Origin of the sequence: Nocardioides luteus (assembly GCF_014648595.1) — a bacterium.
GTDB classification, from domain to species: domain Bacteria; phylum Actinomycetota; class Actinomycetes; order Propionibacteriales; family Nocardioidaceae; genus Nocardioides; species Nocardioides luteus.
The window spans coordinates 302861-357559 of the sequence record NZ_BMRK01000003.1 but is presented as its reverse complement, the minus strand read 5'-3'; the positions used below and the strand labels follow the sequence as shown (position 1 = coordinate 357559).

At 70.5% G+C, this 54699-nt stretch carries 57 protein-coding genes (2 of these 57 only partly in view); 29 read left to right on the top strand and 28 right to left on the bottom strand.

Translation table 11 applies throughout. From position 1 onward, the window contains the following. Positions 1-1623, top strand: partial view of an MMPL family transporter gene (locus IEY81_RS06165; protein ID WP_189117577.1) — the 3' portion only. 1065 nt of this gene lie to the left of the window's left edge; only the last 1623 of its 2688 coding nucleotides appear in the window; its start codon lies off the left edge, out of view; it ends in the stop codon at positions 1621-1623. Beyond that, the gene (locus IEY81_RS06160) at positions 1620-3713 is read left to right on the top strand and encodes a YhgE/Pip domain-containing protein (RefSeq protein WP_189117576.1); all 2094 of its coding nucleotides are present in this window, start codon (positions 1620-1622) and stop codon (positions 3711-3713) included. Before IEY81_RS06165 ends, IEY81_RS06160 begins: the two co-directional genes overlap by 4 nt. Before the next feature lie 104 nt (positions 3714-3817). Here the strand turns inward: IEY81_RS06160 and IEY81_RS06155 are convergent, their stop codons facing one another. Further along, complete coding sequence (locus IEY81_RS06155; protein ID WP_189117575.1) at positions 3818-4510, bottom strand: nitroreductase; 693 nt, start codon at positions 4508-4510, stop codon at positions 3818-3820. A 211-nt stretch (positions 4511-4721) separates the two neighbouring features. Between IEY81_RS06155 and IEY81_RS06150 the strand changes: the two genes are divergently transcribed. The 3 genes from IEY81_RS06150 to IEY81_RS06140 all read left to right on the top strand — a co-directional run bounded on the left by IEY81_RS06150 (position 4722) and on the right by IEY81_RS06140 (position 7699). Further along, on the top strand, positions 4722-5609 hold the full coding sequence (locus IEY81_RS06150) for a hypothetical protein (protein WP_189117574.1): 888 nt from the start codon (positions 4722-4724) through the stop codon (positions 5607-5609). 69 nt (positions 5610-5678) lie between these two features. After that, positions 5679-6446, top strand: coding sequence for an SDR family oxidoreductase (locus tag IEY81_RS06145; protein ID WP_189117573.1), 768 nt, complete (start codon positions 5679-5681; stop codon positions 6444-6446). A 35-nt stretch (positions 6447-6481) separates the two neighbouring features. Further along, positions 6482-7699, top strand: coding sequence for an acetyl-CoA C-acetyltransferase (locus tag IEY81_RS06140; protein WP_189117572.1), 1218 nt, complete (start codon positions 6482-6484; stop codon positions 7697-7699). A gap of 153 nt (positions 7700-7852) precedes the next feature. On the opposite strand, the gene IEY81_RS06135 is transcribed toward IEY81_RS06140, so the two are convergent. After that, complete coding sequence (locus IEY81_RS06135; protein WP_189117571.1) at positions 7853-8104, bottom strand: type II toxin-antitoxin system RelE family toxin; 252 nt, start codon at positions 8102-8104, stop codon at positions 7853-7855. Between the two features lie 7 nt (positions 8105-8111). Beyond that, complete coding sequence (locus IEY81_RS24090; protein WP_229787408.1) at positions 8112-8372, bottom strand: YlcI/YnfO family protein; 261 nt, start codon at positions 8370-8372, stop codon at positions 8112-8114. Positions 8373-8455: 83 nt separating this feature from the next. On the opposite strand from IEY81_RS24090, the gene IEY81_RS06125 reads away from it, so the two are divergent. Continuing rightward, positions 8456-10060, top strand: coding sequence for a cation:proton antiporter domain-containing protein (locus tag IEY81_RS06125; protein WP_189117570.1), 1605 nt, complete (start codon positions 8456-8458; stop codon positions 10058-10060). Here IEY81_RS06125 and IEY81_RS06120 read toward each other — a convergent pair. Next, on the bottom strand, positions 10057-11610 hold the full coding sequence (locus IEY81_RS06120) for an AMP-binding protein (RefSeq protein ID WP_189117569.1): 1554 nt from the start codon (positions 11608-11610) through the stop codon (positions 10057-10059). The two genes, IEY81_RS06125 and IEY81_RS06120, sit on opposite strands and share 4 nt — an antisense overlap. 46 nt (positions 11611-11656) lie before the next feature. Between IEY81_RS06120 and IEY81_RS06115 the strand changes: the two genes are divergently transcribed. Next, positions 11657-12274: a TetR/AcrR family transcriptional regulator gene (locus IEY81_RS06115; RefSeq protein WP_189117568.1), complete on the top strand. Its 618-nt coding sequence runs from the start codon at positions 11657-11659 to the stop codon at positions 12272-12274. A gap of 106 nt (positions 12275-12380) precedes the next feature. Here IEY81_RS06115 and IEY81_RS06110 read toward each other — a convergent pair whose 3' ends face one another. The 6 genes from IEY81_RS06110 to IEY81_RS06085 all read right to left on the bottom strand — a co-directional run bounded on the left by IEY81_RS06110 (position 12381) and on the right by IEY81_RS06085 (position 18214). Continuing rightward, positions 12381-13136: a CoA-transferase subunit beta gene (locus tag IEY81_RS06110; RefSeq protein WP_189117567.1), complete on the bottom strand. Its 756-nt coding sequence runs from the start codon at positions 13134-13136 to the stop codon at positions 12381-12383. Next, positions 13133-13942, bottom strand: a complete 810-nt coding sequence (locus IEY81_RS06105; RefSeq protein WP_189117566.1) for a CoA transferase subunit A — start codon at positions 13940-13942, stop codon at positions 13133-13135. The genes IEY81_RS06110 and IEY81_RS06105 overlap by 4 nt, the downstream gene beginning before the upstream one ends. Next, the gene (locus IEY81_RS06100) at positions 13935-15029 is read right to left on the bottom strand and encodes an acyl-CoA dehydrogenase family protein (protein WP_189117565.1); all 1095 of its coding nucleotides are present in this window, start codon (positions 15027-15029) and stop codon (positions 13935-13937) included. The genes IEY81_RS06105 and IEY81_RS06100 overlap by 8 nt, the downstream gene beginning before the upstream one ends. Next, a complete protein-coding gene (locus IEY81_RS06095; protein WP_189117564.1) occupies positions 15026-16108 on the bottom strand; it encodes an acyl-CoA dehydrogenase family protein in 1083 nt (360 codons plus the stop codon). Before IEY81_RS06095 ends, IEY81_RS06100 begins: the two co-directional genes overlap by 4 nt. After that, positions 16105-17250 (bottom strand): acyl-CoA dehydrogenase family protein, encoded by a 1146-nt coding sequence (locus IEY81_RS06090; protein ID WP_189117563.1) that lies wholly within the window; start codon positions 17248-17250, stop codon positions 16105-16107. The genes IEY81_RS06095 and IEY81_RS06090 overlap by 4 nt, the downstream gene beginning before the upstream one ends. Before the next feature lie 118 nt (positions 17251-17368). Then, positions 17369-18214 carry an enoyl-CoA hydratase gene (locus tag IEY81_RS06085; RefSeq protein ID WP_189117562.1) on the bottom strand — a complete coding sequence of 282 codons (846 nt, stop codon included), beginning with the start codon at positions 18212-18214 and terminating at the stop codon, positions 17369-17371. A gap of 47 nt (positions 18215-18261) precedes the next feature. Here IEY81_RS06085 and IEY81_RS06080 point away from each other — a divergent pair, with 47 nt between their 5' ends. The 3 genes from IEY81_RS06080 (at position 18262) to IEY81_RS06070 (ending at position 21533) form a co-directional block, all read left to right on the top strand. Further along, a complete protein-coding gene (locus IEY81_RS06080; RefSeq protein ID WP_189117561.1) occupies positions 18262-19440 on the top strand; it encodes an acyl-CoA dehydrogenase family protein in 1179 nt (392 codons plus the stop codon). Beyond that, positions 19437-20231, top strand: a complete 795-nt coding sequence (locus IEY81_RS06075) for an SDR family oxidoreductase (protein WP_189117560.1) — start codon at positions 19437-19439, stop codon at positions 20229-20231. The genes IEY81_RS06080 and IEY81_RS06075 overlap by 4 nt, the downstream gene beginning before the upstream one ends. A 153-nt stretch (positions 20232-20384) precedes the next feature. Then, the gene (locus tag IEY81_RS06070) at positions 20385-21533 is read left to right on the top strand and encodes an acetyl-CoA C-acetyltransferase (RefSeq protein ID WP_189117559.1); all 1149 of its coding nucleotides are present in this window, start codon (positions 20385-20387) and stop codon (positions 21531-21533) included. 46 nt (positions 21534-21579) lie between these two features. On the opposite strand, the gene yidC is transcribed toward IEY81_RS06070, so the two are convergent. The 5 genes from yidC to IEY81_RS06045 form a co-directional block, all read right to left on the bottom strand. Continuing rightward, entirely contained in the window at positions 21580-22383 is an 804-nt protein-coding gene (gene yidC / locus IEY81_RS06065) for a membrane protein insertase YidC (RefSeq protein ID WP_189117558.1), read from the bottom strand. 54 nt (positions 22384-22437) lie between these two features. Further along, positions 22438-22725, bottom strand: coding sequence for a hypothetical protein (locus tag IEY81_RS06060; RefSeq protein WP_189117557.1), 288 nt, complete (start codon positions 22723-22725; stop codon positions 22438-22440). A gap of 34 nt (positions 22726-22759) precedes the next feature. Next, positions 22760-23329 (bottom strand): GNAT family N-acetyltransferase, encoded by a 570-nt coding sequence (locus tag IEY81_RS06055; RefSeq protein ID WP_189117556.1) that lies wholly within the window; start codon positions 23327-23329, stop codon positions 22760-22762. A 15-nt stretch (positions 23330-23344) separates the two neighbouring features. After that, entirely contained in the window at positions 23345-24415 is a 1071-nt protein-coding gene (locus IEY81_RS06050) for an NAD(P)H-dependent flavin oxidoreductase (protein ID WP_189117555.1), read from the bottom strand. A gap of 208 nt (positions 24416-24623) precedes the next feature. Then, positions 24624-25367 (bottom strand): enoyl-CoA hydratase family protein, encoded by a 744-nt coding sequence (locus IEY81_RS06045; protein ID WP_189117554.1) that lies wholly within the window; start codon positions 25365-25367, stop codon positions 24624-24626. 112 nt (positions 25368-25479) lie between these two features. Between IEY81_RS06045 and IEY81_RS06040 the strand changes: the two genes are divergently transcribed. Continuing rightward, positions 25480-26361: an SDR family oxidoreductase gene (locus IEY81_RS06040; RefSeq protein ID WP_189117553.1), complete on the top strand. Its 882-nt coding sequence runs from the start codon at positions 25480-25482 to the stop codon at positions 26359-26361. A 125-nt stretch (positions 26362-26486) separates the two neighbouring features. On the opposite strand, the gene bla is transcribed toward IEY81_RS06040, so the two are convergent. Further along, entirely contained in the window at positions 26487-27374 is an 888-nt protein-coding gene (gene bla / locus IEY81_RS06035; RefSeq protein WP_189117552.1) for a class A beta-lactamase, read from the bottom strand. Positions 27375-27515: 141 nt separating this feature from the next. On the opposite strand from bla, the gene IEY81_RS06030 reads away from it, so the two are divergent. The 3 genes from IEY81_RS06030 (at position 27516) to IEY81_RS06020 (ending at position 30965) form a co-directional block, all read left to right on the top strand. After that, complete coding sequence (locus IEY81_RS06030) at positions 27516-28400, top strand: LysR family transcriptional regulator (RefSeq protein ID WP_189117551.1); 885 nt, start codon at positions 27516-27518, stop codon at positions 28398-28400. Further along, the gene (locus tag IEY81_RS06025) at positions 28397-29320 is read left to right on the top strand and encodes a serine hydrolase (protein WP_189117550.1); all 924 of its coding nucleotides are present in this window, start codon (positions 28397-28399) and stop codon (positions 29318-29320) included. Before IEY81_RS06030 ends, IEY81_RS06025 begins: the two co-directional genes overlap by 4 nt. 271 nt (positions 29321-29591) lie before the next feature. Further along, positions 29592-30965 (top strand): MFS transporter, encoded by a 1374-nt coding sequence (locus IEY81_RS06020; RefSeq protein ID WP_229787406.1) that lies wholly within the window; start codon positions 29592-29594, stop codon positions 30963-30965. A 377-nt stretch (positions 30966-31342) separates the two neighbouring features. Here the strand turns inward: IEY81_RS06020 and IEY81_RS06015 are convergent, their stop codons facing one another. Further along, positions 31343-32650, bottom strand: a complete 1308-nt coding sequence (locus IEY81_RS06015; RefSeq protein ID WP_189117548.1) for a D-arabinono-1,4-lactone oxidase — start codon at positions 32648-32650, stop codon at positions 31343-31345. Between the two features lie 159 nt (positions 32651-32809). On the opposite strand from IEY81_RS06015, the gene IEY81_RS06010 reads away from it, so the two are divergent. Continuing rightward, positions 32810-34018 (top strand): amino acid deaminase/aldolase, encoded by a 1209-nt coding sequence (locus IEY81_RS06010; RefSeq protein WP_189117547.1) that lies wholly within the window; start codon positions 32810-32812, stop codon positions 34016-34018. A 22-nt stretch (positions 34019-34040) separates the two neighbouring features. Here the strand turns inward: IEY81_RS06010 and IEY81_RS06005 are convergent, their stop codons facing one another. From IEY81_RS06005 to IEY81_RS05990, 4 genes are all read right to left on the bottom strand, one after another. Continuing rightward, the gene (locus tag IEY81_RS06005) at positions 34041-34658 is read right to left on the bottom strand and encodes a TetR/AcrR family transcriptional regulator (RefSeq protein WP_189117546.1); all 618 of its coding nucleotides are present in this window, start codon (positions 34656-34658) and stop codon (positions 34041-34043) included. Between the two features lie 133 nt (positions 34659-34791). Beyond that, the gene (locus IEY81_RS06000) at positions 34792-35667 is read right to left on the bottom strand and encodes an endonuclease/exonuclease/phosphatase family protein (protein WP_189117545.1); all 876 of its coding nucleotides are present in this window, start codon (positions 35665-35667) and stop codon (positions 34792-34794) included. A 96-nt stretch (positions 35668-35763) separates the two neighbouring features. Next, positions 35764-36555, bottom strand: a complete 792-nt coding sequence (locus IEY81_RS05995; protein WP_189117544.1) for a hypothetical protein — start codon at positions 36553-36555, stop codon at positions 35764-35766. An 83-nt stretch (positions 36556-36638) separates the two neighbouring features. Beyond that, a complete protein-coding gene (locus IEY81_RS05990) occupies positions 36639-37091 on the bottom strand; it encodes a carboxymuconolactone decarboxylase family protein (RefSeq protein ID WP_189117543.1) in 453 nt (150 codons plus the stop codon). A gap of 139 nt (positions 37092-37230) precedes the next feature. Here IEY81_RS05990 and sigJ point away from each other — a divergent pair, with 139 nt between their 5' ends. After that, the gene (sigJ, locus tag IEY81_RS05985) at positions 37231-38112 is read left to right on the top strand and encodes an RNA polymerase sigma factor SigJ (protein ID WP_189117542.1); all 882 of its coding nucleotides are present in this window, start codon (positions 37231-37233) and stop codon (positions 38110-38112) included. A gap of 115 nt (positions 38113-38227) precedes the next feature. On the opposite strand, the gene IEY81_RS05980 is transcribed toward sigJ, so the two are convergent. Continuing rightward, entirely contained in the window at positions 38228-38872 is a 645-nt protein-coding gene (locus tag IEY81_RS05980) for a maleylpyruvate isomerase family mycothiol-dependent enzyme (RefSeq protein ID WP_189117541.1), read from the bottom strand. 230 nt (positions 38873-39102) lie between these two features. Between IEY81_RS05980 and IEY81_RS05975 the strand changes: the two genes are divergently transcribed. Both IEY81_RS05975 and IEY81_RS05970 read left to right on the top strand, forming a co-directional pair. Beyond that, positions 39103-39876: an IclR family transcriptional regulator gene (locus IEY81_RS05975; protein ID WP_189117540.1), complete on the top strand. Its 774-nt coding sequence runs from the start codon at positions 39103-39105 to the stop codon at positions 39874-39876. Between the two features lie 57 nt (positions 39877-39933). Continuing rightward, positions 39934-40743, top strand: a complete 810-nt coding sequence (locus IEY81_RS05970) for an ICP22 family protein (protein ID WP_189117539.1) — start codon at positions 39934-39936, stop codon at positions 40741-40743. Between the two features lie 9 nt (positions 40744-40752). Here the strand turns inward: IEY81_RS05970 and IEY81_RS05965 are convergent, their stop codons facing one another. Then, positions 40753-41652: a hypothetical protein gene (locus tag IEY81_RS05965; protein WP_189117538.1), complete on the bottom strand. Its 900-nt coding sequence runs from the start codon at positions 41650-41652 to the stop codon at positions 40753-40755. Positions 41653-42037: 385 nt separating this feature from the next. Between IEY81_RS05965 and IEY81_RS05960 the strand changes: the two genes are divergently transcribed. Together IEY81_RS05960 and IEY81_RS05955 are read left to right on the top strand one after the other, a co-directional pair. Further along, positions 42038-42910, top strand: coding sequence for a S1 family peptidase (locus IEY81_RS05960; RefSeq protein ID WP_189117537.1), 873 nt, complete (start codon positions 42038-42040; stop codon positions 42908-42910). A 212-nt stretch (positions 42911-43122) separates the two neighbouring features. After that, entirely contained in the window at positions 43123-44007 is an 885-nt protein-coding gene (locus IEY81_RS05955) for a S1 family peptidase (protein ID WP_189117536.1), read from the top strand. A gap of 66 nt (positions 44008-44073) precedes the next feature. Here IEY81_RS05955 and IEY81_RS05950 read toward each other — a convergent pair whose 3' ends face one another. Then, positions 44074-45297, bottom strand: a complete 1224-nt coding sequence (locus IEY81_RS05950) for a glycosyltransferase (protein ID WP_189117535.1) — start codon at positions 45295-45297, stop codon at positions 44074-44076. A 241-nt stretch (positions 45298-45538) separates the two neighbouring features. On the opposite strand from IEY81_RS05950, the gene IEY81_RS05945 reads away from it, so the two are divergent. Next, on the top strand, positions 45539-46381 hold the full coding sequence (locus IEY81_RS05945) for a hypothetical protein (RefSeq protein ID WP_189117534.1): 843 nt from the start codon (positions 45539-45541) through the stop codon (positions 46379-46381). Here IEY81_RS05945 and IEY81_RS05940 read toward each other — a convergent pair. Continuing rightward, on the bottom strand, positions 46365-47276 hold the full coding sequence (locus IEY81_RS05940) for a class I SAM-dependent methyltransferase (RefSeq protein ID WP_229787404.1): 912 nt from the start codon (positions 47274-47276) through the stop codon (positions 46365-46367). The genes IEY81_RS05945 and IEY81_RS05940 overlap by 17 nt on opposite strands. A gap of 195 nt (positions 47277-47471) precedes the next feature. On the opposite strand from IEY81_RS05940, the gene IEY81_RS05935 reads away from it, so the two are divergent. After that, the gene (locus IEY81_RS05935) at positions 47472-48203 is read left to right on the top strand and encodes a Fic family protein (RefSeq protein WP_189117533.1); all 732 of its coding nucleotides are present in this window, start codon (positions 47472-47474) and stop codon (positions 48201-48203) included. Positions 48204-48474: 271 nt separating this feature from the next. Here IEY81_RS05935 and IEY81_RS05930 read toward each other — a convergent pair whose 3' ends face one another. Continuing rightward, positions 48475-49269, bottom strand: a complete 795-nt coding sequence (locus IEY81_RS05930) for an HAD family hydrolase (RefSeq protein ID WP_189117532.1) — start codon at positions 49267-49269, stop codon at positions 48475-48477. A 124-nt stretch (positions 49270-49393) separates the two neighbouring features. Here IEY81_RS05930 and ssd point away from each other — a divergent pair, with 124 nt between their 5' ends. The 7 genes from ssd (at position 49394) to IEY81_RS05895 (ending at position 54283) form a co-directional block, all read left to right on the top strand. Further along, a complete protein-coding gene (ssd, locus tag IEY81_RS05925; protein WP_189117531.1) occupies positions 49394-50449 on the top strand; it encodes a septum site-determining protein Ssd in 1056 nt (351 codons plus the stop codon). Next, the gene (locus tag IEY81_RS05920; protein ID WP_189117530.1) at positions 50446-51612 is read left to right on the top strand and encodes a TadA family conjugal transfer-associated ATPase; all 1167 of its coding nucleotides are present in this window, start codon (positions 50446-50448) and stop codon (positions 51610-51612) included. The genes ssd and IEY81_RS05920 overlap by 4 nt, the downstream gene beginning before the upstream one ends. Beyond that, positions 51609-52382, top strand: coding sequence for a type II secretion system F family protein (locus IEY81_RS05915; protein ID WP_189117529.1), 774 nt, complete (start codon positions 51609-51611; stop codon positions 52380-52382). The genes IEY81_RS05920 and IEY81_RS05915 overlap by 4 nt, the downstream gene beginning before the upstream one ends. After that, on the top strand, positions 52379-53101 hold the full coding sequence (locus IEY81_RS05910) for a type II secretion system F family protein (protein ID WP_189117528.1): 723 nt from the start codon (positions 52379-52381) through the stop codon (positions 53099-53101). The genes IEY81_RS05915 and IEY81_RS05910 overlap by 4 nt, the downstream gene beginning before the upstream one ends. Positions 53102-53339: 238 nt before the next feature. Beyond that, a complete protein-coding gene (locus IEY81_RS05905; RefSeq protein ID WP_189117527.1) occupies positions 53340-53516 on the top strand; it encodes a DUF4244 domain-containing protein in 177 nt (58 codons plus the stop codon). Between the two features lie 3 nt (positions 53517-53519). Continuing rightward, the gene (locus tag IEY81_RS05900) at positions 53520-53915 is read left to right on the top strand and encodes a TadE family protein (protein WP_189117526.1); all 396 of its coding nucleotides are present in this window, start codon (positions 53520-53522) and stop codon (positions 53913-53915) included. After that, the gene (locus IEY81_RS05895; protein WP_189117525.1) at positions 53912-54283 is read left to right on the top strand and encodes an Rv3654c family TadE-like protein; all 372 of its coding nucleotides are present in this window, start codon (positions 53912-53914) and stop codon (positions 54281-54283) included. The genes IEY81_RS05900 and IEY81_RS05895 overlap by 4 nt, the downstream gene beginning before the upstream one ends. Before the next feature lie 9 nt (positions 54284-54292). Here IEY81_RS05895 and IEY81_RS05890 read toward each other — a convergent pair whose 3' ends face one another. Both IEY81_RS05890 and sftH read right to left on the bottom strand, forming a co-directional pair. Then, entirely contained in the window at positions 54293-54610 is a 318-nt protein-coding gene (locus IEY81_RS05890; RefSeq protein WP_189117524.1) for a hypothetical protein, read from the bottom strand. A gap of 15 nt (positions 54611-54625) precedes the next feature. After that, positions 54626-54699 carry the end of a DEAD/DEAH box helicase gene (gene sftH, locus IEY81_RS05885; protein ID WP_189117523.1) on the bottom strand. 2257 nt of this gene lie beyond the right edge of the window, so 74 of the gene's 2331 nt are visible here — the last part of the coding sequence; its start codon lies off the right edge, out of view — the gene reads right to left on this strand; it ends in the stop codon at positions 54626-54628.

Genomic DNA, 54699 nt, shown 5'->3' with positions numbered 1-54699 from the left:
CTCGGGGCACGCTGGGTGCGGCTGGTGACCAAGGTGCCGGCCGTGACCGTCGTGGTCTCGCTGCTGATCATCGCCGTGCTGGCCATCCCCGCACGCGACCTCGCGCTGGGGCTCAACGACAACGGCAGCGCCGAGCCCGGGAGCAGCCCGCGGGAGACGTACGACCTGATCAGCCGGGACTTCGGGCCGGGCTACAACGCGCCGCTGTTCGTGACTGCCGACATCATCGACACCACCGACCCGATCGGGGTGATGGACGATCTGGGCGCCTCGCTGGAGAAGTACGACGGCGTGCAGAAGGTCGCCCTGGCGACGCCGAACCGGACCGCCGACCTCGGGCTCGTGGTGATCTACCCGGACACCGAGAAGAGCGACCCGGCGACGGCGGACCTGGTCGAGGCGATCCGCGCCGACCACGCCTCGCTGGAGAAGCGCTTCGGGATCCGGGACGTCATGGTCACCGGTCAGACCGCGGTCGCGATCGACGTCAGCGCACGTCTGTCCGGTGCCATCCTGCCGTTCGGTGCCGTCGTCGTCGGGCTGTCGCTGATCCTGCTGATGGTCGTGTTCCGCTCGATCGCGGTGCCGCTGAAGGCGACCCTCGGCTACGTGCTGTCGGTGGCCGCGTCGTTCGGTGTCGTCGCAGCGGTCTTCGAGTGGGGCTGGGGCGCTGACCTCCTGAACGTCGCCAAGGTCGGGCCGGTGATCGCGTTCTTCCCCATCATCTTGATGGGCGTCCTGTTCGGGCTCGCGATGGACTACGAGGTCTTCCTGGTCTCGCGGATGCGGGAGGACTTCGTGCACAGCGGCGACGCGCGGCGCTCGGTCGACACCGGCTTCGCCGCAAGCGCCCGGGTCGTGACGGCCGCGGCGGTCATCATGATCGCGGTCTTCGCCGCCTTCGTGCCCAACGGCGACCCGATCGTCAAGCCGATGGCGCTGGGCCTCACCGTCGGCGTGCTCGTGGACGCCTTCCTGGTGCGGATGACGCTGGTCCCGGCGGTGCTGGCCCTGCTCGGCGACCGCGCCTGGTGGCTGCCGCGGTGGCTGGACCGTCGCCTGCCCGTGCTCGACGTCGAGGGCGAGGCGCTCGTGCACCACCTCGAGCACTCCGACTACGTCGCGGTGCACGGTGAGCTGGCGGTGCGGGCTCGGCAGGTGACGGTGCCGGGTGCGCTCGCGCCGCTCTCCCTGGAGCTGCGACCTGCAGGGATCGGCATCATCCACGGCGACGACCCGGTCGCCCGGTCCGCTGCGCTCGCGGCGCTCACCGGCCGCCTCGGGTTCTCCGGGAAGCTCGTCGTGCTCGACCGGTTGCTCCCGGAGGAGTCGGGGTCGGTACGTGCTCGTGCCGCTCTGGTCGACGACGTCTCCGAGGCGCTCCGGCTCACCGGCTCGCGGCGCCTGCCGCGACTGGTCGCGATCGATAGCCGGGTCTCGCTCGACAGCGGGCAGCTCGCAGCCCTGTCCGCACTCACCTCGCGCGGCGCCACGGTGCTCCTCGCGATGCCCTCCCTGCCTGCGGTGCCGCAGGTCGCGGACGCGCTGGCGCTCGCCGCGCCCGACCGCAGCCCATCCGATCTCACCGCGGCCTCGGCCGCCGATCTGGAGACAGTCCGATGAAACGTACGAAATCGTGGTGGTCCGGCCGCCGGCTGATCGCAGCAGCGATCCTGCTGCCGGTCGTGGTGACCGCCCTAGCGCTGGTCGCGCTCGCCGACCGCACCGAGAACCTCGACAAGGTGCCTGCCGCCGTCGTCAACCTCGACGAGCCGGTGACGACCGGGAGCGGGAAGAGCGAGCAGACCGTGTACGCCGGTCGGGCGCTCGCCGCCGACCTCGTCTCGTCCTCCGGCTCCTCCGCCGGGCCCACCCTGGGCTGGGAGCTGACCGACGAGGAGGACGCGCGTGCGGGCTATGCCGACGGCACGTACGCAGCGGTGATCACGATTCCGCAGGACCTGTCGAAGACGCTGGCCGGGGTGCAAGGGAGCGACCCCCGCGCCGGACAGGTGAGCGTCGAGGCCTCCGACGCCTCCAGCGAGGTGACCGCCGAGATCGCCCGCCAGGTGGCGCGGCAGTCCGCGTCGACGCTGGGGCGCACGGTGACGACCACCTACCTCGACGGCGTCCGTGACCAGACCGGGAAGCTGAAGACCAGCCTGAGCTCGGCCGCCGACGGAGCCGGAAAGCTCGCCGACGGCACCGCTGCCGCGGACGAGGGCGCCGGGAAGGTCGCCGACGGTGCACGCGCGCTCAGCTCGGGTGCCTCCGGGGCCGCCGACGGGGCCTCGCAGGTCGCGGGCGGGCTCGACTCGCTCGCCGACGGGACCGGACGGCTCGCGTCCGGAGCAGGGTCGCTCGCCGGGGGTGCGGACAAGGCAGCTTCGGGCGCGAGGTCGTTGAAGTCGGGTGCCGACGAGCTCGACGGTGGGCTCGCCCAGCTCGAGAAGTCGACCGCTGATCTCCCGTCGCAGGCGTCCGCGCTCGCCGACGGTGCCTCGCAGGTCTCCGAGGGGGTTTCCGGCTACACGCAGCTCGCCAAGGGGTGGGCCCAGGCGTGCGCCGCCGACCCGGTGCTCAAGGCCACCAAGCCGCAGCTGTGCGGGGCCACGGGGGCGGCCGTCGGTGACGGTGGTGCGCAGGCCGACCAGCTCGCCGCGGGCGCGGCTGCGGTCTCCTCGGGTGCGTCCGAGCTCGCTCAGGCCGCGCCGCAGCTGAGCGGGGGCATCTCCTCGGCCGCCGACGGCGCCGGCAAGGTCGCCTCCGGCGCGTCGCGGCTCGCCGACGCAAACGGTCGTCTCGCCGACGGTGCGCGTGAGCTCGAGAAGGGCATCGGTACGGCCAACGAGGGCGCCACCGCCCTGGCCTCCGGCGCGAACCAGCTCGCCTCCGGCACCAAGCAGCTCGAGAGCGGTTCGGCCTCGCTTGCCTCGGGCGCCGACGAGCTCTCCGCCGGAACCTCCTCGCTGACCGAGGGCGCCGACTCGCTGGCCTCCGGCCTCGACGACGGCGCCTCGAAGATCACCGTTCCTGCCAAGAAGCAGACCGAGGTCGTCGCCGACCCGGTGCAGGTCGCGGTCGCCTCCGAGCCGTCCGTCTCGGGCGCGACCCGGTTGGCGCCCGCCGTGATCGCACTGGCGCTGTGGCTCGGTGCGCTCGCGATCTACCTGCTCCGCCCGGCCTTCCCTGCCGGGTTGCTGCGGAAGGCGCTTCCCGTCCGGCGGATCACGTTCGCCGGTCTGTGGCCGGCGGCGCTCGTGGGGCTGGTGCAGGCTGTGCTTCTCGTGCTCGCGGCCGGGGTCTTCGGGGCGGACATCGCCTCGCCTGCTGCTGCGGTCGGGGTCGCTCTGCTCGCCGCAGTGGTGTTCGTCGCTGTCCACCAGGCCGTCGTGGCCCTCGCCGGAGCGCGCCGGGGCTGGCTGATCTCGCTCGCGTTCCTCGCGCTGCAGCTGGTCTCCCTCGGTGGGCTGCTGCCGGTCGACACGGCCTCGGCACCGTTCGGCGCACTGGCCGACATCCTCCCGGTGCCGCTGGCCGCCGAGGCGCTCCGTGGGGCGGTGATCGCCCACAGCGGCGCCGGTGTCGGTGCGCCGGTCGGCGGGCTGGTGCTCTGGCTCGTGCTGGCGCTCGCGGTCAGCCTCTTCGCGGCGGGTCGGGCGCAGCGTACGTCTGTGGCGGAGATCCGGCGGGTGGCGGCCGGCGCGCGCTGAGCGGCGGCCGCGGCCACATGTAACACGTCGTTCGTAGGACTATCCGGTCGTTCCAATAGGGCGAGAAGTCCTACGAACGACGTGTTACAGCTCGCGAGACCCGCTCAGAGCGAGGTGTCGTGGAGCACGATGTGGTCCTCGAGCGGCGCGCGGCCGATGTCGAGGCGGTTCAGCGGGGCCTCGAGGTCGGCGGTGCCGAAGGAGATGCCGTAGAGCAGCTTGAGGTCGGCCGGGAGGCCGAGGTGGGCGCGGACGGCGTCGGCGAAGAGGCCGTGCATGCCCTGAGGGACGCCGTGGTAGCCGCGGGCGGTGAGGGAGAGCAGGAAGTTCTGGGCGTACATGCCGACGTCGTTGGCAGCGCGTACGACATCACCGAGCTCCGGTACGAAGAGCAGCGCGACGTGCGGCGCACCGTAGAAACGGAGGTTCTCGGCGACGGCCTTCATCCGGCCCTCCATGTCGTCGCGGGCGATGCCGAGCGTGTTGTAGAGCAGGGCGCCGGCCTCCTGCGAGCGGCGGACGTGCACGCTGTCGTCCTCGCCGTACGTCGTGGTGAAGTCGGGCGTCATCTGGCCGGCCTCGAACGCCTTGAGCATCGCCTCGCTGAGGCGGTCGCGGGCGTCACCGGAGAAGACGTGGACCTCCCACGGCTGGGTGTTGCTGTGTGACGGAGCGCGGCGGGCGTCCTCGAGGACGGCGCGGATGTCGTCGGCGGGTACCGGGTCGGGCAGGAAGGCTCGCGCGGAGAAGCGCGAGTGGATCACGTCCGTGAAGGTCTCGACGGCGGTGGTCGTCACAAGAAGGTTCCTCTCAGGTCTGCCGAGGCCGTTGCCTCGATCCACCTGGACAAAGACGGAGGCAGTCTCCGGTATTCCCCGGTCTGTCCAGAATCGTGCTCGACACACGTCGGCGAGCTCTACCCGGTTCAGGTGATACCCGGCAGTCCACCGGGGTCGCTGGTCGGGGCCGTCGAAGACTCGAGGTCCGACCTACCCGAGGGGGAAACCCATGATCCGAAAGCTCGTCTGTGCCGTCGCGACCGGGATCGTCGCGGCGGCGCTCTGGTCGATGCCGACCTCGGCGGCACCTCTGCTGCAGCTCTCCGGCGCGATCTTCACCACCGACGTCACCGGTGCACCGGTGAACCTCAACCACTACGCCGCGAAGCAGGACGTCTATCTCAACGGCGGCCCCGGCATCAACGCGCCCGCCGACGCCGCCGGCCTGCCGGCTGGCATCTACGCGTTCCAGGTCACCGACCCGTCCGGGAAGACACTGCTCTCGACCGACCCGGTCAGCTGTCGGCGCGTGGAGGTCGACGCGAGCGGCCGCTTCGTCAGCGTCGCCCCGAGCGGTGCCTGCGCGCACGCGACCGGCACGGACGCCGAGGACGGCGGCATCACCGTGCAGTTCTTCCCGTTCCTCGACACCCCGAACAACGGTGGCGAGTACAAGGTCTGGCTGACGCCGTACGACGCGCTCGACTCCTCCGCTCCGGGCAACCGGCACGGATTCGTGCCCGCCGACAGCAAGACCGACAACTTCAAGGTCAAGGCCAGGGCGATCGTCGAGATCGACACCCGCTTCTCGCGGCACGGCGGGCCGTACCTCGACGGTCTGGCTGCGAAGTGGACCGACACGCTCGGCGCGCACAACGTGAAGTACTCCGAGTACAACCCGGCCGTGCTCGCCTTCCACGAGGCGCACGTCGAGGCGGCTGAGGCGGGTCTGCACAAGATCACCGTGTCTGACCAGGACGGTTGCGAGATCGACGACGTGCACGCCGACGGGAAGACCTATCTCGCGGACGCGAGCGGCTCGGTCACCGTGCCTGTCCAGGTCAAGAAGCACATGAACGGAGAGCACACCTACTTCGTGGACGTGCACTGCGTCTGAGGCGTCTTCTTCCGGTCACCGTGGCCATCAACCTAGCATTTGCTTGGTAGGCGCTCTAGACTGCCGCACATGGCAGTCGAGATCGACTTCAGCGGCAAGGTGGTCGCGGTGACCGGTGGCGCCCGCGGCGTGGGCGCCGGGATCGTCACGCGCTTCCTCGAGGCGGGCGCGGAGGTCGAGATCTGCGGCCGCACCGCCCCCGAGGAGCTGCCCGTCGTCGACGGCCGCAAGCCGGTCTTCGCGCAGGTCGACGTTCGCGATCCCGAGCAGGTCGCGGCCTGGATCGAGGCGATCACCTCCCGGCTCGGCCGGCTCGACGTGGTCGTCAACAACGCCGGCGGGGCGCCCTACGCCGACTTCGCGACCGCGTCGCCGCGCTTCCACGAGAAGATCTCGGCGATCAACTTCCTGGCCACCGCCTACGTCTGCCAGGCGGCGTACGAGGCGTTGAAGGCCTCCCGCGGATCGATCGTCAACATCAGCTCGATCTCGGCGCGGCGGCCCAGCCCCGGCACCGCCGTCTACGGCGCTGCCAAGGCCGCCGTCGAGAGCCTGACCGGGTCGATCGCGGTCGAGTGGGCGCCCGACGTACGCGTCAACGCCATCTCCTGCGGCATCGTCGCCACCCCGGGGTCCGAGGACCACTACGGCAGTCCAGAGCAGCGGGCCGCAGTGGCCGCGACCATCCCGCGTGGCGTCTTCGCGACGCCTGAGGAGGTCGGCGATGCCTGCGTGCTGCTCGCCTCGCCGCTCGCCGCGCACGTCACCGGCGCCGTCCTCGCCGTCGACGGCGGCGGCGAGTGGCCCGCCTTCCTCCAGCACACGCCCAACAAGTAGCCCGACCCAGCAGTCCGCGACATCGAGGAGCCCCCATGCCCGAAGCCGTCATCGTCTCCGCCGCCCGCTCGCCGATCGGCCGCGCCTTCAAGGGATCGCTGAAGGATCTGCGACCCGACGAGCTGGCCGAGCAGGTCGTACGCAGCGCTCTGTCGTCGGTGCCCGAGCTCGACCCGACGCAGATCGACGACCTGATGATGGGCTGCGCGCAGCCCGCGGGGGAGCAGGGCTACAACATCGGCCGGGTCGTCGGCGTGCGTCTCGGCCTGGATGCCGTGCCCGGCACCACCGTCCACCGCTACTGCGCGTCGTCGCTGCAGACCACCCGGATGGCCTTCCACGCGATCCGGTCCGGGGAGGGAGATGCGTTCATCTCCGCCGGGGTGGAGTGCGTGTCCCGCTACGAGCGGGGCAAGGCCGACGGGATGCCCGACACCAAGGCGGAGGAGTTCCTCGAGGCGGGCGAGCGCGGGGCTGCGCGGGTGGCGGCGGGTGACCCGTGGACTGATCCGCGTGAGGCCGGCGAGCTGCCCGACTACCACCTCGCGATGGGCGAGACCGCCGAGAACGTCGCCGAGATGTGCGGCGTGACCCGCGAGGCGCAGGACGAGTGGGGCGTACGTTCCCAGAACCGCGCCGAGGCCGCCGCTGCCCGCGGCTTCTGGGAGCGCGACATCACGCCGGTGACGCTGCCGTCCGGCGAGGTGGTCTCGACCGACGACGGGCCGCGCGCCGGCGTGACCCTGGAGAAGGTCGCCGGCCTCAAGCCGGTCTTCCGCGAGAACGGCACCATCACCGCCGGCAACTGCTGCCCGCTGAACGACGGAGCCGCGGCGCTGGTGATCATGAGCGACGTACGCGCCGCCGAGCTCGGCATCACGCCGCTCGCCCGGATCGTCTCGACCGGAGTCTCCGGGCTCTCGCCCGAGATCATGGGCCTCGGCCCCGTCGACGCCTCCCGCCAGGCGCTCGCCCGCGCTGGTCTGTCTCCCGACGACATCGACCTGGTCGAGATGAACGAGGCCTTCGCCGCCCAGGTGCTGCCCAGCATCGCCCAGATCGGCCTCGACCCCGATCGGGTCAATGTCAACGGCGGCGCGATCGCCCTCGGCCACCCCTTCGGCTCCACCGGCGCCCGCCTCGCCACCACCCTCCTCCACGGTCTGCAGGAGACCGGCGGCCGCTACGGGCTCGAGACCATGTGCGCCGCCGGCGGCCAGGGCATGGCGATGGTGATCGAGCGGCTGAGCTGAGCTGATCGGTCGGCGCACCGGACGTGTAACACGTCGTTCGTAGGACTATTCGCCCTATCAGATAGGGCGAGTAGTTGGCCGAACAGCGTGTTACACGTCGAGTTACACACGGAGTTACACCTGCGACCAGCGCCGCGAGCGCCCGACGGAGCCTCAGGCGCTCCGTCGACCCAGGTGGATGACGGCGACCGTGATGCGGCGCTCCTCGACCACGTAGACGATGCGGTAGCGCCCGACACGGAGGCGGTAGCGGTCCTTGCCCCAGGCGTAGGCGCCGACGTCGCGGGGGGCGTCGGTCAGGGTGTCGACGGTGTCGAACACCTGGAGCAGTCCGACGGGGTCGTCGTCGACGTACGCCCCGGCCGCTTGGAGTGCTTCGTCGGCCCAGACGACCTCGTACGTCACCGGCCGGTCACTGACCGGCGGGACGGTCGAGACCGAGGGCGCGGCGGGCCTCGGTGTGGGGCGTGTAGGTGACCTCGCCGAGCTCGCGGCGCAGGGAGTAGCGGGCGAGGGCGAGGTCGTCCTCGAGATCCTCGATGCGACGGTTGTGGTCCTCGAGGTAGGCGCGGATGGCCTCGCGGGCGATCTCCTGCTTGGACCGGTTCTCCGTGCGGGCGCGGTCGGTCAGCAGCCGGTCGTCGGCCTCGCTGAGTCGCAGAGTCATTGCCATGGCCCCAGCGTAACCCGATGTGGTATCGCGCGGTATCGTACGTCCGTCGGAACGTCTAGTTTGACCATGGGGGAAGTACCAATATGTCGCTGACCGCGCTCTACCTGCTCGTCGCACTGGGAGCGGGGCTGGTCGCGATGTTCCTCAAGCTCCCGCCCCTGGTCGGCTTCCTGGCCGCTGGTTTCGGGCTGCACGCCGCAGGTGTCGGCGAGCTCGAGGGCCTGCACACGCTGGCCGATCTCGGTGTCACGCTGCTGCTGTTCGGCATCGGGCTCAAGCTCGATGTGAGGTCGCTGCTCCGCCCGGACGTGTGGCTGAGCACCTTCGCCCACCTGGCGTTCAGCATCGTCATCGGGATCGGGCTGCTGGCCGGGATCGCCCCGCTCGGCTTCGCGCTCGTCACCGACGCCGACCTCGGCGAGATGGCGCTGATCGCGTTCGTGCTCTCGTTCTCCTCGACCGTCTTCGCGATCAAGGTCCTCGACGAGCGTCACGACAACAACACCCTCTACGGCCGCATCGCGATCGGTGTTCTGGTCATGCAGGACATCGTCGCGGTCGTCTTCCTGACGATCTCCAAGGGCCACTGGCCCTCCCCGTGGGTCTTCGCGCTGGTGCTGCTGCTGCCGGGCGCCTGGCTCGCCCACCGCGTCTGGGACCGCATCTCCTCGGCCGAGCTGACCGCGCTCTTCGGCCTGGCGATCGCGCTCGTGCCGGGCTACTGGCTCTTCGACGCGGTCGGCCTCAAGGGCGACCTCGGCGCGCTGGTGGTCGGCGTGCTCCTCGGTTCGCACGCCAAGGCTCCGGCGCTGGCCAAGCTGCTGTTCAGCACCAAGGAGCTCCTCCTCATCGCGTTCTTCCTGAGCATCGGCCTGACCGGGGTGCCCTCGCTCGGCGACCTGGCGCTGGCCGGTCTGCTGCAGATCCTGCTGCCCTTCCAGGCCGCCGCCTACATCGCGATCTTCGCCTTCATGGGGCTGCGCTACCGCACCGCGACGCTGGCCTCGTTCACGCTGACGAACTACTCCGAGTTCGGGCTCATCGTGATCGTCATCGCCGCCGCGACCGGGCTGGCGTCGGCCGAGTGGCAGACCGTGCTCGCGGTCGCGACGTCGCTGTCCTTCCTGGTGGCCGCGCTCTTCAACGCGTACGCACCGAAGCTCATCAACCTGCTCAACCGGAAGCTGCCGGAGCAGCGCCCCGAGCGGCTCCAGGAGGCCGACCGACCGATCAACCTCGGCAAGGCCAAGGCGCTGGTGGTCGGGATGGGCCGGGTGGGGCGTACGACCTACGAGGAGCTGCGCGACATCCAGGGCTACGACGTCCTGGCGATCGAGCACGACTCGCTGCGCGCCGACTCGCTCAAGGCCGAGGGCTTCAACGTGGTCGAGGCCGACGCCACCGACCAGGACTTCTGGGAGCGGGTCAAGAAGGGCGCCGGCATGGAGCTGGTCGTCCTCACCATGCCGTTCCACGGCGACAACCTGCTCGCCATGGCACTGCTCCGCAAGCTCGGGTTCACCGGCACGGTCGCGGCCATCGCGCTGCGCCCGGAGGAGCGCGACGAGCTCAAGAAGCGCGGCGCCCACGCCGTCCTGAACCTGTACGCCTCGGCTGGCTCCGACCTCGCCGAGAAGGCGATCCGGGTCAACCAGGAGCGTCTGCTCTCGCAGGCAGCCGCGTCCTAGCCGGCGCTCCCGGTCTCGGCCGGGAGCTCGCGCAGCTCGGTCTTCAGGATCTTCCCGCTGGCGTTGCGGGGGAGGCTGTCGACCAGGACGTACGTCCTCGGCTGCTTGTAGTTGGCCAGGCGGTCCTTGAGCCAGGCGGCGATCTCGTCGGCGGTCACCTCGTCGCGGACGACCACGAATGCCTTGCCGACCTGGCCGAGACGCGCGTCGGGGGTGCCGACGACCGCTGCCTCGACGATGCCGGGGTGGCCGGCCAGGGTGTTCTCCACCTCGGCCGGATAGACGTTGAACCCGCCGACGGTGAACATGTCCTTGATCCGGTCGGTGATCTTCAGGCAGCCGTGCTCGTCGAGACGGCCGACGTCGCCGGTGTGAAGCCAGCCGTCCTCGTCGATCGCTTCGGCGGTGGCCTCCGGGTTCTCGAAGTAGCCGAGCATGACGTTGTCGCCGCGGATCCAGACCTCGCCGTCCTCACCGGGCTCGGCGTCCTCGCCGGTCGCGCTGACCGTGCGGATCTCGAGCCCCTCGACCGCCGGGCCGACCACCCTGGCCACGTGAGCCGGGTCCTCGCCGGGGCGGGTCGTGGTGGCGACCATGCACTCGGTGAGACCGTAGGCGCCCTTGACCTCGTCGATCCCGAGGACGTCGCGCATGTCGGCGAAGAGGCTCTCCGGGACGCTCGCGGCACCGGCGATCGCGAAACGCAGCGAGGAGATGTCGTAGGTCTTCAGGTCCGGGTGGTTGATGAGCGTGGTGAAGATCGTGGGGGCGCCGGGGAGGACAGTGATCCGCTCGTCCTGGATGAGTTTCAGCGCCTGGGTCGGGTCGTAGGTCGCGATCGGGTAGACCGTGGCGCCGGCGGTGAAGGCCGCGATGAAGCCTGCCTTGTAGCCGAAACCGTGGAAGAACGGGTTGACGATCGCGTAGCGGTCCTCGGGGGAGAGGCCCGCGCCGCGCGCCCAGACGTCGGCGACGCCGATGGTCTGGCGCTGGGCGCTCATCACGCCCTTCGGCTTGCCGGTGGTGCCGGAGGTGAAGAGCAGGTCGGCGAGGGTGTCGGGGGTGACCGTCGCCTTAGCGTCCGCGAGACGCTTTTCGGATGTCTCCTCGCCCTTCGCGAGGAAGTCGTCCCAGCCGTCGGCGAGGTCGATGACGGTGAGCAGGTGCTCCGGGAGCGGCCCGGCGTCATGGAGCATCTGCACGTAGTCGGTGCCGAGGAAACCGTTCACCGTGATCAGCGCGGTGGCTCGCGAGCGCTCCAAGATCTCGCGCGCCTCGTGCCCCCGGTATCGGGTGTTGAGCGGCACCACGGCCGCCCCGATCGTCTGCGCGCCGAGCACCGCGACCGGGAACTCCCAGCGGTTGGGTGCCCAGATCGCGACGCGGTCGCCGCTGCGTACGCCGCTGGCGAGGAAGGCACGCGCAGCCCTCTCCGCTGCCTCGGCGAGCTCGGCATAGGTGAGCGTGGTCGGCCCGTCGACGATCGCCGGGCGGTCGGCGTACGTCTGCTGTGCCTTCTCGAGCAGGGCGGGGATCGTGCGCGGGGTCATCCTCGGAAGGATAGTTGAGCAACTGCTTGTTTGGTAGGCTTCGTCCATGACTGACACGGGGGTTGCGCCGAGACGGCGGGGGACGGCGTCGGGCTCGTCGCGGCGGGCCGAGCTGCTCACGCTGGCGGCGGAGATGTTCGCGACCAAGGGCTTCTCGCAGACGACGGTACGCGACATCGCCGATGCCGCCGGGATACTCTCGGGCTCGCTCTACCACCACTTCCGCTCCAAGGAAGCGATGCTGACCGAGCTGCTGTCGGGGTTCCTCGACGGGCTCAACGCGCGGTTCACCGAGATCGTCGAGGCCGGCGTCGACCCCCAGGCAGACCTCGACGGACTGATCACCGAGTCGTTCCGGACGATCCACAACGAGCGCCTCGCCGTCGCGCTCTACCAGAACGAGGCGTCCTTCCTCGCCACGGTCGAGGGCTTCGAGTTCGTCGCCGAGCGCTCACGCGACAACGAGGCGCTGTGGATCCGGGTCATCGAGGCCGGCCAGGCCGCGGGGGTCTTCCAGGCCTCCCTCGATCCCGCGCTGACCTACCGGTTCATCCGCGACGGGGTCTGGTCCACCGTCTCCTGGTATCGGCCGGGCGGGCGGCACACTCCTGAGACGCTTGCGGAGCAGTATCTGAAGCTGCTTCATGCGGGGATCTTGGCCTAGCGGGCCCGGCCCCAGGGATACCCGGTCGACCGGGTATCCCTGGACTTGACGGGCACTGGAACACCCATCAAGTCCACAAAGTGCCCGTCAAGCCCGCCGATCCGTCTCAGGATTCGGGCACCTCGCGATGACGGAGACCCTTCGGATCCTCCGCAGAGATGATCTTCAGCTCCTCCTCGGTCGGCTCGCGGGTGAGCGGCGCGTCGGTGGCGTCGATCGGGAACCCGGTCGCCTCCTGGAGCTCCTCGGGAGTGACACCGGGGTGGATCGAGTTCACCTTGATCAGGCCGTTCTCGTCGTACCCGAAGACCGCCAGGTTCGTGACCACCACCCCGAGATCGTGGAAGCGCCCGGCGGTGCCGACGGCGCGGTCGTTGCCGACGCCGCTGGCGACATCGACGCTGTCGACGAAGATGCGGGCGGAGTGCTTGGCGACCCAGTAGTCGACGCGGTGGTTGACGGTGTTGCCCGGAGCGCCGCGTACGCCGATCAGCTGGCGCTTCGGCTGGCGCCAGTCGCCGATCGAGGAGATGTTCTGGTTGCCGTGACGGTCGATCTGGCTGGCGCCCATCATCGAGTGGCGGCGGCCGCTGGCGACGATGTCGAAGATGCTGCGGAACGGCACCCAGGCCTCCGGCACACCGCCGGCCGCAGCGGTCTTCAGCAGCGGCGGCGCCTCGGCCATCATGAACGCCTCGCCGTCGCTGAGCGCGAGCTCGGGGGTGTGGGTGGCCTTGGCGAGACGTACGCCGATGGCCGGGACGATCCCGACGGCGTGGGCGAGCACCTCGCCGGAGCCCTTGAAGGCGTCGGAGACAGCGGCCACGCAGACGTCCGCACGGCTGATCGTTTGCAGGGTCACAGGTAACGCTCCTCGAACTCGGTCCAGTCGCTGTCGGCGTCGGACTTGGCGGCTGCCACGTACGTCTTCTGGAAGTCCTCGTCGCGGCCGTAGTCGGGCTCGCAGCTGGTGAAGTGGGCGCCACCGGGCGCCTCGACGACGTGGTTCACGAAGATCCGCGGGACGAGCAGCGACTGCGGTGGCGCCTTGGCGGTCAGGTCGTCGGTGGAGACGATCTGCTCCACCGACATGATCGTGCGGTCGGCGGCCATCGCGAAGAGGTCGTCGAAGTAGGGGTCGGGGCCGAGGTACTGCCCGTTGCCGGCCGCATCTGCGCGGTTGAGGTGGATGAGCGAGACGTCGAGGCGGAGGCCGGGGACGGCGACGTACTCCTCCTCGTCATAGGGCGACTTCACGGTCTTGAGATCGGGGTTCATCGCCATCACGTCGCTGCCGAGGCCGGCCCGGATCGGCTGGAACGAGAGGCGGTTCGCCCCGGCGCGCAGGCCGGCGACGAACATGCCCTCGTCGTACTCGCTCGTCTCCGGGATCCCGCCCCGCTCGCGGGCGCGAGTGAAGTTCGGGTCGAGCGGGATCGAGTCGAGGCTGACGAAGCCGTAGACGAGCTTCCGGATCTTCCCGGCGCGGGCGAGCAGGCCGACGTCGGGGCCGCCGAACGCGACCACGGTCAGATCGGTGATGTCGCTGCGGAGGATCTCCTTGACCAGGGCCATCGGCTTGCGCCGTGATCCCCAGCCGCCGATGCCGATCGTCATCCCGGACTCGAGCTGACTGGTGACCTCGGTGAGGGCGAGTGTCTTATCCATTCGTTTCCTTCTGCTGGGTCTCGACAGGTTCGACCGCCGGCGTCGCGAAGAGCTGGGCGGTCGCGTGAGCGCGCTTGAAGTAGAGGTGGGCGTCGTGCTCCCAGGTGATCGCGACTCCTCCGTGCAGCTGGATCATCTCGGCCGCGACCTGGGAGAACGCGTCGGAGCACCAGGTCTTGGCAGCCCGGACGAGACGTACGTCGGGCTCCGGCTGGGACAGCTCCCACGCCGCCGCCCAGCTCATCGTCTTCGCGGTCTCCACCTGGACGAGCAGGTCGGCGCAGCGGTGCTTGAGCGCCTGGAACGAGCCCAGCGGGCGCCCGAACTGGTGGCGCTCCTTGAGGTAGGCGACCGTACGCTCCAACGCCACCCGCGCCGCGCCGGCCTGCAGCGCGGTCATCATGGTCGCGCCGACGGTGGTGACGTACGCCGGGTCGACCGTTCCGAGGAGGGCGGCGGGAGCGTCCGTGAGCTGAACGGTGCCGAGCCGGAGGGTCGGGTCGAGCGCCGGAGTCTCGATGATCTCGCATCCGGGCGCCGTCCGGTCGACCGCGAAGAGCTGATCATCGACGACGACGAGGATCGTGTCCGCCGTCGGAGCGTCCAGGACGGTCGAGACGCTACCCGTCAACCGGTCGCCGGACACGGACATGCTGCCGGCTGCTGGTGCGGTGGGCGCGACGGTGGCGAGCCGGGTTCCGTCGGCGATCTCGGCGAGAAGTCGAGCGGCAGGTTCGGGTAGTCCAGGGAGTTCTGGCCCGTTACTCGCCGGTATTCCGGCCAGAACTCCCTGGACTACCTCGCTGGCCAGCACCGTCCCGACCAACGGGGAGGGCGTCAACGTGGCGCCGAGCTCCTCCAGGACGAGGTGGGCCTCGATGTAGGAGCAGCCGACGCCGCCGTACGTCTCGGGGATCGCGAGCGCGGTCACGCCGATCTGCTCGGTCAGTGTTCGCCAGAGCTCTTGGTCGTAGCCGCGGTCGGAGTCGATCGCGGCACGGAGGTCCGTCGAGGCGGCGCGCTTGGCGATCAGCGTGTGTACGGTCGCGACGAGGTCGGACTGTTCCTCGGTGAGTGCGAACCTCATATCTCTCCTCGCGAGGGGGTCTCGACAGGCTCGACCACCAGGGACTCGAGGATCCGGGCGCGATGCTCGGCGGGTGTGCCCCACGCGCCGACCAGCGCCCGCACCCTCAGGATCCACAGGCTCAGGTCGAACTCGCGGGTGTAGCCGATCGCGCCGTGGACCTGGAGCGCGGTGCGCGAGGCGAGGTACGCAGCGTCCCCGGCGGCCACCTTCGCGGCCGAGACCGCGCGGGCCGCGGTCGGCACCTCGGCGTCGAGCTCGAGCGCGGCGTTGTGAATCAGCGGGGCGGCGAAGTCGAGGGCGACGCGTACGTCGGCGAGCAGGTGCTTGACCGCCTGGAACTCGCCGATCGGGCGGCCGAACTGCGTCCGCTGCTTCACGTAGGCGACCGAGTCGTCGAGGAGCCGCAGCCCGGCGCCGTGGAGCATCGCGGCGCAGGCGAGGGTGCCGAGCTCGAGAGCGGGCCGGGGGTCGAGGGTGACGACCTCGTCGCCCGCGGTCACGTCGAAGAGGCGTCGGGACGGGTCGACCGACTTCTGCTCGCTGCCGACGGTGGCGCGGGAGAGGGTCGCGGAGGCGACTGTGTTGGTTTCGACACCGGCTCGCTGGCGCTCGCCGGGCTCAACCAACGGGGGCGGCGGAGGCGTGTCGAGACCGACACGGCTCTCCAGCGCGTACGTCTGCTCCACGACGTCCGCATCGAGCGCTCGACCGCCCGAGGCGACCGAGACCAGCGCCTCGCCGGACGCCACCCGAGACAGGACGCCCGCTTCGGGAGTGCCGCCGAGAAGACGAGGCGCGACGGCGACCGACTCGATCCACGGACCGGGGACGCCGTGGTAGCCGAGCCGCTCGAAGGCGACGGTGAGGTCGACGGGGTCCGCCCCGACGCCACCGTCCGACTCCGGCACGAGCAGCCCGGTGACGCTCAGTTCGGCGAGCCGTTGCCAGATCTTCAGACCGGCGGAGCGGTCGTCGCCGGCCCAGGCGCGCGCGGCCGACGGGACGTCGGCGGCACCGAGCAGGTCGTCGAGTGCTTCGGAGAAGGCGTGCTGCTCCGGCGTACGTCCGAACCTCATCGGCCACCCCTCGGCAGGCCGAGCACGCGCTCGGCGACGATGTTGCGCTGGATCTGGTTGGTGCCGGCGTAGATCGGGCCGGACAGGGAGAAGAGGTAGTCGTCGAGCCACGGGCCGGCGAGCTCCGCCTCACCGCCGAGGAGCGAGAGCGCGGTCTCGTGGAGCGAGAGGTCGAGGTCGGACCACCACAGCTTGTTGATCGAACCCTCCGCACCGACCGAGCCACCGGCCTCGACGTGGGTGACGGTGGCCCAGGTGTAGAGGCGGTACGCCTCGGCGCCGATCCAGGCGTCGACGACCTCGTCGCCGGCGCCCCGGAGGCCGGGATCGGCCAGGCCGCGTTCGCGGTAGAGCCCCACCAGCCGGACGGCCGCCGCGCAGAACCGCCCGGGCGACCGAAGCGACAGCCCACGCTCGTTTCCGGCGGTCGACATGGCGACCTTCCAGCCGTCACCGACCGCGCCGAGCACGTCCTCATCAGCCACGAAGACGTCGTCGAAAAAGATCTCCGCGAACCCCGGCGTACCGTCGAGCTGGTCGATCGGCCGCACCGAGACGCCCTCGGCACGGAGGTCGAAGAGGAAGTACGTCAGTCCGCGATGCCGCTCCGCGGACGGGTCCGAGCGGAAGAGTCCGAAGCCTCGGTCGGCGAACGGCGCTCGGCTGCTCCAGGTCTTCTGCCCGTTGAGCCGCCAGCCGCCCTCGACCTGTGTCGCCGTGGCACGTAGCGAGGCCAGGTCGGACCCGGCCTCCGGCTCCGACCACGCCTGCGCCCAGACCAACGACCCGTCGGTCATGTCGCGCAGGTAGCGCTCCTTCTGCGACTCGGTGCCGTGGCCGAAGATGATCGGCGCGAGCAGCGAGATGCCGTTCTGGCTGATCCGCGTCGGGGCATCGGCGAGGTAGTACTCCTCCTCGAAGATCACCCACTCGGTCAGCGACGCGTCGCGGCCGCCGTACGCCTCCGGCCAGGTGACGACCGACCAGCGCCCGGAGGCGAGGGTGCGCTCCCACTCGCGGTGGGCCGCGGCTCCCTCGGCGGTGTCCATCGACGGCAGCCGGCCGGGGTTGTTGGCGGCCAGCCACTCCCGCGCCTCGAGCCGGAAGGCCTCCTCGGCCTGCGTGAACTCCAGCGTGCTCATCGCGCTCCTCGGTCCGTGTAACACGTCGTTCGTGGGACTATCCGGTCGTTCAGATAGGGCGAATAGTCCGACGAACAGCGTGTTACAGCTCGCCGGACGGGTGCACCGCGCTCGAACCTCACTTCTTCATCGACCTCGCATCCAGCCCCGCGAGCGAGTCCTTGCCGACCTCGGCGTTGTGCGCGTGGGCGGCGTGATGGAGCCCGAAGACCGAGTCCATCCCGGCGCGCATGCCCATCAGATCCTCGGCCTGGTTGACGGCCTTCTTGGTCAGCGCCAGACCCAGACGCGGCATCTCGGAGATCCGTTCCGCGAGGGCCAGCGTCTCGGACTCGAGGTCGTCGCGGGGTACGACGTGGTTGACCATGCCCCACTTCTCCGCCTGGGAAGCGGAGAACCGGCCGCCGGTGAAGAGCATCTCCTTGGCCGCGCGGGGGTTGGTGACCCACGGGTGGGCGAAGTACTCGACCCCGGGGATGCCCATCTTCACCACCGGGTCGGAGAAGAACGCGTCGTCGGAGGCGACGATGAAGTCGCAGGACCAGGCCAGCATCAGCCCGCCCGCGATGCAGGCGCCCTGCACCATCGCGATGGTCGGCTTCGGCAGCTCCCGCCAGCGCCGGCACATCCCGAGGTAGACCTCCGACTCGCGCGCGAAACGGGAGTCGACGCCCTCCTTGCCGACGTGGTCCCACCACATCACGGCCTTGCGCTCGAAGCTCTCGTCGATGTCGCGGCCGGGGGTGCCGATGTCGTGGCCGGCGCAGAAGTGCTTGCCGTTGCCCCCCAGGACGATCACCTTGATCTCGTCGTCGTTGGTGGCCCGCGTGAACGCCTCGTCGAGCGCGTAGGTCACCTTCGAGTTCTGGGCGTTGCGGTATTCGGGGCGGTTCAGTCGCACCACCGCGACGGGGCCATGGGTCTCGTACGTCACGACGCTGGTCTCGGAAGGAGTGGCGGTCATGCCGTAGACGCTACCAAACAAGTGCTTGGTTTGGTAGGTTGTCCGGCATGGACCTGACCTACTCCGCCGAGGACGAGGCGTTCCGTGCCGAGGTGCGCGAGTGGCTCGCCGACCACCTGGTCGGCGAATGGGCCGAGCTGCGCGGCACCGGCGGGAACGGCCGCGACCACGAGTCCTACGAGGGTCGGCTGGCCTGGAACCGCTATCTGGCTTCACACGGGTGGACCTGCCTCGGCTGGCCCGAGGAGCACGGCGGCCGCGGGCTGCCGCTGTTCCAGCAGGTGATCTTCCACGAGGAGTACGCCCGGGCCGACGCCCCGACCCGGGTGAACCACCTCGGTGAGGAGCTGCTCGGGCCCACCCTGATCGCGCACGGCACCCCGGCCCAGCAGGAGCGCTTCCTGCCGAAGATCGTCGCGGCCGAGGAGCTGTGGTGCCAGGGCTACTCCGAGCCCGGCGCCGGCTCCGACCTCGCCGGCGTGCGCACGCGAGCCCGCCTGGACGGCGACCGCTGGGTCGTCGACGGCCAGAAGGTGTGGACCTCCAACGCCCACCTCTCCGACTGGTGCTTCGTGGTCTGCCGCACCGAGCCGGGGTCATCGCGACACCACGGGCTCTCCTACCTGCTGGTGCCGATGGACCAGCCCGGTGTCGAGGTGCGGCCGATCCAGCAGCTCACCGGCACCTCGGAGTTCAACGAGGTCTTCTTCGACGGCGCCGAGACCGCGGCCGACCTGGTCGTCGGAGCGCCCGGCGACGGCTGGAAGGTCGCGATGGCGACCCTCGGCTTCGAGCGCGGAGTCTCCACCATCGGCCAGCAGGTCGGCTTCGCGCGCGAGCTCGAGACGGTCGAGGAGGCGGCCCGCGCCTCCGGCGTCATCGACGACCCCTCCATCTCGCTGCGGCTGAGCCAGGCCCATGTCGGGCTGGAGGTGCTCCGGCTGCACGCGCTGCGGACGCTCTCCGCGTACGACTCGGGGTCATCAGGTCCCGAGGCGAGCGTCTCCAAGCTGCTGTGGGCGCGGTGGCATCGCGACCTCGGTGAGCTCGCGATGGACGTCCTCGGACTCTCCGGACTGACCACCGGCGACGACTACGCCCTCGACCGGCTGCAGTCGCTCTACCTCTTCTCCCGCGCCGACACCATCTACGGCGGCTCGGACGAGATCCAACGGAACATCATCGCCGAGCGTGTGCTCGGCCTACCGCGAGAGGCGCGTGCATGAAGCCCGAACAGCCCACCCCTGCGTACGTCCCCGGCCACTCGCTCCTGGAGGGCCGCGTGGTCGTCGTGACCGCCGCCGCAGGTGCGGGGATCGGGGCGGCCGTGGTGCGGAAGGCGCTCGAGGAGGGCGCCAAGGCGGTCGTCGTCTCCGACACCCACGAGCGGCGGCTGAAGGAGTCCGTCGACGCTCTCGGGGAGGAGTTCGGGGCGGACCGGATCACGGGCGTGACCTGCGACGTCACCCAGGAGGACCAGGTCCAGGCGCTGCTCGACGCGGCCGAGCCGTTCGGCGGCGTCGACGTGATGATCAACAACGCCGGGCTCGGCGGGACGGCGTCGGTGCTGGAGATGACCGACGAGCAGTGGTCGCGGGTCCTCGACATCACCCTGACCGGCACGTTCCGGTGCATCCGGGCGGTCGGGCAGCGGTTCGTGGCCGCCGGGAAGCGCGGCGTCATCGTCAACAACGCCTCGGTGATCGGCTGGCGTGCCCAGGAAGGGCAGGCACACTACGCGGCGGCCAAGGCCGGGGTGATGGCGCTGACCCGCTCGGCCGCTGCCGACCTCGCCGCGCACGGGATCCGGGTCAACGCGGTCTCGCCGTCGCTGGCGATGCACCCGTTCCTGGAGAAGGTCACCTCGCCCGAGCTGCTCGTCGAGCTCAAGGGTCGCGAGGCCTTCGGCCGCGCCGCGGAGCCGTGGGAGGTCGCCAACGTCATGGTCTTCCTGGCCAGCGACTACTCGTCCTACATGACCGGCGAGGTCGTCTCGGTCTCGAGCCAGCATGCGTAGGGCCCCGCTGGTCGAGCCGGGAGGCCGCCTGCGGCCGAGCGTGTCGCGACCAACACAGTCCGATCGAGCGTCGACGGGACCGTGTTGGTCTCGACACGACGTCGCTCGTCCCTCACGACGTCGGCTCGACCGACGTGGGTAAGGAGTAAAACATTGTCTGAGGCATTCATCGTCGACGCGGTCCGTACCCCTGTCGGAAAGCGAGGAGGTGCGCTGGCCGAGATCCACCCGGCCGACCTCGGCGCCCACTCGCTGGCCGCGCTCGTCGACCGCACCGGGATCGACCCGGGGGCCGTCGACGACGTGATCATGGGGTGCTGCGACACCATCGGCGGCCAGGCCGGCGACGTCGCGCGGACGGCGTGGCTGGTGGCCGGGCTGCCCGACCACGTACCCGGCGTGGCCATCGACCGGCAGTGCGGCTCCTCGCAGCAGGCGGTGCACTTCGCGGCGCAGGGAGTCATGTCGGGGACCCAGGACCTGGTCGTCGCGGGCGGGCTTCAGAACATGTCCGCGATCCCGATCTCGGCGGCGATGCTCGTGGGGCAGCAGTACGGCTTCACCACGCCGTTCGCCGAGTCGCCCGGCTGGGTGAAGCGCTACGGCGACCAGGAGGTCTCCCAGTTCCGCTCCGCCGAGATGATCGCCGAGAAGTGGGAGATCTCGCGCGAGGAGATGGAGATGTACGCCCTCGCCTCGCACCAGCGCGCGAAGACCGCGATCGCCGAGGGGCGGTTCGACCGGGAGATCGTGCCGGTGGGCGACTTCGACACCGACCAGTGCCCGCGGGAGACCTCGCTGGAGAAGATGGCCGCGCTGGAGCCGCTCGCTCCGGGCGGACGGATCACCGCCGCCGTCGCCTCTCAGATCTGCGATGCGTCCTCGGCGCTGCTGGTCGCCTCCGCCGCGGCCGTACGCACCTTCGGGCTGAGCCCGAGGGCCCGGATCCATCACATCTCGGTGCGCGGCGACGACCCCGTCTGGATGCTCACCGGCCCGATCGAGGCGACGCGGCACGCTCTGGCCAAGACCGGGCTGAGCGTCGACGACATCGACCTGTTCGAGTGCAACGAGGCGTTCGCATCCGTCGTGCTGGCGTGGATGAAAGAGCTCGACGTCCCGCACGAGAAGGTCAACGTCAACGGCGGCGGCATCGCCCTCGGCCACCCCATCGGCGCCACCGGTGCCCGGCTGATGACGACGCTGCTCAACGAGCTCGAGCGCACCGGCGGCCGCTACGCGCTGCAGACGATGTGCGAGGGCGGCGGCCAGGCCAACGTCACCATCATCGAGCGGCTCTGACCTCGAGGTCGTGAACCTCAGCGTGATCCCTGGGCCACGCTGAGGTTCACGACGTCTGGAGCTGCTTCTCGGCAGCAGGGGAGCCGGGCGTGGGGAACCAGCGGTGGATGACCGCTGCCTGCCCTGCGGTCCACAACCCGCTGATGACCCAGTAGACGAGCAGGGCCAGCGGGACGCTGCTGCCGGCCAGGAGCATGCCGCCGGCGGAGATGACCGGCATCAGCTCCTGGATCCGGAGCATCGAGTCCGGCATGCCGGTGCGGACCATGTTGGGCAGCACCCACAGCCGCTGGGTGACGTAGCTGACCAGCGCGGCGGTCGCGGCGAGACCGAGGGTGATCACCAGGTGGGTGGTGTCGCCGGAGAGGTAGCCGTGACCGGTGAGCGGGGTGCCGAGGAAGGTCGCGGCGCCGAGCGAGGACACCAGCGAGTCGTTCATCGCGCCGACCGCGGTGTCGCGGCTGACGTCGAAGAGCAGGTGGTAGAGCGCGAGGAAGATCGGCAGCTGGGCGAAGGCGGCGAGCATCGCGAAGCGGGGTACGCCGTGCTCCTCGTTGATCTTCCGCCGCTCCTCCATCATCGCCATCATGTCGGCCTGGGTCGGGCTGCTCTTCGCGTTCTTCTCGGTGTACTTCTTGGTGAGCGCCTGCAGCTGCGGGCGTGCCCGCGCCGACGCGTGGGCGTGGCGGACGCCGCGGATCGTGAGCGGCAGCAGGACGAGCCTGACCAGCACCACCACCGCGGCGATGGCGAGCAGCCAGCTGGCGTCGGAGCCGGCGAAGGTGAGGACGTGGTGGGCGCCGGCGAGCGCGGCCGCCAGGGCATGGGACAACGGGGCGAGGACGGACATGGGTGTGCTCCTGAGACGAGTGGGTAGGACCGACGGGCTCGCCTGGGGCGAGCGTCAGTCGAGCTCAGGAGCGCGCGGGCGGCGCGGGGAGCAGACCGGGTCGGTGACCCGGGCGGCGAGGTGATGAGGTCCGTCGGTCGTCTCCGTAGGAGCCGAAGAACGCGCCCTGACCAGGGCGAACGTGCCGAAGTTGGCGATCGCTCCGACCGCGACGGCCGCGAGCGCGGTCGAGACGGCGATAGTGAGCAGCGCCTGCTCGGGGTCGACGCTCATCAGCGCCGGGAGCATCAGCGTGAAAACGGCGACGAGCGCGATGCGTACGCGGCTCGTCTCGGTCTTCACGACACACACTGTAGCGACCGAGGGCAACCGGGACTCACTCGAAGCTGCGCCGCATCAGGATGCGCGGGTGGCCGGCGAGGGTCGAGGTGGTGTCGGCGGCGTGCGTGAAGCCGGCCGCCTCGAAGTTCTTCCTGATCCCTGCGTAGGCCATGGTCAGGTCGACCTTCGCACCCTGGTTGTCGAGCGGATAGGCCTCGACCGCCGGGGCACCGCGGTCGCGCGCGAAGTCGACAGCACCCTCGATGAGCGCGTGCGAGATGCCCTGACCGCGGTGGCCGGGGCGGACCCGGATGCACCACAGCGACCAGACCGGAAGGTCGTCGACGTGCGGGATCTTGCGGTTGCGGGCGAAGGTGGTGTCCGCGCGTGGGGCGACGGCGGCCCAGCCGACCGGCTCGTCATCCTCGTAGGCGAGGAGGCCCAGTGGCCCGTCGTTCAGCAGGTTGCGTACGAAATCCCCGCGCTCCTGACCGCGCATCTTGTTGTTGATCTTCGACGGGATCCGGTAGCTCAGGCACCAGCAGACGCTGGCGTCGGGGCGTTTGGGACCGACGAGGGTGCGTACGTCCTCGAACACCGTCGCCGGGCGAACCTCGATGGTCATGGGGCCACCATGGCGTCAGATGCGGGTGGCGTCCAGGTGTTTGAGGCGGTCGGCCGCCTGGGTGATGATCCGGTCGACGAGCTCCTCGCAGGTGGGGAGGTCGTCGAGGAGGCCGACGACCTGGCCGCTGGAGAGCATCCCGGCACTCGTGTCACCCTCGACCAGGCCGGCACGCAAGAGCATCGGGGTGTTGGCGGCGAGGACGACCTCGGACCAGGTGCGGTCGCCGCCGTGGACCATGGTGCGGCCGTCCTTGAACAGGGTCTTCCAGGGCAGGCCGGACATCTCCTTGAACTGGCGGGTGCGCTTGAGCGTGCGCAGGAGCTTCGCGGTGACGCCCTCCTTCTCGAGGGTGTCGATGAACTCGGTGCGGAGCAGGCGGTGGGGCATGCCGTCGGCCTTGGTCGTGACCACGGTGCCGTCGAGGCCGAAGTCCAGGTAGCGACGACGGACCTCCTCGGGCACCGCCGAGTCGGCAGTGAGAAGGAAGCGGGTGCCCATGCCGATGCCGGCGGCGCAGTAGGAGAGTGCGGCGGCCAGGCCACGGCCGTCGAAGAACCCGCCGGCGGCGACGACGGGGATGTCGACGGCGTCGAGGACGCTCGGGAGGAGCAGAGTGGTGGGGACCGCGCCGGTGTGGCCGCCGCCCTCGCCGCCCTGGATCATCACCATGTCGGCACCCCAGCCGGCCACCTTCTTGGCGTGCTTGGCGGCGCCGATCGACGGCATCACGACGATGTCGTGCTCCTTGAGCGTGGCGATCAGCTCGGGCTTGGGGGCGAGCGCGAAGCTCGCGACCTTGACGCCGTGGTCGATCAGCAGCCGGCAGCGGTCGGCCGCGTCGGAGGCGTCGGCGCGCAGGTTGACGCCGAACGGCTTGTCGGTGCGGCCCTTGACCTCGACGATCGCCTTCTCGAGCTGGTCGAGGGTCATCGTGGCGGAGGCGAGGATGCCGAGGGCACCCGCATTGGCGGTCGCGGAGACGAGGCGCGGGCCGGCGACCCAGCCCATCCCGGTCTGCACGATCGGGTGCTCGACCCCGGTGAGCTCGGTCAGCGGCGTACGAAATGTCTGTGTGGTGCTCACGCTCTGCCCTTCCGTCGTTCATCCAACGCCGAGTCGGCGCATCTGCCCCAAGATCCGACGCCGAGTCGGCGCAACTGCCCCGGAATCTGGCGCCGAGTCGGCGCAACTGCCCCGAGTGTGTGGGGCAGACGCGCCGACTCGGCGTCCTGAGGTGGGGCAGATACGCCGGGTCGACGCTGTGGGGTGGGGCAGATGCGCCGACTCGGCATCACTTCTGGTCCTTCACGAAGGCGTCGCGGCGCTCGTCGGCGACACCGGCGAGGTTGAGCTCGAAGGTGAAGCCCTGCTCGAAACGGTAGGAGGTGTTGACGTCGATCGGGTCGATGCCGTTGAGGGCGGCCTTGGCGGCGCGGATGACCTGGGGGTCCTTCGTCGCGATCTGCCGGGCGACCTCGAGGGCCTTTTCGTCCAGCTCGTCGCGGGGAACGACCGCGTGGACCGAACCGAGCTCGTGGAGTCGCTGGGCGGTGATGGTCTGGGCGGTGAAATAGAGCGTACGCAGCATGTGCTGTGGCACCAGCCGGCTCAGGTGGGTGGCGGCTCCGAGGGCGCCGCGGTCGACCTCGGGTACGCCGAAGAAGGCGTCGTCGCTGGCGATGATCGTGTCCGCGTTGCCGACCAGGCCGACGCCGCCGCCGAGGCAGAATCCGTTGACCGCGGCGATGACCGGGACGGGGCACTCGTAGATCGCCTTGAAGGCGGCGTAGCAGCCGCGGTTGGCGCCGAGAATGCCCTCGAACCCCTCGATCTGCTGCATCTCCTTGATGTCGACGCCTGCGTTGAAGCCCTTGCCCTCGGCGCGCAGGATCACGACCCTGGCGCCGTCCTCGGCTGCCTGCGTGACGGCGTCGGCGACCTCGAACCAGCCCTTGACCGGCAGCGCGTTCACCGGCGGGTGGTTCATCGTGACGACGGCGATGTGCTCGTCGGTGACCTCGGTGGAGATGCCCATGGCTCCGTTCCTAACCTAGCGATTGCTTGGTAGCCTAGCAGTTGCTTGGTTCGGGCTGGCAAGGCTCGACCATCGAATTCGTAGGTGCAGGCATCGACTCAGGGAGCACTCAATGACCGGACTGTTGGACGGCCGGATCGCGATCGTCACCGGAGCAGGGCGGGGGATCGGCCGGGCGCACGCGCTCGAGCTCGCCCGCCACGGCGCCAAGGTCGTCGTCAACGACTTCGGCGTCTCGCTGGCGGGGGAGGGCACCGACGAGTCACCCGCTGCGCAGGTCGTCGGTGAGATCGTCGCCGCGGGTGGCGAGGCGGTCGCCAACGGTGCCGACGTCGCGGACTTCGCCGCCGCGGAGGCGCTGATCGGGCAGGCAGTCGAGACGTACGGCGGTCTGGACATCCTCGTCAACAACGCCGGCTTCGTACGCGACCGGATGCTCGTCAACACCTCCGAGGAGGAGTGGGACGCGGTGATCCGGGTGCACCTGAAGGGTCACTTCGCGACGCTGCGGCACGCCGGTGCGTACTGGCGGGCGGAGTCGAAGGCCGGTCGTCAGCGGGACGCGCGGGTCATCAACACCTCCTCCGGCGCGGGGCTGCAGGGGTCGATCGGGCAGGGCACCTACTCGGCTGCGAAGGCCGGGATCGCCGGGCTGACGCTGGTGGCCGCGGCCGAGATGGCGCGTTACGGCGTGACCGTCAACGCGATCGCGCCGGTCGCCAAGACCCGGATGACCGAGGGCGCCTTCGACACCTCCGCGATGGCCCTGCCGGAGGACAACAGCCCCGTCGTCGCCTGGCTCGCCTCCGAGGACGCCCGCGACGTCACGGGTCGAGTCGTCGAGATCGACGGCTCGCGCATCACCGTGGAGAACGGCTGGGCTCACGGGCCCTCTGCCGATGCGGGTGCGCGCTGGGAGGCCGCCGAGGTCGGCCCCGCGCTCCGCAAGCTGCTGGCCGAGGCGCCCGAGCCGGAGAGCGTCTACGGAGCCTGAAATTCGGTCGGTCGCGGGCTGGGCGGCACCTGTAACACGTCGTTCGTAGGACTATCCGGTCGTTCCAATAGGGCGAGAAGTCCTACGAACGACGTGTTACAGCTCGCGATCGACGTCTCGAGCGGTCAACGAAGCTCGGTGCAGACAGTCGCCGCGATGTCCACCAGGGCGGCGTCGATCGGCTCCGCGTCGGGGTCGTCGGAGCGGGTCAGGGCGGCGATGACGATCGGTGCGCCGCTTGGGGTCCAGGTGACACCGATGTCGTTGCGGGTCGCGTACTCGCCACCGCCGGTCTTGTCGGCCAGCCGCCAGCCCTCCGGGACCCCGGCACCGAACCGGGTCACTGTCGACTGGTTGGCCAGCATCCAGGTGGTCAGCTGCTCCCTGTCCGCGCGGCCGAGGGCGTCGCCGACCACCAGCTTGCGGTAGGTCTGCGCGATCGCGCGCGGGGTGGTGGTGTCGCGTACGTCGCCGGGGATCGCGGTGTTGAGCTCGGTCTCCCAGCGGTCCAGCCGGGTCTTGTCATCGCCGAGGGAGCGGGCGAAAGTGGTGATGCCGGTAGGGCCGCCGATGAGCTTCAGCAGCACGTTGGCGGCGGTGTTGTCGGAGCGGGTGATCGCGGCCTCGGCGAGCTGGGCGACCGTCAGACCGTTGCGCGTGGTCAGCTCGGTGACCGGCGAGTTGAGGACGATTTCGGACTCGTCCCAGGTCAGGCGGCGCTGGAGCATGGTCGGCGGCAGGTCGCGCAGGATCTTCGCAGCGAGCAGGACCTTGAACGTCGACAGCATCGGGAAACGCTGGTCGGCGCGGTGCTCGATGGTGCGCCCGGTCCGGAGGTTCTGCGCCCAGACGCCGATGGTGCGCTGGTGGGTCCGCTCGAGCTCGGCGATCGACGGGCTGCCGGCGGCGTACGCGACCGAACCGCCGGCCACGCTCGATGCGACGGTCGAGGCGACGGCGGCTGCGGCGGCACCGCCCAGGATCGTGCGGCGGCTGAGGATCGGGTGGGTCATGGAGATCGCCTTTCAGAGTCATGACTGAGTCGTCTCGGGCATCGTGACGTCGCCGCGACGACCACGTCCAAGGACGATCCGGCATGGACGTATGCATGGCTGACATGCGACGTGATGAGGTCGATCAGCCATCCTGTACACGTGGACCTACTGCTGCATCTGCGCGGTTTCACCGCGGTCGCCGACGAGATGAGCGTCTCCGAGGCCGCTCTGGAGCTCGGTGTCGACCAGCCGCTCCTCAGCCGTCGGCTGCGTGCTCTCGAGCGGGAGCTCGGCGTTGAGCTGGTCGACCGGACCCGGCGGCAGATCGCGCTCACTCCCGCAGGTCAGGCCCTGCTGCCGCGGGCTCGTCACCTGGTCGACCAGGCCGACCACCTGCTGCGCAGCGTCCGCCGCCACGAGCGAGCGCGCTTCGTGATCGCGGCCCCGGCCGGTTGCGACCCCGCTCCGCTCGCCCGGCTGGTGACGCTGCTCGAGGAGGCCGGCGTCGACGTACGCCTCGCCGGAGAGAATCCCGCACCCGAGGCAGCCGCCTGGACGGTCGAACCGTGCGACCCCGATGCGGCCACCTGGGTCACGCGTCTCGGCGCCGCAACTGCGCCGGGCGGCGACGAGCGGCCGATCTCGCTGGGTGCGCTGCGGCCTCGGCGAGGCGGAGAAAGTACGCAGGTCCTGGCTCTCGCGCGGGACCTCGACGAACCCGGCGGTCGGCTGCGACGGCTCGCCGACGGGGCCGGCATCGGCCCGACCACGCTGCGCGGCGCGGAGCACGGGCTCGCGGTGGCCGAGACGCTCGCGGGCCGCGCGACGTTGATCTGTGCGCGGCACGAGGCGGTGGCGTACGGGTTGGTCTGGTCGCCCTTCATCGATCCTGTCCTGCGGGGCCATCGGCTGGTCGAGCAGCCGCCGGTGCCTGCGCCGCTTGCAGGTGGGCCGGTGCGGGAGCAGGCGCTCGCACTGCTCGGGGCGAGTGTCGGTGCGCCGGTGGTCGCGGGTGTCGAGGTAACCGGGGAGGCGGCCGAGTGAGCCCGCTGATCGGCAGCGACCGTGGACTGATCGACCTCGCCGAAAGGATCACCGAGCGGTTCCGCGACCTTCAGGTCAGGGTCGCTTTCCTGGCCCGCGACATCGACACCGGTCTCGAGGTCGGCGTCGGCGTCGACCGCCAGATGCCGCTCGCGTCGGTGGCCAAGGTGCCGCTCGCGCTCGTCGTCGCCGACCGGATCGCCCGCGGCGAGATCGACGGCGGTGCGATGGTGTCGCTGTCGGCGGCGGAGCGGAGCTTCGGCCCGTACGGCATCTCTGCCTTCACCCACGACGCCACCTGCTCGGTCGTCGACCTCATGCTGATGATGCTCGGCCTCAGCGACAACGCCGCCGCCGACGCGCTCTTCGATCTGGTGCCGCCGCGCGAGGTCGACGAGCAGCTCGCCGAGTGGGGCCTCGACGGGCTGCGGGTGCGCCACCGGATGCAGCCGATGTACGACTACGCCACCCGCGTCGCCGGCCACGACTTCGCCCTCGCCACCCAGCTCGCGGTCGAGGGCCGCCGCCCCGGTGGACGGCACGTCATCGACTCGCTCGATGTCGAACGCGCCACCGTCGGCTCCCCGCGCGCCTGCGTATCCCTGCTCGAACGTGTCTGGCGCGACGAGATCGCCAAGCCCGAGGCGACCGAGCTGGCGCGCCGTCTCATGGGGAAACAGGTCTTCACCCACCGCATCGCCGCCGACCTCCTCGCCGACGACATCCAGCTCGCCGGCAAGACCGGCAGCTTCCTCACCCTCCGCCACGAGATCGCCGTCGTCACCCACGCCGGCGGCCGCGTAGCCATCGCCGCCCTCACCGACTCCGACCGCACCGCCCGCATCCAGAACGACGTCGACCTCGCCATCGCCGCCACCGCCCGCGACGCGGTCGACGCCCTAGCCTCCCGCCGCCCCTGACCCGCTCAGCCGGAACGGCAGTTGCGTCGGCCGAAACGGCACTTCGGTCGGCCGAGAGGTCACGTACGTCGGCCGACACGTCGCCGCTGCCAACTCGCCCGTCGGGAGTGACGTGTCGTCCGTGGGGACTGACGCCTCGTCCGTCGGAACTGACTTCTCGGCCGACAGACCTGCCATCTCGATCATCAGAAGTGACGCCTCGGCCGACGGGGCCGACGCCTCGGCCGAAAACCAGATGGCAACCACGGGGGCACGGTGGTGCAATTGGCCAGTGCCCGCCCTGCCCGGTTTTCTCACCAATCTGATCCCGCCGACGCCGTTGTCTCGGCGGCTGGCGACGCAGTCGCTGCTCTTCGCGGCGGGGGACGGTACGTTCAACACGGCGGCGGCGTTCTACCTGGTCACGTTCGTCGGACTGAGCCCGGCGCAGATCGGCGTGGGGCTGACGGTGGCGGGGATCGCGTCCTTCATCACCGCCTACCCGATGGGCCGGCTGGCCGACGTCATCGGACCGAAGCGGATCTGGGCGATCAGTGCTCTGATCAGCGCCTCGATGTTCGCGACGATGCCGTTCATCCACGGGTTCTGGGCCTACCTGGCCGTCATCGTCGTCTTCGAGGTGGTCAACAACGCGGGCGGCGCCGGCCGCAACGCGTACGTCCTGGATGTGCTCCCCGACAAGGAGCGGGTCCAGACGCAGGCGTTCATGTACTCCAGCCTCAACCTCGGTTTCACGATCGGCGCCCTGATCGCCGGTATCGCGCTCGCGCTGCCCACCGATGTGGTTCTGAAGTGGGGCGTACCGTTCTTCGCGCTGGCCGTCGGCGTGGCCAACTCGCTGTGGATCACCCGCCTGCCGCGGGCACCTCACGACGAGCGCCGCGCCTCCGGCGAGACCATCGTCAAGGCGCCCGGGCCCGGTGCGCTGCGCAACGTCGGCTGGCTGCTGGTGACCACCTTCACCGGCACGCTCTGGTCCAACCAGGTGCTGCTCCACACCGTGATCCCGCTGTGGCTGGTCGAATACACCGACTCCCCGCGCTGGCTGCTGGCCTGGCTGTTCGCGACCAACACGGTGCTGTGCATCATCCTGCCGGCGTACACCTCCAAGGGCGTACGCGACGTCCGCGACGCCCTCCGCAGGGTCTGGTGGAGCAGCGGGTTCTTCGTCGCCGCCTGCGCGATCACCCTGGTCACCCACGACACCCGCGGGATGCTCACGATCTTCCTGGTCTGGCTCGGCCACGTAGCCGTCACCGGAGCCGAGCTGGCCATCGGCTCCGCCTCATGGGCCCTCCAGGCCGAGCTCATGGACCCCGACAAGCGGGGCGAGTACGAAGGTGTCGCCGGCATCGGCCGCCAGCTCGGTGGCGCCTGGGCCCCTGCGCTCTTCACCTTCCTCGCCATGGGCTGGCACCCCGACTTCTACGACGGTGCCGGCTGGATCGTGATCGCGGCCATCATCGTCGCTGCCGCGGCCGCCATGGGCCCCTCGGCCAACCTGGCCGTACGTTTCCGGCAGACCCACTTCCCACGCAAGGCCGAATCCGACGACCCGGAGGGCCCGGGAGGCCCCGAGGGCCCGGACGGCCCCGGCCCGGACGGCCCGACCGAGCCGACCGAACCGGCCCCCGCCGTAGCCTGACCTTCGCCGAGTCGGCGCATCTGCCCCACGTACGAACGCCCACTCGGCGCATCTGCCCCGAAATCCGACGCCCACTTGGCGCAATTGCCCCGCTGAATCAGCCGGAGTCGGCGCATCTGCCCCAACGTCTGAGGCAGTTGCGCCGACTGGGCGTTCCTGGGTGGGGCAGATGCGCCGACTGGGCGTTCTTGGGTGAGGCAGTTGCGCCGACTGGGCGTTCCTGGGTGGGGCAGATGCGCCGACTGGGCGTTCTTGGGTGGGGCAGTTGCGCCGACTGGGCGTTCCTGGGTGGGGCAGATGCGCCGACTGGGCGTTCTTGGGTGGGGCAGTTGCGCCGACTGGGCGTTCCTGGGTGGGGCAGTTGCGCCGAGTCGGCGTCAGGAGCCCAGGACCTGGGTCAGGTAGGGGTTGGTGAAGGTGCGGGTCGGGTCGAGCTTGTCGCGGAGGGTGATGAAGTCGTCGAGGCGGGGGTAGCGGGAGGCAAGGTCGGAGGCGGAGAGAGTGTGCATCTTGCCCCAGTGGGGGCGGCCGCCGGCCTCGGTGGCGATGCGCTCGAAGGCGGCGAAGTAGTCGGCGCGCCAGGGCGAGGTGGGGGCGGTGTGGATGGCGATGTAGACGTTCTCGCGCTCGAAGCCGGTGGAGAGCGGGATGTCGTCGGCGGCCGCGACCCGGACCTCGACCGGGAACGAGATGTTCCACGAGGACGCCTCGACGGCACGCTGCAGCTCACCGAGGACCTCCATGCCGGCAGCGCGCGGGACGGCGTACTCGCTCTCCACGAACCGCACCTTCCGCTGCGAGGTGAAGACGCGGTAGGAGATGTCGGTGAACTCGCGCGGCGAGAGGGCGGAGGCGGCGAAGCGAGCCAGGGGCCGAACCAGCCCAGGAACCCGAAGACCGAGGCCGACGGTCGCCCCGAGTGCCTGGTTCGACAGCAGCTCGTCGTCGAACCAGCCCCGAACCCGCCCAACGGGCGACAAAGGTGTCTCGGGCAGCGGCCGACGGGTGTTGTGCTTGGTGAGCACGCGGGTGGTGTGCGGGAACCAGTAGAGCTCGAAGTGGTCGGTCCCGGACGCGTGCTCCTCAAAGGAGGCCATCACCTCGGCGAGCTCGCCGTTGCCCTCGCGGGCGTGCAGTGCGAAGAGCGGCTCGGTCTGGAGGGTGACCTCGACGATGATCCCGAGCGCACCCAGCCCCACCCGCGCCAGATCGAAGATCTCCGGGTTCTCGGCCGGAGAGCAGGAGACGACGGACCCGTCGGCGAGGAGCAGCCGGAGGCCGCGTACCTGCGTCGCCAGGCCACCGAACCGCGCTCCGGTCCCGTGGGTGCCGGTCGAGATCGCGCCGGAGATCGACTGCTCCTCGATGTCGCCGAGGTTGGTCATCGACAGCCCGAGCGCCTCGAGCGCACGGTTGAGCACCTTGAGACGGGTGCCGCCGCGTACCGTCACCAGCCCGGTCGTGGCGTCGGCCCGCACGATCCCGGAGATACGGTCGAGGCTCACCTGGATGTCGACGGGCGACCCGATCGCGGTGAACGAGTGGCCGGCGCCGATCGGTTTCACCCGTCGCCCGCCCTCGGTCGCGGCCACGACGACGGCCGCGAGCTCCTCCTCGTCGCGAGGCACCAGGACCTCGACCGCATCGTTCCGCTGGTTCCCTGCCCAGTTCTGCCACTCCGCCACGCGGGCAAGGGTGGCCGGTGGCGGGCGTCCGGTCAACGCCCCCGTCCAGATCCGGAACGCCGCTGCGACGGCCGGTCGAGACCGACGTGGCCCACGCGGCGGCACAGTTGGTCACCTGCCGTTGACGCGGGCGCTACGCGGGGCATAGACACTTGGGTCGTGGTCACGACTTCCCACCATCTCTCCGCCCAGCAGCACGAACGGCTCGACCGGGCGACCGCCGCTCTCGACGGACCCGTCGGGGCGGTCGACCTGGAGGCGTTCGACGCCAACGCCGACGATCTCGTACGCCGCGCCGCGGGCACCCCGATCCGCGTGGCCAGCAAGTCCGTACGCTGCCGGGCGCTGATCGACCGGGCGCTCGCCCGGGAGGGGTATGAGGGGATCCTGGCGTTCACGCTGCCCGAGGCGCTGTGGCTGGCCGAGACCCACTACGACATCGTCATCGGCTACCCGACCGCCGACCGGACCGCGCTCGGCGTGCTCGCCAAGGACGAGGAGAAGCTCGCCCGGATCACGCTGATGGTCGACAGCGCCGAGGGGCTGTCGCTGGTCAAGGCCGCGATCGGCACCCCGGTCGCTCCGGTACGCATCGCCATCGACCTCGACGCCGCCCTGGTCCTCGCGCGCCGGATCTGGCTGGGCGCCCGGCGCTCGCCCGTCCGCACCCCCGAGGACGCCGTCGCGCTCGCCCGCATCGTTGCCGAGGACCCGGATCTCCAGCTCGTCGGGCTGATGGCCTACGAGGGCCAGGTCGCCGGCACCGTCGACCGCCCGCTCGGTGGCAACCCGCCTCCGGCCGTGATCCGGAGGATGAAGAAGGCCTCGATCGCCGACATCGCGGAGCGCCGCGGCAAGATCGTCTCGGCCGTACGCTCCCTGGCCGACCTCGAGTTCGTCAACGGCGGCGGCACCGGCTCGATCGAGTCGACCCGCGCCGATCCGTCGGTGACCGAGATCGCCGCCGGCTCCGGGCTCTTCGGGCCGACCCTCTTCGACCGCTACGACGGCTTCACGCCCCACCCCGCGGCGTACTTCGGCCTCACCGTCGTCCGGCGCCCCGCGCCTGGCATCGTCACCGTCGCCGGTGGTGGCTGGATCGCCTCGGGGCCGCCAGGACCTGACCGGGTGCCGAGCCCGACGTACCCCTTCGGTCTGGAGTACGTCTCCGCCGAAGGTGCCGGGGAGGTGCAGACGCCGCTGCGCGGTCATGCCGCCGACGCGCTCGCGATCGGCGACAAGGTCTGGTTCCGGCACGCGAAGTCCGGCGAGGTCTGCGAGCGGCTCGACGTGCTCAACCTGATCGAGGGCGACTCGATCATCACCGTCGCGCCGACCTACCGGGGCGAGGGCCTGACCTTCCTCTGACCTCGCCCGTTGGGCCGAGGGTTCAGGACGGCTCGCCGAGCAGCTTGACCCAGCTGTCGGTGAGCAGCTCGCACATCCGCTCCTGCCCCACGCCCCAGTCACCCTCGTGCCAGTGCTGGGACACGTAGTCGAACTGCCCCATCGCCAGCGCGCCGAGGAACCTGCGGCAGTCGGGCGCGAAACGGTCGGCCTTGGCCAGGCCGGCGGCGACGTCGCCGATAGCGATGTCCATCCAGGAGTCGACGACCTCGGTCAGCTCGGGGTCGACGGCCTGGGCGGCCCGGCTGATCGTGATGATCGGCCGCACGACCGGCCAGTGGGCCGCGGTCTCCCGGATCCAGGCGCCGATCTGCTCACGCGTGCCGGAGGCGACCGCGTCGACCAGCCCCGGAATCGTCGAGGTGCTCTCGGGAGTGCGGAGCCTGGACAGCTCGTCGTTGAGCCGCTCGGTGATCAGCGCCTTGATGATCTCCGACTTCGAGGGGAAGTAGGCGTAGAAGGTCACCCGGGTCGTACCCGCCGCCGACGCGATCTCGTCGACGGTCGTCGCCGCGTAGCCGCTCGCGAGGAACCGGTCCATCGCAGCGTCCAGGAGGAGACGACGGGTCATCTCCTTCTGGGTCGCACGGAGGTGGGCCATAGGACCAGAATAATCCACGGAGACCGCCGTTCGGCCAGGTGAGACGCCCTGAGTACGCCGCGCGCGGATCGTTGACGCCGCGTAAATCGAGGCAGGGGCGAATGCCGGTAGACCTGCCGGGGCGCCGCCTGCGTCACCGACCGGACGAAGGCGAGAGCCTGACCCGGGCCTCGTAGAACGCTGCGTGGTCGGTCGCCCGTCGGACCGACGGGCCGGAGTGGGCCTGGTAGCGGTCCGGCCGCAGCGGGGCGCTGAAGAACGCCTGGTCGATGGGGGCACGGGCCGCGGTGGCGCAGTCCTGGTGGCTCGCGAGCGGGCTGATCAGACCGGTCTCGGGCGAGGTCAGATCGCACAGGATGTCGTTGCGCTGGTTGAAGTCGCCGGCGACGATCATCGGCACTTCCGCGCGGGCGACGACGGCCTCGACGATCCGGGCGTCCAGGTCGCGCCACCTCCGCTGCCCGGGCGCCGAGGGGAGGGTCGCGGGGAAGTGCACGGGGAGGATCCCGACGCGCTGACCGGACGCCCGCTGCTCGAGCACCACCACCGGCGCGGTGACCCGGGCGCCGTCGCGGTAGTACATCGTGACGGTCTCGCGGCTGACCAGCCGGAAGACGGAGCGGCGGTAGAAGACCACGTCGTCGGTGGCATCGGGCGTCGCGACCACCGCGAATTCGCGTCCGAAGGACGCCAAAGCGGAGCGCTGCGGCGCCTCGACCTCGGCGAGCACCCCGAAGTCGGAGCGCGTACGCCGCAGGTGGCTCACCACGATCCGCATCCGGGGCACACCGTCGAGCCGGTCGGCGGCAGCACCGCCGGGCGCGGTGTGGTGGTCGGCCCAGGCATTGAGCCAGCTGAACCGCTGGAAGCCACGCTCCACCGGCGCCGCCTGCACCGCCCGAGCCGCCTCGGCCGGCCCGGCGATCGGCCCAGCCGCGGTCCGAGGGAAGAGGAAGGTGAGCACGGCGGTGACAACGCCGCACACTGCGATCACAGGTGTGGGGGACACATTCGCTGACACTAGGAGCGGGCCGTGTGTGCTCCGCCAAACCCGTTCGAACAGCCGGAGGACGTCGGGTGAACACCCGCGAGGGTCTCGTCGAGGCTACAGATCCATGAACATCAGCGCACCGGCGATGTCGGCGGTGCCGTAGTGGAGGAAGTCGTCGACCCGGTCCTCGGACACGCCCTTCTGGGCGGTCACGAAGCCGACGACGAGCGCCTTGGAGGACTCCTTGGCGACCCACTTGCCGATCACGTCGTCGGGCACGAGGCTGCCCGTGGGCAGGTCGAAGTCGGTCTCCTCGACCGACGCAGAGGCGGTGGTGGCCTCCGCATCGCTGCCGAAGACGTACACGATCCGGAGCATCCGCAGCTTGCCGTCCTCGGCGTCGTGGATGCCCATGGCGGCGTACTCGCAGCCCTTCTTCTCCAGCGCCGCCGACGCGATCGGTCCGCACTCGGGGTAGTCCTTCGAGGCCGAGTACGTCGCGCTCATGGCCACGTCGCCGAGCTTGAAGTCCCAGTCGCCCTCGAAGAGCTCTCCGGCCAGGCTGTCGCCGGCGGGAGCAGAGGTCGAAGGGGCCGGTGAGGCGCTCGCCGAGGTGGTCGGCGTCGCCGTCACCGTCACCGGGCCGGGCTTCGCCGTGGGGTCCTCCGCGCCGCGGAGGATCACGATCGCCGAGGTGATGATGACGCCGATGATCAGCACCACGGCGATCGCGGCGAGCCCGATCACGATCGGCCACGGGTTGTGCGAAGAGGGCTCACCGGCGCCGAACGACTGCTCGTCCGGCGCGCGGTAGGGCTCGGTCCCGGGCTGGAGGTTCGGCGCCGGAGGCATCGCCCCGTACCCGTCCGGCTGCGACGGCGGCGGCGGTGGTGTCGGTGTCGTCATCGGTCCCCCTGCCCGAGAAAGATCGTGTGCTCGAACAGGTTGTCACACCGACGGGCACCGGACAGCAGGTAGCCCGAAGCCGCTCAGGGAGCGACGGGGTAGTGGCTCGAGATCGCGACCCGGTTCCAGGTGTTGATCGTGATCGCGACCCAGGTCAGAGCGGCGATCTGCTTCTCGTCGAGGATGCTCTCGACGTCGACGGTCGGGGCGGGCAGAGTGTGCAGGTCGCCGATGCGGGTGATCTGCTCGGCGATGGTGAGCGCCGCCTGCTCCACGGGAGTGAAGTACTGCGACTCCCACCAGGCGGCCACCAGCGCGAGACGTTCGGTGGTCTCGCCGTTCGCGAGGGCGTCCTGGGTGTGCATCCGCAGGCAGAAGGCGCAGCCGTTGATCTGTGAGGCGCGCAGCTTGACGAGGTCGACGGTGAGCGGGTCGATCCCGGCGACGTCGGCGGCGTCCTTGGTCGCCTCCTCGACGGCCATCACGGCCTTGTACGCAGCGGGGAACAGCTTGGTCACGTTGATGTGGGCGAGCATCTGAATCCTTTGGTCCTGGCCCGCCAGAGCGCGGGCACTCACCCTCCTGACGAGGTCCCGTCGAGGAATGTGAGGTGGCGACCTCACATCCGGCCTGTCCGGCTCGTCACAGTGGGTGAACCCCGAAGGAGGTGCCACGATGCCTGACATGGACGACCTGGGCGAGGTGATGATCGAGCGCCGTCGCCTGATCGCGCTCGCGTACCGCCTCCTCGGCACCCTCGAGGAGGCCGAGGACGCCGTCCAGGAGACCTACCTGCGCTGGTACCGCCTCACCGACGCCGAGCGCGCGGCCATCGACAACCCTGCCGGCTGGCTGAGCCGCGTCACCAGCCGGATCTGTCTCGACGTGCTGAAGTCGGCGCGTGCGCGCCGGGAGAGGTACGTCGGCCCCTGGCTGCCCGAGCCCGTCCGGCCGGGCCTCCTCGCCGGCCCCGAGGATCCGGCCGACCGCGCGACCCTCGACGACACGGTGAGCACCGCGCTCCTCGTGGTGCTCGACGCGATGACCCCGGCCGAGCGGGTCGCGTTCGTGCTCCACGACGTCTTCGCCGTGCCGTTCGCAGAGATCGCCGAGGTGGTCGGCCGCACGCCGGCCGCCGTGCGCCAGCTCGCCGCCTCCGCCCGCCGCCGCGTCGCCGAGCAGCGCGACGTCGTCGCACCGTTGCCCGAGCACGACGACGTCGTACGCGCCTTCGTCGCCGCCACCGCCGGCGGCGACCTCGGCCGGCTGGTCACGCTGCTGGACTCCTCGGTCACACTGCGCTCCGACGGTGGCGGCCGGGTCAGCGCGGCCCTCAACCCGATCCTGGGTCCGGAGAAGGTGGCTCGGTTCCTGCTGGGAGTGCTCACCAAGCGGCCGACCTGGTCGATCCGCCCCGAGCCCACCGCCGACGGCCTCGGCTTCTCGCTCGTCGAGGACGGCGTCCCGCGGGGTGTCGCCAACCTCCGCGTCGTCGACGGCCGGGTCACCGACGTGTGGATGGTCGTGAACCCGGACAAGCTCGTCCGCTGGAGGTGACCTCAGGCGGCCGGCCGGGGTGATCGGCGGGTGCTGAGGGGGTAGTCCAGGGAGTTTTGGCCCGTTACTCACGAGTAGACCGGCCGAAACTCCCTGGACTACCCCGAGAACACTGTCACAACCAAGGCCCCAGCTCCGGCGCACCGACGAGCTGGTGCGGCCGCCCGGCGAGCCAGGCGGCGATCTCGGGCAGCGGCCCCTCGACGGCGCGCAGGTCGTCGTCGGAGAGACCGCGCTTCGTACGGATCTCGTCGACGAGCGCGAGCAGGAAGTCCTCGGGCAGGTCCGCGAAGCCGATCCCGACGCCGAGGTCGACGGCGTGGATGTAGACCTCCCGGGCCCTCATCCAGGGGACGTCGCTCGCCTGTCGGGTGACGAGCTGGGCGGTGATGATCTCGTGAGCCCACTGCTCGGGGGTCAGCCGGTCCATCGCCTCGTCGAGCTCGCGGGTGCCGCGGACGTACCACTCGCGGAGCTCCTCGGCCGGTCGCGTCGCTGCTGTCTCGATGTCGGCGTTGCGCTGCTCGGGGGAGGTGTACATCCGCTTCTCCACGCCCGTCTCGGCCCAGGAGATCAGGTTGCCGAGGGCGTCGGCGTTGGCGGCGACGTGGCCGAGAAGGTGCTTGCGGGTCCAGCCCGGCAGCTGGGAGTCGGCGTCGAAGTCCCCGGTCTCGAGACGGTCGAGGCCATCGGTGAACAGGGCGGTGCCCTCGGTGACCCAGCGGCGGGTGTCGTCGAAGGAGCGGGTCGGTTCGGTCATCTTCTGGTGTCCTCACTTCTCTGGTGATCAGAGTCTGACGCGTCCGTCCCGGATCCGGCAGAGGACCCGGTAACCGCGTGTGGACCTGGGTACCGGCCCGCGGACGCGGGCGACCGCGTCATCCAGACGTGAAAGAACGAATAATTCTGTTGTAGAGAACACTCAGAGCGTCAATCTCCTGCGGAGCGGAGCGATAGGTGCTTGGTTTGGTGTGCACAGGAAGAGGTGGGATGGACAAGCCGCTCAAGACTCGGCCCCCGTATGCGATCACCAGCGTCGACCACGCACTCAAGCTGGCGGCGATCCTCCAGCTCGAAGGCCGGCTGACGGTCTCGGAGGCAGCGGCTCGGCTCGACGTGGCTCGCTCCACCGCCCACCGGCTCCTCGCCATGCTCGTCTACCGCGACTTCGCGGTGCAGGACGAGGACAAGGTCTACCGCGCCGGCCCGGTGCTGGAGCTCGCCGCCCACTCCCGCTCGACCGCGTCCCGGCTCCGTCAGGTCGCGCTCCCGCACCTGCAGCGCCTCGTCGACCTGCTCGGCGAGTCCGCCAACGTCGCCGTCCGTGCCGGCGACACCTGCCGGTTCATCGCCTCCGTCGAGTCGCCCCAGTCGCTCAAGGTCGGCTCCCGGGAGGGCATGGTCTTCCCCGCCCACCGCACCACCGCCGGTCTGCTGCTCCTCGCGCAGATCTCCGACGAGGAGATCGCCTCGATCTACTCCCGGGAGAGGTACGCGGACCACCCGGCCGATCGCCCGGACCTCGACGCGCTGCGTACCGAGATCGAACGGGTACGCCGCAACGGCTTCGCCTTCAACGACGGTCGCTCCGAGCGCGGCGTGATCGCGGTCGGGGTGCCGGTCCGTGGCGCCAGCGGCGACATCGTCGCCGGGATGTCGATCTCGATGCCCAGCGTGCGCTACGACAAGGAGTCGCTGCCGAGCCTCGTCGCGACCCTGATGTCCGGTGCGGCCGCCCTGGAGCGTGACCTGCGCGAAGGGTGACCGACTGCATACGCTCACGGCCGGAAGCGTGGGGTCGCGCGCGTTAACCTTGAGTCGATGAGCGAGACGCCGACTTCCAGCGAGGCCCCGGAGCAGCAGAAGCCGGCCAGCATCGACTGGCTCGCGACCGCCGCTGGTGCGCTCGCCGCTGTCACCTCAGCCGTCCTGCTGTCGACGCTCGGCGCGGTCGGCACGCTGGTCGGCGCTGCGATCGGCAGCGTCGCGGCCACGATCGGCAGCAACCTCTACCTGCGGTGGCTCCGCAAGAGCCGGGAGAAGGTCGCCAGCGTGCAGGCGCTGGCCCGCTGGCGGGCCGCTGGGCTCGCCGGGGTGCGGGACGGCGCGACGGCTGTCTCGGAGTCCGCAGCTGCAGCAGAGAAGGACGCCGAGAACTCCGGAGACGGCTCGACCTGGCGGGAGCGGCTCGCGGAGCTGCCCTGGAAGCGGATCGCGATCGCCTCGCTGATCATGTTCGTCGTCGTGGTCGCGGCGATCACGATCTTCGAGCTCCTGGCCGGTCGCAGCGTCAGCTCGTTCGTCGGTCGTGGCGACGGCAGCACCACCATCTCCGACGTGACCCGCGGAGGTTCGGACAGCGGCGAGGAGAAGCAGGAGAAGGACCCGACACCGGCGCCTGCGTCGCCGGGGGAGTCCGCGACCGACGACCCCGATCCGTCGCAGGCGCCGCCGGAGTCCGAGGCGCCACCGAGCGAGGGGTCGAGCACCGAGCCGTCGGAGTCGGCCGGTTCGAGCGCGCCTCCGACCGAGCAGCCCAGCGAGGGCTCCAGCCCGACGAGCGAGCCCACGCCGACGCAGCCGGTGACGCCGGGCGACGTCCCCTCGGAGATCGGCGAGCCCGCCTCCTAGGGGCCGGTCTCACATCCGGAAGAGGATCTCCGCGCCGAGGTCGGTGTTGCCGTAGGAGGTGTACTCCTTGCCCTTGGTCACGGTGATGCCGTCGTTGGCCGTGACCATGGTGTAGACGACGTACTTGCCGTAGTCCTTCACCTTGAACCAGCCCTGGGTGTAGGCCGGCAGCGAGGCCTCCTCCGGCGGGATCACGTCCGTCGGCTCGATCGCCGCCGCGGCCTTCCCGGCCGCGTCGGCGGTGCCGAAGTCGTAGACGAAGTGGGTCATCCGCAGGTTGGCCCGTTGGGCCTTGTAGGAGACCCGGACCGCGTAGTCGCAGCCCATCTTGCGGATCTCGCGCTCGAGGGTCGCCTTGCAGCCGCGGTAGTCCTTGCCGCTGAGGTAGCGGGCCTTGAGGGTCACGTCGCCGTAGGTGAACTGCCAGGGGCGGGGGACATCCGCCTTGGAGAGGCGCTCGGGGCCGATCGTCGAGCGCGTCGCGCCGCTGTCGCTCGAGTCGGACGGCGCACTGGTCTCCGGCCAGCCGGGCCGGCCGCTCGCCTCGCCGCTGACGTCGGCACGGCCACCGCCGGTTCCGGGCGAACCGGTCGCGGTGCCGGAGGAGGGGGAGTCGCTCACCGTCGGAGAACCGGCCGTGGTCGCCGCCTCGTTGCCGCGGGTGAAGAGGGTGTAGACGACGACGCCGCAGACCGCCACGAGGGCGAGGGAGACGGCGATGGTCAGGACCTGGCGCAAGGGGCCGCCCTGTGCGGCGCGCTCCTTGCGGGCGTTGAAGGCGGGCCGGTCGCTGCCGATCTCCTGGGAGAGCCCGATCAGGCGCTCGTTGTAGTCGAACGGGGCAGGCTGCTTCTGCGGCTCGTCAGGCGCGCCCGAATCGGGGGAGCCTGGGGGCGGCGGATACGGCATGGGGTTTGTCTACCACCTATCAGCGGTCGCCACGCCGAAGGTTTGGAAGACGGACGAGATCCCGACCGAAATCCTCGCTCGAGCAGCGAGATGGACATGAACACCCACCGTACGCGGCTCGCGCCTCGGGCACCTACAACTCGGTCATCCTTACCCAATCCTCTCCATGCGCGCGAGGCCGGAAACGTTCCCGCAATCGCGTGTTGCTGCAATGCAGAGACCCGAAGAACCAGTCTTTGCAATGCAGATTCTTGGGGAGTCGATTGTGATGCGCTCCAGAGGAAAGATCACGAAACTCAGTTACCCAACCTCGGTAAGCCACGAAACCCGTGGTTCCGGGAGTTGGAGCCCGCAACGAGCGGGCCTTTCCCCCAGGAGGAGACGTATGAGGTTCGAACGCACCACCTTCCGTCCCCGCACCATCGCCGCACTTGCAGCGGGTGTGGGTCTCGCGGCCTCCGCCGCCGTCGCCGTCCCGGCAGCCGCCGCGGACGCCGAGTTCAGCAAGGCCGAGGTCGCTTCGGTCAAGTCGGCCGTCGTCGAGTCAGCCCCGGTCGGCTCGTCGTGGTACACCGACCCGGCCACCAACAAGGTCGTCATCACGGTCGACGAGACGGTGTCGAAGTCGGAGATCGCCGAGGTCAAGAAGGCTGCGGCCGAGAAGACGAGCCAGGGTGACCAGGCCATCACCGTCAAGCACACCAAGGGCGAGTTCACCCCGCTCATCGGTGCGGGCGACGCCATCTACGGCGGCGGCTCGCGCTGCTCGCTCGGCTTCAACGTGAAGGTCGGCGGCGCCGACTACTTCCTGACCGCCGGTCACTGCACCAACGCCGTCTCGACCTGGTACGCCAACTCGTCGAACACCACGCTGCTCGGCTCCACCGCCGGCTCCAGCTTCCCGGGCAACGACTACGGCATCGTCCGCTACGACTCCTCCATCTCCAAGAGCGGTGGCTTCTCCGCGGGCACCGCTCAGGTCGGCCAGAGCGTCACCCGTGATGGCTCCACCACCGGCGTCCACAGCGGCACCGTGACGGCCGTCAACGCGAGCGTCCGTTACGCCGAGGGCACCGTCAGCGGTCTGATCCAGACCAACGTCTGCGCCGAGCCCGGTGACTCCGGCGGCGCGCTCTACTCCGGCTCGACCGCGCTGGGTCTGACCTCCGGTGGCAGCGGCGACTGCTCCTCCGGCGGCACCACCTTCTTCCAGCCGGTGACCGAGGCTCTCAGCGCCTACGGGGCCACGATCTACTGATCGATCTCAGCTACGCCGCGGGGCGAGGTGGTTTGGGCCACTTTGCCTCGCGGCGTACGTAATTTCATTCCGGATGTGATGTTTTCGCCTCACGACTGGCCGGTAGGGCGTCGGGGACGCCATACTCGCAGGGATCGTGTTCGGGCACATCGCGGTGGTCGGGCACTCGGCGCGCGCTACCGGGGCGGGCGCCTGGGTCCCAGGAGGAACGGATGAGGTTCACCAGGTCACGCAACCGTCTTCTCGCGGCAGCCGCGGGTCTGGCCTTGGCGGCGACCGCCATGGCCGCGCCGGCGTCGGCCGCGCCGCCACCGGAGCAGGCCGGTCCGCAGGCCAGCGCGAAGGTGCTCGCAGCCGCCTACTCGGCGGTCGACACCGTGGTGCAGAGGGCGGACCTGTCCGGCATCGCCTGGTACACCGACGAGGCCACCGGCAAGGTCGTCGTGACCGCGGACTCGACGGTCACCGACTCCGCGCTGAGCAGGCTGACCGAGGCCGTCGGCGCCGCTGCCGACGCGATCGAGCTGGAGCGGGCGCCCGGCGAGTTCAAGCCGTTCATCGGCCCCGGCGACGCGATCTACGGCTCGGGCTACCGCTGCTCCCTCGGCTTCAACGTACGCAGCGGGGGCAACCACTACTTCCTGACCGCCGGCCACTGCGCCGAGGACGTGTCGACCTGGTACACCAACTCCGGGGAGACCACCCGCATCGGCCGCACCGTGAAGTCGAGCTTCCCCGGCAACGACTACGCCCTGGTGCGCTACGGCAACACCTCCCTGACCCACCCCGGCGGTTACTCCGTCGGTGATGCGCGGGTCGGCCAGCGCGTCACTCGCGACGGCTCCTCGACCGGGGTCCACTCCGGGAAGGTCGAGGCGCTCAACGTCTCCGTGCGCTACCGGGGCGCCGGCACCGTCCGGGGGATGATCAAGACCAACATCTGCGCGGAGTCCGGAGACTCCGGTGGCCCGCTCTACGCCGGCTCGACCGCCCTGGGGATCACCTCCGGCGGCAGCGGCAACTGCTCCTCTGGCGGCACCACCTTCTTCCAGCCGATCCGTGAAGCGCTCAACGCCTACGACGTGAACATCTACTGAACCCGCTGGTCGAGCCGCCGGAGACACCGGCCGCTGGCGCTCGCCGGGCTCGACCAGCGGGGTCGGTCAGACCGCCATCGGGATCTCCGCCGAGGCGGCGGAGTCGCTGATCAGCCGTGCGTACGCATCGAAGAGCCGCTGCTCGGAGAGGCGTTGCCGGTTGCGGAAGATCCGTTCGAAGTGCTCCTCGCGCTGGGCGAAAGCGGCCTTCCAGGACTCGGCGGTCTCAGCCGGGTCGAAGCTCGCGACCAGGCGCGGGTCGCCGACCATCGCCGCGGCGTCGCCGACCGGGGTGGTCACCGGCACCGCGCCGCAGGCCATGCCCTCGAGCAGGCACAGCGGGGCGGCCTCGCCGAACGCCGAGGTCAGCGTGATCAGGTCGGCGGCGTTGTAGAGCGGAGCCATCTGGCTCTGGATGCCGAGCGCGTGCAGGTTGGTCTCCAGCGCCGGCCAGGTGCCGAGCTCCTCGGCGACCAGCGCCGCGAAGGCCGGGTTGTCGGCGGTCATGCCGGCGCCGCACATGACGAGGTGCGCGTCGGGATGCTCGCGGACGAAGCGGCGGGCGGAACGGACGAAGAGCGGGATGTTCTTCATCGCGTCGAAGCGGGCGGCGATCATCACCACGGGTGCGTCGCCGACGACGCCGAGCTCGGCGCGCTTGCCGGCACGCAGGGCGGCGTCGGTGCGGAACTTGTAGAGGTCGACGCCGTTGGGGAGGACCGGCAGCCGCTCCAGCGGGATCCCGGTCGCCTCGTGGTAGGCCCGCTGGGTCGAGACCGCGCAGCAGACCGCCGCGGTGAGGAGCCCGGCCCGGTCGAGCTCGACCAGCTCCTGCACGCCGGCGCCCTGGTGCTCGGGGTCGGAGCGGTGCAGGCAGGCGATCAGCGGGGTCCCGGAGGTGCCGACCTTGCCCAGCACCGTGAGTGGCTGCTCCTTGAGTGACAGCACCACGTCGGCTTTGGCAACCGACTGCGCCACCCGCTTGAGCTGGCTGGTGGTGACGGGTCCTGTCGGCATACGTCTCAAGGCTCTGACGGGTACGCCGGCGGCGGTCAGGCGGCGGTAGGAGTTGTCGGAGGAGATCCGCTGGGCGGTGAACTCGCGCTGCACACGGTCGCTCAGGCTGAGCACGCTGTGGCGCTGAGGCGTGGTGGCGTCGAGCGCGCGGACGACTGCGGTGTGCAGGATCCGGGCGCCGCCGGCGAAGAAGCCTTCGTACAGGGAGAGGACGGACGGGCCGTCCTCGAGGCGGTGTCCTGAGCCTGTCGAAGGGTATGCCAACAAAGACATGTCGACCTCGCTTTCCGCAAGGGCTGGCCCGAGCGCGGGTGATGGCTGTGACGGCGATGCGCAGCGTCGCTTCGCTCGGACGCTAATGCGTCCGTAGTCCCGCCCCAAGAGGTCCTCGGCCGGAAACGGAGGATTTCACGTGATCGTCATCTTCCTGTGCGAAAAGCCGTCGGGAGCGGGTCTCGGACGCGCTGGCGGATGAGTGCCCACCGATGGCGGGATCCCGCTACCTTCGACAACCATGACGACCGAGGTGACGACGTACCGCTATGTCCGTTTCGCTCTGTGCTGTCTGCTCGCCGGGCTGGCGATCTCGGTGACCGCCGAGACCATCTCCAGCAGGGAGTTCCAGACGTCGATCTCGTCCTATTACTACACCTCGGCCGGACCGGTCTTCACCGCCGTGCTGTGCGCGATGGGCGTGTGCCTGGTGGTGCTGCGCGGCTACACGGACGCAGAGGACACCGTCTTCAACCTCGCCGGGCTCTCGGCTCCGATGGTGGGCTTCGTGCCGACCCCGGAGGTGGGGGAGCAGATCGACAAGGCGGCCATCGTCAACAACGCCTGGAGCTATCTGGCGGTGATGGCGATCGGGTGGGTCGTGGTGCTGATCTTCGGTCTTCGAAAGCGCGCGGTCGCCGGTGCCTGGCCCTCGCGGTGGGCCGCCATCGGGCTGGCCTCGGTCGCCGCGGCGTGGGTCGTGGGCGTCGGCTGGCTGCTGATCGACCAGGACAGCTTCGCGACGAAGGCGCACGGCCTCGCCGCGGTGTTCACCTTCGCGCCGTTCGCGCTCGGGGTGGTGCTCAACACCGACTGGGGCGTACGGAAGATCGCGCGCGAGGCCGACAAGGCGCGTACGCGGCTGGACCGGACCTACTGGGCGCTGGTCGCGGCGATGGCGGTGCTGCTGGTCGCCGGCATCGCGCTCGGTCTGGCCGGATGGACCTACTGGCTCCTGGCCACCGAGGTCTCGCTGCTGGTCTGCTTCACGATCTTCTGGGTGATCCAGAGCTTCGACCTGATGGATCCCCAGCGCGACAGCCTCACCACGCGCCCCGGGGACCCGCTCACCGGAAGTCGATGAGCAGGTCGTCGTCGCCGTTCTCGGGGTCGGTGACGACCCGGGGGAGGCGTACGGCCGTGTCGGTGCGCTTGGCCAGCGGCACCGACGCGCGCTGCTGGTCGTCGGTCTCGTCGGCCTCGTGCGCACCGGTGGCCGAGCCTGTCGAGGCCACCTGCGCGTGCGGGAGCACCTGCGCGTGCCAGGCCCGGCAGTTGTAGGGCAGCTGCATGCCGTCCATGCCGCGGCCGTAGCCGTCGTAGAAGGCCAGCACCTCGCGCCGCTTCTGCTCCTGGGCCTCCGGGTCGAGGGTCGCGATGTTGGAGCGGGAGATGACCAGGTCCTGGATCGAGTGGCGGTCGACGACCTGCCAGTGGCGGAAGGTGCGCGCCTCGACCGCCGAGAAGAGACCGGAGTCGTCGAGGATCGAGGTCGGGTCGTACCCGCTGTCCTGCTTGCCGATCAGCCGGCCGAGCTTGCGCACCCACGGGATGCGCTCGTCGCGCTCGTTCTGGATCACCGCGAGCCGGCCGCCGGTGCGCAGCACGCGACCGATCTCCGCGATCGCCTTGTCGTGGTCGAACCAGTGGAACGCCTGCCCGACGATGACCACGTCGTAGAGGCTGTCGCCGGTCGGGATCTGCTCGGCCGTGCCGCTGGTCGCGCGGACGTCGGGGAGCTTCCCGGAGAGGATGTCGAGCATCGCGTCGTCGGGGTCGGTCGCGAAGACCTCATGGCCCAGTCCGACGAGCACCTCGGTGAGCTTGCCGGTGCCGGCGCCGAGCTCGAGGACCGAGCACGGCTCCTCGCCGACCAGCCACTTCACAGCATCGGCCGGGTAGGACGGGCGCCCGCGGTCATAGCTGTCCGCCACGGCTCCGAAGGAGCGTGCCGGGTCGGGGTTGGCTGGGTCCGTCATCTCGGTCAGGGTAACCCGCGTGATGGCCAAATCCGCCGATCCCCGCCTGCTGCGCGCCACGATACGGGCGCGCTGGCTGCGTTGCCGCCGCTCATCAGACAACCGGTATGCCTTCGCGGCGCCGCCTTGCCATCACACCCGTCTCGTGACGCTCGCGACATCGGTGATCGGCGGATCTGGCCATAAGGTTGACGCGTGAAGGACGATCCGCTTGCCCGGTTGGTGTCGCTCGAAGGTGTGGCCTCGGGCTTCGCCGCAGCCCGTGACGGCATCGACGTGATGCTGCGTGACCGGGGACTGCGGCGTACGTCCCCGGAGACCACCGCCGAGTCGTTGTTGCGCGGGGCGCACGCGTCGGCCGTCCTGGAGGGTTCCGGGTCGTCGCTGGGCGAGGTGCGGACCTCCGGTGGTGACCAGGTCGCGCAGGACGCGGTGCGGCTCTCGACCGAGCTGCTCGCGCTGGTGCCGGTGGTGAAGCAGGCGCCGTTGCAGGCGTTCGCACGGATGCACGCGCTGGCGGCAGGCGCGTCGTTGGAGGCCGACGAGCTCGGACGGCCTCGCTCCGCGGCGGCCGCCGAACGGCTGCGGCGCCTCTCCGACCTGCTGCTCGCGCCGACGACCGCGCCGGCGCTGGTGGTGGCGGCCTTCGTGCACGCCGATCTGGCGACCGCCGCGCCGTTCGCGTCCCACAACGGACTGGTCGCGCGTGCCGCAGAGCGGCTCGTTCTCGTCGCGCGCGGGGTGGACGAGAAGTCGCTGGTCGTGCCGGAGGCCGGCCATCTGGCGCTGCGGGCCGCCTACGAGTCCAACCTGCGCGGCTTCCGCGAGGGCGGGCAGGCGGGGGCGCACTCGTGGCTGCTCTATGCGGCCGAGGCGTACGCCGCCGGGGCCGAGGCGTCGCCGCTACGCCTGGACGCCGCCGAGTAGGCGTCAGAAAAGGTGGTGGCACCCGGTGGGTTGTGAGCACCGGATGCCACCGTGTCCACGAGGCCTTCTGGTTACCAAGCGTGCAAGGTCTGGTCACTGCGTCGGGATTTCTCCCCGGCTACAGCACCCCATCAGATGGGTGGATCGCCGCGTGGGTGCCTGGTCTCGTGTACGTCTTGTTACGTGATCGTTTCTACGCCGATTATCGGGCAGATTCAAGGCTGGAATTTCTGCAGCATGAGGAGGATCATGACTCCCCTGCAGAACCGGGTCAGGCGCCGCGAGGGCGACGCTTCGTGCCGGCCCAGATGACCCCGCCGGCGATCGCGACGGCGCCCCCGACGGCCAGCGCGGCGAGGGTCGGCGTGGACGGGGAGAGCACCCGGCTGCGCAGCGCGACCGGCTTGTTGAAGACCAGGATCTCCCAGCCGCGCTCCTTGGCGACCATGCGGAGGTCCTTGTCGGGATTGACCGCGAACGCGTGGCCGACCTCCTCCAGCATGGGGGTGTCGGTGATCGAGTCGGAGTAGGCGTACGACTTCTCCAGGTCGTAGCCGAACCGCTCGGCCAGCTGCTTCACCGCGCGTGCCTTCTCCTCGCGGTAGGCGTAGAGCGCGATCTCGCCGGTGTAGCGGCCGTCCTCGATCTCCATCTGCGTGGCGACCACGTGGTCGGCGCCCAGCATCTCGCCGATGGGCTCGACCAGCTCGGTGCCCGAGGCCGAGACGATGATGACGTCGTGGCCCTGGGCGTGGTGCTGCTCGATGAGCTGCACGGCCTCTTCGTAGACGAGCGGGTCGACCACGTTGTGGAGGGTGTCGGCGACGATCTCCTTGACCGTGGCGACGTTCCACCCGGTGACCATCTCGGAGAGCGCCTTGCGCATCTTCTCCATCTGGTCGTGGTCGGCGCCGCCGACGACGTAGACGAACTGCGTGTAGGCCGAGCGGATCATGGCCGCGCGGGTGATCAGGCCGCCGGCCTGGAAGTGCTTGGAGAACGCAAGCGTGCTCGACCTCGCGATGATCGTCTTGTCGAGGTCGAAGAACGCAGCGATGCGTGTCATGCGCTCATCGTAGACGGCCGTTGGGCGGGCCGATCACCGTCCACAGGGTGGGTTCGGGACGCGGTTATCCACAGGCTCCGCATTTACGGGTGGAATTGTCGGTCGTGCGGCGGATCCTGCTGTCATGACCTCGGAACCTCTCGTCATCACCGCTGACTCGTTGCTCGTCGCTGAGGCGGCCCGCCTGGCTGCTGCCTCGGGCATCACCATCGAGGAGTGCACCGACGCCGCCGGCGCGTTGCGCCGATGGCAGAGACCACCGTTGATACTCGTCGGCGCCGACCTGCTGGCGGAGGTCGCCTCGTTGCGACCACCCCGCCGCGACGACGTCTACGTCGTGGGCTGGGGGACGACCGGCGAACCGCTGCTGCGGGCGGCGCTCGAGGTCGGTGCCGAGACGATGCTCGAGCTGCCGTCGGCCGAGGCGGTCGTCGCCGGGCTGCTCGCCGACATCGGCGACGGCGGGGGAGGCGACGGCCTGGTCGTGGGCGTGGTGGCCGGCTCGGGTGGAGCCGGAGCGACGACGTACGCCGCTGCGCTGGCCAGTCTGGGGGCCGACCGCGGCCCGACGCTCCTGGTCGACGCGGACCGTCTCGGCCCCGGAGCCGGGCGGGTGCTCGCGCTCGAGGAGGTTCCCGGAGTGAGCTGGGGCGATCTCGGGCAGACCGCCGGCCGGCTGGGGGCGCGGGCGTTGCGGGAGGCGGTGCCGCACATCGGGTCGCTGGGCGTGCTGGGCTGGCCGAGCGGCGACGGGGCGCTGCCACGACCGGAGGTCGTGCGCGAGGTACTCGCTGCGGCCAGGCGCGGGCATGACCTCGTCGTGGTCGACCTGCCGCGTGAGTCCGACGCTTCCGCCGAGGCAATGCTGACGGGGTGCGACGTCGTCCTGGTCGTGGTCCGGGCCGACGTGACCGGCACCGCCTCGGCCGCCCGGCTGATCTCGCGGCTCCCCGAGCGGGATCGGGTCCGGGTCGTCGTGCGTGGCCGCGCTGCCGAGCCGGAGGCGGTCGGGCGTGCGCTCGGTCTCCCGGTCGTCGCTTCGATGTCCGACCAGCGAGGGCTGGCCGAGGCCATCGACCTCGGTCTCGGGCCGATCCGGTCGAAGCGGGCGCCGCTGGCGCGCGCGGCTGCCGAGGTGCTGGCCCGCTGCAAGGTTCGGGTCGGGGTGATGGCGGCATGATCGGCGCCGTCGATGTCGCGCCCCAGGTCGTCGACCTGGTCCGGGACCACCTCGCGCGTACGCCGGGGGAGCTCACACCCCACCGGGTGCAGGAGGCGCTGCGTGCCGAGGGCCGGATCGTCGGTGACGCGACCGTGCTCGGGGTGTTCGAGATGCTACGTCGCGACGTGGTCGGCGCGGGCCCGCTGGAGCCGCTGCTGCGGCTGCCCGGGGTGACGGACGTGCTCGTCAACGGACCCGAGCAGGTCTTCATCGACCGCGGCTCCGGGCTGGAGCCGGCTCCGGTGGCCTTCCCTGACGACGACGCGGTCCGGCGGCTGGCCCAACGGCTGGCTGCTGGTGCCGGGCGGCGACTCGACGATGCCTCGCCCTACGTCGACCTGCGGCTGAGTGACGGCAGCCGGTTCCACGCGGTGCTCGCACCGCTGGCGCGACCGGGCACGGTGATCTCGTTGCGGGTCCCCTCGGCGCGGGCCTTCACGCTCGATGAGCTCGAGGCCTCCGGGATGGTCGTGCCGGCGGTGGCGGAGCTCCTGCGGCGGCTGGTGCTGGCGCGGTCTGCGTTCCTGGTCTCCGGTGGCACCGGCACCGGGAAGACCACGCTGTTGGCCTCGCTGCTGTCGCTGGTCCCGCCTGAGGAGCGGCTGGTGCTGGTCGAGGACGCCTCCGAGCTGCGGCCCGACCATCCGCACGTTGTCGGTCTCGAAGCGCGTCCGGCCAACATCGAGGCGGCGGGCGCGGTCGAGCTCCACACGCTGGTCCGGCAGGCGCTCAGGATGCGTCCCGACCGGCTGGTCGTGGGTGAGGTGCGCGGTGCCGAGGTCGTCGACCTGCTCGCGGCGCTCAACACCGGCCACGAGGGCGGCTGCGGCACCCTCCACGCCAACTCCGCCGCCGACGTCCCTGCGCGGGTCGAGGCGCTGGCCCTCGCGGCCGGTCTCGGCCGGGAGGCGGCGCACAGCCAGTTCGCCTCCGGGGTGGATGTGGTCGTGCACCTGCGGCGGCGGGACGGCCGACGGGTGCTGACCGAGGTCGCGGTCCCGCTGCGCGGGGCCGACGGGCTGGTCCGGATGGAGGCGGCCTGTTCTGTCACCGCCGACGGCGAGGTGGTCGCCGGGCCGGCGTCGGCTCGGCTGGACGCGCTGCTGGGGGCAGACCGATGAGCGGAGGTCTTCTCGGCATCGTCGCCTGTCTGGCCGGGACCGCGGTCGCGCTGCTGTTTCCGCCGACCTCCGCCGTCGCGCCCCGCTCGCGTGCCTGGCGTCCCCCTCGGTGGTCGTTCCTCCTGGTCGCCCTGATCCCCATCGTCTTCCCGGGCAGGGCGGTCGTCGCGGCTGTCCTGCTCGGGATCGCAACCTACGGCGGGTTCGCCCTGTGGCGACGCCGCTGCGAACGGATCGGGGCGGGACGTACGGCTGAGCGGGTCGTGGAGGCCTGCGAGCAGATGGCCGCCGAGCTGGCCGCGGGCCACCCGCCCGGGCCGGCCCTGTCCCAGCTGGCCGACGAGTGGCCGGTGGTCGAGCCGGTGGCAGAGGCGCAGCGGATGGGAGCCGACGTCCCGGCGGCCTGGCGGAAGGTCGCCGAGGTGCCCGGGGCGGGCTCCCTCCGGGTGGTCGCCGCTGCCTGGCAGATCGCCCATCAGACCGGGAGCGGGCTCGCCGACGCGCTCGACCGGGTAGCGCTCGACCTGCGTGCTGCGGCTGCCACCCAGCGGGTCGTCGACGGCGAGCTCGGCTCCGCCCGGGCCACCGCCCGCCTGATCGCGGCCCTGCCGGTCGCCGCGCTGGCGATGGGCAGCGGCGTCGGCGGTGACCCGCTGGCGTTCCTCCTCGGGTCGCCGGTCGGCCTCGCCTGCCTCGGCGTCGGACTGCTGCTCGGCTGGCTCGGGCTGTGGTGGATCGAGGGCATCGCGCGCGGGGTCGAGGCGCGATGAGCATCTGGCTCGCGGCCGCGGCCGCGGTCATGGGCCTGGCGGCGGCACTGCTGCCGACGCCGAGGTCCTCGCTGCCCGGCACGATCGAGTCGGGCAGCGACGCCGGCGATCCCGGTGGCTGGATGATGCGCTGGCGACCAGTCCTCGCCCTGCTCGCCGCCGTGGCCGCCTACGTCTTCATCGGCGGCGTCGCCGGGATGGTGCTCGCGGCGCCTGCGGGAGTCGTCTGTTGGCTGGTGATCGGTCGGATGGAACCTGCAGAGGTGCGGCGTGACCGCGAGGCTGCGAGGGCAGAGCTTCCAGCTCTGGTTCGGCTTCTCTCCGCGGCGCTCTCTTCCGGAGCCGCGCCTGCCGAGGCGCTGGTTGCGGTCGCCGCCGCCCTGCCCGGCCCGGCCGCGGCGCGGCTGCTGCCCGCGGCCTCCCGACTCCACCTGGGAGCCGACCCCGAGAAGACCTGGCGCACGCTCGTGGACGACCCTGCCCTGGCACCTCTGGGGCGAGCGCTGGCTCGTGCTCAGGCGACCGGAGCGCCGGTCGCGACCACCGTCGAGCGTCTTGCTGACGACCTGACCAGGAACGCCCGCGCCGAGGTGGAGGATCGTGCCCGCGCGGTCGGGGTGAAGGCCGCCGTCCCGCTCGGCATCTGCCTCCTCCCCGCCTTCCTGCTTCTGGGCGTCGTCCCCGTCGTCGGAGGGCTCCTCTCCAACCTCGGCATCTGAGCCCGCGCCGAGACGTCGGCTGCGTCGGCCGAGAGGGCATCCCGCTGCCCTCTCGGCCGACGTACGTGACGCCTCGGCGCGGTCTTTTTCCCTGATCAGCGGGCCGATCATCATCCACAGGGACAGCTCAGGATCGGGTTCTCCACAGGTCACGAAATGCCGGTCGCGGATGTCGGCGATGCGGGTCATCGTCGTCATGAACGGCCGTACCGACGGCCATCGACAGAGAGGACCAACCATGGCCAAGCTGAAGCTTCAGAAGAACGAAAAGGGCATCACGACGGCGGAGTACGCGGTGGGCACCGCGGCCGGTGCGGGGCTCGCCGGCCTGCTCTACAAGCTGCTCACCGGCGGCTTCGGCAACGACCTGCTCAACCGGCTGTTCCAGCACGTGCTCAGCCTGCTGGGGATCTGAGCCGTGACCGGGGCCCGGGACGAGCGTGGCGCAGCCACCGCAGAGCTCGTGATGGTCATCCCGCTCCTGGTCGCGGTGACCATCGGGCTGGTCTGGCTGCTGTCGGTGGGGGCGGCCCAGATCCAGGTGGTCGACGCGGCGAGGGAGACTGCGCGGGCGGTGGCTCGAGGCGACGACAGCGGCTCGGCAGCCGCGCGCGGGCGACAGGTCGGACCTGCTGGGACGCGGGTGAGCGTCAGTGCCGGTGGTGAGGAGGTCGTCGCCTCGGCGCAGGCGCGAGTCACCGGGCCCGGTGGGATCTTCAGGTGGATGCCGGGGGTGACGGTCCGCGGCGAAGCAGTGGCCGCCACCGAGACGACCCCTCGACAGGGGCAGGGCACCGCGGAGGGGGAGCGGTGAGCGCGTCTCGGGCTGAACAAGGCGAGCGCGGGTCGGCGGCGCCGTTCGCGGTAGGTGCGATCGGGCTGCTGCTCTTCCTCGGTGCGGCGCTGGGTGTGGTGGGCGCGGTCTTCGTCGCCCACCGCACCGCCCAGTCCGCGGCCGACCTCGCCGCGCTCGCGGGTGCGAACGCGCTGCAGATCTCCGAGGACGCGTGCGGTGCGGCCGAGGCGATCACCGACCGCAACGGTGCCAGGCTGGAGTCGTGTGAGATCGCCGGCGAAGACGTCACCGTCACGGTGCGAGTCGACGGGCCACGCTGGCTGGGGCAGCCAGGCGACCCGGTCGCAGAGGCGAGGGCTGGCCCCAGCGAGCCCGCGCCCGACTAGCAGCCTTGGTCAGTTGGTGTTCTCGTCCTTGGGCGCGGGCGTGGAGTCCGGCGTGGTGGCGTCCTGCAGCGACTTGGTCAGCCTCCGCATCTGCCGCTTCTCCTTCATGCTCCTGGCCTGGAGCTTTCCGCCCCACTTGGTGAGCCAGAGGCCGAAGAGGAGGAGGACACCGGCGACGAGACCGATCACGAAGATCGTCGTCGAGCCGACGGGAAGACCGAGCATCGTCGCTGTCGGGTCTTCGAGGTCACCGTTGCCGGTGGTGAAGAGCCCGAGAACGATCAGAGCTGCGGCGACGACGATCAGCACCAGACCAAGGACCAACATCTGCCCAGGGTATGCCTATTTCTGGAGCAGCAGCCGCAACAACACGATGGCGCCCTGCTTGTCGAGCGGGTTGTTCTGGTTGCCGCACT

What these genes read in the sequence shown, in the direction of transcription:
- IEY81_RS06145 (WP_189117573.1), top strand. Translation starts at nt 5,679, where the DNA reads ATGGCAGTCGAGATCGACTTCAGCGGCAAGGTGGTCGCGGTGACCGGT.
- IEY81_RS06150 (WP_189117574.1), top strand. Translation starts at nt 4,722, where the DNA reads ATGATCCGAAAGCTCGTCTGTGCCGTCGCGACCGGGATCGTCGCGGCG.
- ssd (WP_189117531.1), top strand. Translation starts at nt 49,394, where the DNA reads ATGACCTCGGAACCTCTCGTCATCACCGCTGACTCGTTGCTCGTCGCT.
- IEY81_RS05940 (WP_229787404.1), bottom strand. Translation starts at nt 47,276, where the DNA reads ATGACGGACCCAGCCAACCCCGACCCGGCACGCTCCTTCGGAGCCGTG.
- IEY81_RS05910 (WP_189117528.1), top strand. Translation starts at nt 52,379, where the DNA reads ATGAGCATCTGGCTCGCGGCCGCGGCCGCGGTCATGGGCCTGGCGGCG.
- IEY81_RS05990 (WP_189117543.1), bottom strand. Translation starts at nt 37,091, where the DNA reads ATGCTCGCCCACATCAACGTGACCAAGCTGTTCCCCGCTGCGTACAAG.
- IEY81_RS06005 (WP_189117546.1), bottom strand. Translation starts at nt 34,658, where the DNA reads ATGGCCCACCTCCGTGCGACCCAGAAGGAGATGACCCGTCGTCTCCTC.
- IEY81_RS06160 (WP_189117576.1), top strand. Translation starts at nt 1,620, where the DNA reads ATGAAACGTACGAAATCGTGGTGGTCCGGCCGCCGGCTGATCGCAGCA.
- IEY81_RS05970 (WP_189117539.1), top strand. Translation starts at nt 39,934, where the DNA reads ATGAGCGAGACGCCGACTTCCAGCGAGGCCCCGGAGCAGCAGAAGCCG.
- IEY81_RS06115 (WP_189117568.1), top strand. Translation starts at nt 11,657, where the DNA reads ATGACTGACACGGGGGTTGCGCCGAGACGGCGGGGGACGGCGTCGGGC.
- IEY81_RS06090 (WP_189117563.1), bottom strand. Translation starts at nt 17,250, where the DNA reads ATGAGCACGCTGGAGTTCACGCAGGCCGAGGAGGCCTTCCGGCTCGAG.
- IEY81_RS05920 (WP_189117530.1), top strand. Translation starts at nt 50,446, where the DNA reads ATGATCGGCGCCGTCGATGTCGCGCCCCAGGTCGTCGACCTGGTCCGG.
- IEY81_RS05945 (WP_189117534.1), top strand. Translation starts at nt 45,539, where the DNA reads ATGACGACCGAGGTGACGACGTACCGCTATGTCCGTTTCGCTCTGTGC.
- IEY81_RS06080 (WP_189117561.1), top strand. Translation starts at nt 18,262, where the DNA reads ATGGACCTGACCTACTCCGCCGAGGACGAGGCGTTCCGTGCCGAGGTG.
- IEY81_RS06100 (WP_189117565.1), bottom strand. Translation starts at nt 15,029, where the DNA reads ATGAGGTTCGCACTCACCGAGGAACAGTCCGACCTCGTCGCGACCGTA.
- IEY81_RS05955 (WP_189117536.1), top strand. Translation starts at nt 43,123, where the DNA reads ATGAGGTTCACCAGGTCACGCAACCGTCTTCTCGCGGCAGCCGCGGGT.
- IEY81_RS06140 (WP_189117572.1), top strand. Translation starts at nt 6,482, where the DNA reads ATGCCCGAAGCCGTCATCGTCTCCGCCGCCCGCTCGCCGATCGGCCGC.
- IEY81_RS05980 (WP_189117541.1), bottom strand. Translation starts at nt 38,872, where the DNA reads ATGACCGAACCGACCCGCTCCTTCGACGACACCCGCCGCTGGGTCACC.
- IEY81_RS05960 (WP_189117537.1), top strand. Translation starts at nt 42,038, where the DNA reads ATGAGGTTCGAACGCACCACCTTCCGTCCCCGCACCATCGCCGCACTT.
- IEY81_RS05930 (WP_189117532.1), bottom strand. Translation starts at nt 49,269, where the DNA reads ATGACACGCATCGCTGCGTTCTTCGACCTCGACAAGACGATCATCGCG.
- bla (WP_189117552.1), bottom strand. Translation starts at nt 27,374, where the DNA reads ATGACCCACCCGATCCTCAGCCGCCGCACGATCCTGGGCGGTGCCGCC.
- IEY81_RS05965 (WP_189117538.1), bottom strand. Translation starts at nt 41,652, where the DNA reads ATGCCGTATCCGCCGCCCCCAGGCTCCCCCGATTCGGGCGCGCCTGAC.
- IEY81_RS06125 (WP_189117570.1), top strand. Translation starts at nt 8,456, where the DNA reads ATGTCGCTGACCGCGCTCTACCTGCTCGTCGCACTGGGAGCGGGGCTG.
- IEY81_RS05890 (WP_189117524.1), bottom strand. Translation starts at nt 54,610, where the DNA reads ATGTTGGTCCTTGGTCTGGTGCTGATCGTCGTCGCCGCAGCTCTGATC.
- IEY81_RS06040 (WP_189117553.1), top strand. Translation starts at nt 25,480, where the DNA reads ATGACCGGACTGTTGGACGGCCGGATCGCGATCGTCACCGGAGCAGGG.
- IEY81_RS06105 (WP_189117566.1), bottom strand. Translation starts at nt 13,942, where the DNA reads ATGGATAAGACACTCGCCCTCACCGAGGTCACCAGTCAGCTCGAGTCC.
- yidC (WP_189117558.1), bottom strand. Translation starts at nt 22,383, where the DNA reads ATGTCCGTCCTCGCCCCGTTGTCCCATGCCCTGGCGGCCGCGCTCGCC.
- IEY81_RS05995 (WP_189117544.1), bottom strand. Translation starts at nt 36,555, where the DNA reads ATGACGACACCGACACCACCGCCGCCGCCGTCGCAGCCGGACGGGTAC.
- IEY81_RS05905 (WP_189117527.1), top strand. Translation starts at nt 53,340, where the DNA reads ATGGCCAAGCTGAAGCTTCAGAAGAACGAAAAGGGCATCACGACGGCG.
- IEY81_RS06120 (WP_189117569.1), bottom strand. Translation starts at nt 11,610, where the DNA reads ATGACCCCGCGCACGATCCCCGCCCTGCTCGAGAAGGCACAGCAGACG.
- IEY81_RS06095 (WP_189117564.1), bottom strand. Translation starts at nt 16,108, where the DNA reads ATGAGGTTCGGACGTACGCCGGAGCAGCACGCCTTCTCCGAAGCACTC.
- IEY81_RS05915 (WP_189117529.1), top strand. Translation starts at nt 51,609, where the DNA reads ATGAGCGGAGGTCTTCTCGGCATCGTCGCCTGTCTGGCCGGGACCGCG.
- IEY81_RS24090 (WP_229787408.1), bottom strand. Translation starts at nt 8,372, where the DNA reads ATGGCAATGACTCTGCGACTCAGCGAGGCCGACGACCGGCTGCTGACC.
- IEY81_RS06045 (WP_189117554.1), bottom strand. Translation starts at nt 25,367, where the DNA reads ATGGGCATCTCCACCGAGGTCACCGACGAGCACATCGCCGTCGTCACG.
- IEY81_RS05975 (WP_189117540.1), top strand. Translation starts at nt 39,103, where the DNA reads ATGGACAAGCCGCTCAAGACTCGGCCCCCGTATGCGATCACCAGCGTC.
- IEY81_RS05950 (WP_189117535.1), bottom strand. Translation starts at nt 45,297, where the DNA reads ATGTCTTTGTTGGCATACCCTTCGACAGGCTCAGGACACCGCCTCGAG.
- IEY81_RS06075 (WP_189117560.1), top strand. Translation starts at nt 19,437, where the DNA reads ATGAAGCCCGAACAGCCCACCCCTGCGTACGTCCCCGGCCACTCGCTC.
- sigJ (WP_189117542.1), top strand. Translation starts at nt 37,231, where the DNA reads ATGCCTGACATGGACGACCTGGGCGAGGTGATGATCGAGCGCCGTCGC.
- IEY81_RS06055 (WP_189117556.1), bottom strand. Translation starts at nt 23,329, where the DNA reads ATGACCATCGAGGTTCGCCCGGCGACGGTGTTCGAGGACGTACGCACC.
- IEY81_RS06085 (WP_189117562.1), bottom strand. Translation starts at nt 18,214, where the DNA reads ATGACCGCCACTCCTTCCGAGACCAGCGTCGTGACGTACGAGACCCAT.